The organism is Sagittula sp. P11, assembly GCF_002814095.1.
Classification (GTDB): Bacteria; Pseudomonadota; Alphaproteobacteria; order Rhodobacterales; family Rhodobacteraceae; genus Sagittula.
The window spans coordinates 1,682,362-1,738,516 of the sequence record NZ_CP021913.1; the positions used below are offsets into that span (position 1 = coordinate 1,682,362).

The 56,155-nt window shown below is 64.7% G+C and carries 53 protein-coding genes (1 of these 53 cut by a window edge); 20 read left to right on the forward strand and 33 right to left on the reverse strand.

The features are described 5' to 3' along the window. On the forward strand, window positions 1-762 hold the 3' portion of the coding sequence (locus CDO87_RS08240; protein WP_100928331.1) for an electron transfer flavoprotein subunit alpha/FixB family protein. The gene continues 165 nt to the left of window position 1, outside the view; 762 of the gene's 927 nt are visible here — the last part of the coding sequence; its start codon lies beyond the left edge, outside the window; the stop codon is at window positions 760-762. Window positions 763-845: 83 nt separating this feature from the next. On the opposite strand, the gene CDO87_RS08245 is transcribed toward CDO87_RS08240, so the two are convergent. After that, window positions 846-1,700 (reverse strand): DUF6473 family protein, encoded by an 855-nt coding sequence (locus tag CDO87_RS08245; RefSeq protein ID WP_308213927.1) that lies wholly within the window; start codon window positions 1,698-1,700, stop codon window positions 846-848. A 138-nt stretch (window positions 1,701-1,838) separates the two neighbouring features. Here CDO87_RS08245 and CDO87_RS08250 point away from each other — a divergent pair, with 138 nt between their 5' ends. Next, the gene (locus CDO87_RS08250) at window positions 1,839-2,714 is read left to right on the forward strand and encodes a 3-hydroxybutyryl-CoA dehydrogenase (protein ID WP_100928333.1); all 876 of its coding nucleotides are present in this window, start codon (window positions 1,839-1,841) and stop codon (window positions 2,712-2,714) included. Window positions 2,715-2,717: 3 nt separating this feature from the next. On the opposite strand, the gene CDO87_RS08255 is transcribed toward CDO87_RS08250, so the two are convergent. The 7 genes from CDO87_RS08255 to CDO87_RS08285 are packed head-to-tail and all read right to left on the reverse strand — an operon-like array spanning window position 2,718 to window position 8,131. Further along, the gene (locus CDO87_RS08255; RefSeq protein WP_100928334.1) at window positions 2,718-3,596 is read right to left on the reverse strand and encodes a lysophospholipid acyltransferase family protein; all 879 of its coding nucleotides are present in this window, start codon (window positions 3,594-3,596) and stop codon (window positions 2,718-2,720) included. Between the two features lie 43 nt (window positions 3,597-3,639). Beyond that, window positions 3,640-3,918 (reverse strand): HPr family phosphocarrier protein, encoded by a 279-nt coding sequence (locus tag CDO87_RS08260; protein ID WP_100928335.1) that lies wholly within the window; start codon window positions 3,916-3,918, stop codon window positions 3,640-3,642. Window positions 3,919-3,960: 42 nt separating this feature from the next. Beyond that, window positions 3,961-4,359 carry a PTS sugar transporter subunit IIA gene (locus CDO87_RS08265; protein WP_100928336.1) on the reverse strand — a complete coding sequence of 133 codons (399 nt, stop codon included), beginning with the start codon at window positions 4,357-4,359 and terminating at the stop codon, window positions 3,961-3,963. After that, window positions 4,356-5,288, reverse strand: coding sequence for an RNase adapter RapZ (gene rapZ / locus CDO87_RS08270; protein WP_198521844.1), 933 nt, complete (start codon window positions 5,286-5,288; stop codon window positions 4,356-4,358). The genes CDO87_RS08265 and rapZ overlap by 4 nt, the downstream gene beginning before the upstream one ends. 1 nt (window position 5,289) lies before the next feature. Next, window positions 5,290-5,706, reverse strand: a complete 417-nt coding sequence (locus CDO87_RS08275) for an HPr kinase/phosphorylase (RefSeq protein WP_100928337.1) — start codon at window positions 5,704-5,706, stop codon at window positions 5,290-5,292. Window position 5,707: 1 nt separating this feature from the next. Then, window positions 5,708-7,426: a sensor histidine kinase gene (locus CDO87_RS08280; protein ID WP_100928338.1), complete on the reverse strand. Its 1,719-nt coding sequence runs from the start codon at window positions 7,424-7,426 to the stop codon at window positions 5,708-5,710. 3 nt (window positions 7,427-7,429) lie between these two features. Continuing rightward, the gene (locus CDO87_RS08285) at window positions 7,430-8,131 is read right to left on the reverse strand and encodes a response regulator transcription factor (RefSeq protein ID WP_100928339.1); all 702 of its coding nucleotides are present in this window, start codon (window positions 8,129-8,131) and stop codon (window positions 7,430-7,432) included. Window positions 8,132-8,479: 348 nt separating this feature from the next. Between CDO87_RS08285 and CDO87_RS08290 the strand changes: the two genes are divergently transcribed. The 3 genes from CDO87_RS08290 (at window position 8,480) to CDO87_RS08300 (ending at window position 11,071) form a co-directional block, all read left to right on the forward strand. Next, window positions 8,480-10,078 carry a phosphoenolpyruvate carboxykinase gene (locus tag CDO87_RS08290; protein ID WP_100930882.1) on the forward strand — a complete coding sequence of 533 codons (1,599 nt, stop codon included), beginning with the start codon at window positions 8,480-8,482 and terminating at the stop codon, window positions 10,076-10,078. 159 nt (window positions 10,079-10,237) lie between these two features. Then, window positions 10,238-10,780: a DUF3859 domain-containing protein gene (locus CDO87_RS08295; RefSeq protein ID WP_157814944.1), complete on the forward strand. Its 543-nt coding sequence runs from the start codon at window positions 10,238-10,240 to the stop codon at window positions 10,778-10,780. A 21-nt stretch (window positions 10,781-10,801) separates the two neighbouring features. Further along, window positions 10,802-11,071 carry a c-type cytochrome gene (locus CDO87_RS08300; protein ID WP_100928341.1) on the forward strand — a complete coding sequence of 90 codons (270 nt, stop codon included), beginning with the start codon at window positions 10,802-10,804 and terminating at the stop codon, window positions 11,069-11,071. A 7-nt stretch (window positions 11,072-11,078) separates the two neighbouring features. On the opposite strand, the gene CDO87_RS08305 is transcribed toward CDO87_RS08300, so the two are convergent. The 5 genes from CDO87_RS08305 to pobA all read right to left on the reverse strand — a co-directional run bounded on the left by CDO87_RS08305 (window position 11,079) and on the right by pobA (window position 14,969). Next, the gene (locus tag CDO87_RS08305; RefSeq protein ID WP_100928342.1) at window positions 11,079-11,909 is read right to left on the reverse strand and encodes a 3-keto-5-aminohexanoate cleavage protein; all 831 of its coding nucleotides are present in this window, start codon (window positions 11,907-11,909) and stop codon (window positions 11,079-11,081) included. Window positions 11,910-12,012: 103 nt separating this feature from the next. Further along, window positions 12,013-12,615: a protocatechuate 3,4-dioxygenase subunit alpha gene (gene pcaG / locus CDO87_RS08310; RefSeq protein WP_198521845.1), complete on the reverse strand. Its 603-nt coding sequence runs from the start codon at window positions 12,613-12,615 to the stop codon at window positions 12,013-12,015. Then, window positions 12,615-13,337: a protocatechuate 3,4-dioxygenase subunit beta gene (pcaH, locus tag CDO87_RS08315; RefSeq protein ID WP_100928343.1), complete on the reverse strand. Its 723-nt coding sequence runs from the start codon at window positions 13,335-13,337 to the stop codon at window positions 12,615-12,617. The genes pcaG and pcaH overlap by 1 nt, the downstream gene beginning before the upstream one ends. A 14-nt stretch (window positions 13,338-13,351) precedes the next feature. Then, on the reverse strand, window positions 13,352-13,744 hold the full coding sequence (pcaC, locus tag CDO87_RS08320; RefSeq protein ID WP_100928344.1) for a 4-carboxymuconolactone decarboxylase: 393 nt from the start codon (window positions 13,742-13,744) through the stop codon (window positions 13,352-13,354). Window positions 13,745-13,790: 46 nt separating this feature from the next. Continuing rightward, window positions 13,791-14,969: a 4-hydroxybenzoate 3-monooxygenase gene (gene pobA / locus CDO87_RS08325; protein ID WP_100928345.1), complete on the reverse strand. Its 1,179-nt coding sequence runs from the start codon at window positions 14,967-14,969 to the stop codon at window positions 13,791-13,793. A 79-nt stretch (window positions 14,970-15,048) separates the two neighbouring features. Here pobA and pcaQ point away from each other — a divergent pair, with 79 nt between their 5' ends. The 3 genes from pcaQ (at window position 15,049) to CDO87_RS08340 (ending at window position 18,181) form a co-directional block, all read left to right on the forward strand. Beyond that, window positions 15,049-16,008, forward strand: coding sequence for a pca operon transcription factor PcaQ (pcaQ, locus tag CDO87_RS08330; RefSeq protein WP_100928346.1), 960 nt, complete (start codon window positions 15,049-15,051; stop codon window positions 16,006-16,008). Window positions 16,009-16,166: 158 nt separating this feature from the next. After that, the gene (locus CDO87_RS08335; RefSeq protein ID WP_100928347.1) at window positions 16,167-16,667 is read left to right on the forward strand and encodes a YbjN domain-containing protein; all 501 of its coding nucleotides are present in this window, start codon (window positions 16,167-16,169) and stop codon (window positions 16,665-16,667) included. Between the two features lie 116 nt (window positions 16,668-16,783). Continuing rightward, a complete protein-coding gene (locus tag CDO87_RS08340) occupies window positions 16,784-18,181 on the forward strand; it encodes a tannase/feruloyl esterase family alpha/beta hydrolase (RefSeq protein WP_100928348.1) in 1,398 nt (465 codons plus the stop codon). Between the two features lie 3 nt (window positions 18,182-18,184). Here CDO87_RS08340 and CDO87_RS08345 read toward each other — a convergent pair whose 3' ends face one another. Next, window positions 18,185-19,972 carry an SLC13 family permease gene (locus CDO87_RS08345; protein ID WP_100928349.1) on the reverse strand — a complete coding sequence of 596 codons (1,788 nt, stop codon included), beginning with the start codon at window positions 19,970-19,972 and terminating at the stop codon, window positions 18,185-18,187. Window positions 19,973-20,307: 335 nt separating this feature from the next. Between CDO87_RS08345 and proC the strand changes: the two genes are divergently transcribed. Together proC and CDO87_RS08355 are read left to right on the forward strand one after the other, a co-directional pair. Continuing rightward, the gene (gene proC, locus CDO87_RS08350; protein ID WP_100928350.1) at window positions 20,308-21,123 is read left to right on the forward strand and encodes a pyrroline-5-carboxylate reductase; all 816 of its coding nucleotides are present in this window, start codon (window positions 20,308-20,310) and stop codon (window positions 21,121-21,123) included. Beyond that, window positions 21,116-21,454, forward strand: a complete 339-nt coding sequence (locus tag CDO87_RS08355; protein WP_100928351.1) for a tRNA-binding protein — start codon at window positions 21,116-21,118, stop codon at window positions 21,452-21,454. The genes proC and CDO87_RS08355 overlap by 8 nt, the downstream gene beginning before the upstream one ends. Window positions 21,455-21,490: 36 nt before the next feature. On the opposite strand, the gene CDO87_RS08360 is transcribed toward CDO87_RS08355, so the two are convergent. After that, complete coding sequence (locus CDO87_RS08360) at window positions 21,491-21,736, reverse strand: hypothetical protein (RefSeq protein WP_100928352.1); 246 nt, start codon at window positions 21,734-21,736, stop codon at window positions 21,491-21,493. 122 nt (window positions 21,737-21,858) lie between these two features. Between CDO87_RS08360 and CDO87_RS08365 the strand changes: the two genes are divergently transcribed. Further along, window positions 21,859-22,977 (forward strand): beta-ketoacyl-ACP synthase III, encoded by a 1,119-nt coding sequence (locus tag CDO87_RS08365; RefSeq protein WP_100930884.1) that lies wholly within the window; start codon window positions 21,859-21,861, stop codon window positions 22,975-22,977. Here CDO87_RS08365 and CDO87_RS08370 read toward each other — a convergent pair. Genes CDO87_RS08370 through CDO87_RS08380 form a run of 3 tightly spaced genes read right to left on the reverse strand, consistent with a single transcriptional unit; the run spans window position 22,941 to window position 25,140 of the window. Continuing rightward, window positions 22,941-23,411 (reverse strand): GNAT family N-acetyltransferase, encoded by a 471-nt coding sequence (locus tag CDO87_RS08370; protein ID WP_100928353.1) that lies wholly within the window; start codon window positions 23,409-23,411, stop codon window positions 22,941-22,943. The two genes, CDO87_RS08365 and CDO87_RS08370, sit on opposite strands and share 37 nt — an antisense overlap. Then, on the reverse strand, window positions 23,408-24,559 hold the full coding sequence (locus CDO87_RS08375; RefSeq protein ID WP_100928354.1) for a benzoate/H(+) symporter BenE family transporter: 1,152 nt from the start codon (window positions 24,557-24,559) through the stop codon (window positions 23,408-23,410). Before CDO87_RS08375 ends, CDO87_RS08370 begins: the two co-directional genes overlap by 4 nt. 2 nt (window positions 24,560-24,561) lie before the next feature. Next, a complete protein-coding gene (locus CDO87_RS08380; RefSeq protein ID WP_100928355.1) occupies window positions 24,562-25,140 on the reverse strand; it encodes a thymidine kinase in 579 nt (192 codons plus the stop codon). A gap of 197 nt (window positions 25,141-25,337) precedes the next feature. Here CDO87_RS08380 and CDO87_RS08385 point away from each other — a divergent pair, with 197 nt between their 5' ends. Further along, a complete protein-coding gene (locus tag CDO87_RS08385) occupies window positions 25,338-25,799 on the forward strand; it encodes a hypothetical protein (RefSeq protein WP_100928356.1) in 462 nt (153 codons plus the stop codon). Here CDO87_RS08385 and rimO read toward each other — a convergent pair. From rimO to CDO87_RS08400, 3 genes are all read right to left on the reverse strand, one after another. Beyond that, a complete protein-coding gene (gene rimO / locus CDO87_RS08390) occupies window positions 25,796-27,154 on the reverse strand; it encodes a 30S ribosomal protein S12 methylthiotransferase RimO (RefSeq protein WP_100928357.1) in 1,359 nt (452 codons plus the stop codon). The genes CDO87_RS08385 and rimO overlap by 4 nt on opposite strands. Window positions 27,155-27,263: 109 nt before the next feature. Then, the gene (locus CDO87_RS08395; RefSeq protein ID WP_100928358.1) at window positions 27,264-27,851 is read right to left on the reverse strand and encodes a GcrA family cell cycle regulator; all 588 of its coding nucleotides are present in this window, start codon (window positions 27,849-27,851) and stop codon (window positions 27,264-27,266) included. A 130-nt stretch (window positions 27,852-27,981) separates the two neighbouring features. Next, window positions 27,982-29,064, reverse strand: coding sequence for an ATP-binding protein (locus CDO87_RS08400; protein WP_157814945.1), 1,083 nt, complete (start codon window positions 29,062-29,064; stop codon window positions 27,982-27,984). 439 nt (window positions 29,065-29,503) lie between these two features. On the opposite strand from CDO87_RS08400, the gene betC reads away from it, so the two are divergent. After that, window positions 29,504-31,024, forward strand: coding sequence for a choline-sulfatase (gene betC / locus CDO87_RS08405; protein ID WP_100928360.1), 1,521 nt, complete (start codon window positions 29,504-29,506; stop codon window positions 31,022-31,024). 51 nt (window positions 31,025-31,075) lie between these two features. On the opposite strand, the gene CDO87_RS08410 is transcribed toward betC, so the two are convergent. The 8 genes from CDO87_RS08410 to CDO87_RS08445 all read right to left on the reverse strand — a co-directional run bounded on the left by CDO87_RS08410 (window position 31,076) and on the right by CDO87_RS08445 (window position 42,409). Beyond that, window positions 31,076-32,077: a C45 family autoproteolytic acyltransferase/hydolase gene (locus CDO87_RS08410; protein WP_100928361.1), complete on the reverse strand. Its 1,002-nt coding sequence runs from the start codon at window positions 32,075-32,077 to the stop codon at window positions 31,076-31,078. Window positions 32,078-32,089: 12 nt separating this feature from the next. Then, complete coding sequence (locus tag CDO87_RS08415; RefSeq protein ID WP_100928362.1) at window positions 32,090-33,541, reverse strand: biotin carboxylase; 1,452 nt, start codon at window positions 33,539-33,541, stop codon at window positions 32,090-32,092. Window positions 33,542-33,555: 14 nt separating this feature from the next. Then, a complete protein-coding gene (locus tag CDO87_RS08420) occupies window positions 33,556-36,309 on the reverse strand; it encodes an aminotransferase class I/II-fold pyridoxal phosphate-dependent enzyme (protein ID WP_100928363.1) in 2,754 nt (917 codons plus the stop codon). Window positions 36,310-36,357: 48 nt separating this feature from the next. Next, window positions 36,358-37,326, reverse strand: a complete 969-nt coding sequence (locus CDO87_RS08425; protein WP_100928364.1) for a carbon-nitrogen hydrolase family protein — start codon at window positions 37,324-37,326, stop codon at window positions 36,358-36,360. 87 nt (window positions 37,327-37,413) lie between these two features. Next, window positions 37,414-37,839, reverse strand: a complete 426-nt coding sequence (locus CDO87_RS08430) for a universal stress protein (protein WP_100928365.1) — start codon at window positions 37,837-37,839, stop codon at window positions 37,414-37,416. 12 nt (window positions 37,840-37,851) lie between these two features. Beyond that, window positions 37,852-40,617, reverse strand: a complete 2,766-nt coding sequence (locus tag CDO87_RS08435) for a TRAP transporter permease (RefSeq protein ID WP_100928366.1) — start codon at window positions 40,615-40,617, stop codon at window positions 37,852-37,854. A 109-nt stretch (window positions 40,618-40,726) separates the two neighbouring features. Further along, on the reverse strand, window positions 40,727-41,689 hold the full coding sequence (locus CDO87_RS08440; RefSeq protein ID WP_100930885.1) for a TAXI family TRAP transporter solute-binding subunit: 963 nt from the start codon (window positions 41,687-41,689) through the stop codon (window positions 40,727-40,729). A 150-nt stretch (window positions 41,690-41,839) separates the two neighbouring features. After that, window positions 41,840-42,409: a cupin domain-containing protein gene (locus tag CDO87_RS08445; protein WP_100928367.1), complete on the reverse strand. Its 570-nt coding sequence runs from the start codon at window positions 42,407-42,409 to the stop codon at window positions 41,840-41,842. A gap of 200 nt (window positions 42,410-42,609) precedes the next feature. Here CDO87_RS08445 and gabT point away from each other — a divergent pair, with 200 nt between their 5' ends. The 6 genes from gabT to CDO87_RS08475 all read left to right on the forward strand — a co-directional run bounded on the left by gabT (window position 42,610) and on the right by CDO87_RS08475 (window position 51,593). Further along, window positions 42,610-44,055, forward strand: coding sequence for a 4-aminobutyrate--2-oxoglutarate transaminase (gabT, locus tag CDO87_RS08450; RefSeq protein ID WP_198521846.1), 1,446 nt, complete (start codon window positions 42,610-42,612; stop codon window positions 44,053-44,055). Window positions 44,056-44,167: 112 nt separating this feature from the next. Beyond that, entirely contained in the window at window positions 44,168-45,487 is a 1,320-nt protein-coding gene (locus tag CDO87_RS08455) for an aspartate aminotransferase family protein (RefSeq protein WP_100928368.1), read from the forward strand. 116 nt (window positions 45,488-45,603) lie between these two features. Next, a protein-coding gene (locus tag CDO87_RS08460) for an IS3 family transposase (protein ID WP_100927447.1) occupies window positions 45,604-46,793 on the forward strand; the annotation gives its coding sequence in 2 pieces (ribosomal slippage) (window positions 45,604-45,856 and window positions 45,856-46,793; 1,191 coding nt in all). Beyond that, complete coding sequence (locus tag CDO87_RS08465; RefSeq protein ID WP_100928369.1) at window positions 46,790-48,745, forward strand: hypothetical protein; 1,956 nt, start codon at window positions 46,790-46,792, stop codon at window positions 48,743-48,745. Before CDO87_RS08460 ends, CDO87_RS08465 begins: the two co-directional genes overlap by 4 nt. Window positions 48,746-48,786: 41 nt before the next feature. After that, window positions 48,787-49,761, forward strand: a complete 975-nt coding sequence (locus CDO87_RS08470; protein WP_100928370.1) for a TniB family NTP-binding protein — start codon at window positions 48,787-48,789, stop codon at window positions 49,759-49,761. Window positions 49,762-50,078: 317 nt separating this feature from the next. Beyond that, window positions 50,079-51,593 (forward strand): YifB family Mg chelatase-like AAA ATPase, encoded by a 1,515-nt coding sequence (locus CDO87_RS08475; RefSeq protein WP_100928371.1) that lies wholly within the window; start codon window positions 50,079-50,081, stop codon window positions 51,591-51,593. Here CDO87_RS08475 and CDO87_RS08480 read toward each other — a convergent pair. The 4 genes from CDO87_RS08480 to rsmI all read right to left on the reverse strand — a co-directional run bounded on the left by CDO87_RS08480 (window position 51,563) and on the right by rsmI (window position 54,815). Beyond that, window positions 51,563-52,459 carry an alpha/beta hydrolase fold domain-containing protein gene (locus tag CDO87_RS08480; RefSeq protein ID WP_100928372.1) on the reverse strand — a complete coding sequence of 299 codons (897 nt, stop codon included), beginning with the start codon at window positions 52,457-52,459 and terminating at the stop codon, window positions 51,563-51,565. The two genes, CDO87_RS08475 and CDO87_RS08480, sit on opposite strands and share 31 nt — an antisense overlap. Next, complete coding sequence (gene gshB, locus CDO87_RS08485) at window positions 52,456-53,391, reverse strand: glutathione synthase (RefSeq protein ID WP_100928373.1); 936 nt, start codon at window positions 53,389-53,391, stop codon at window positions 52,456-52,458. The genes CDO87_RS08480 and gshB overlap by 4 nt, the downstream gene beginning before the upstream one ends. Before the next feature lie 76 nt (window positions 53,392-53,467). Then, window positions 53,468-53,908, reverse strand: a complete 441-nt coding sequence (locus CDO87_RS08490; protein WP_254698381.1) for a YraN family protein — start codon at window positions 53,906-53,908, stop codon at window positions 53,468-53,470. 73 nt (window positions 53,909-53,981) lie between these two features. Beyond that, window positions 53,982-54,815, reverse strand: a complete 834-nt coding sequence (gene rsmI, locus CDO87_RS08495; protein ID WP_254698383.1) for a 16S rRNA (cytidine(1402)-2'-O)-methyltransferase — start codon at window positions 54,813-54,815, stop codon at window positions 53,982-53,984. Between the two features lie 143 nt (window positions 54,816-54,958). Between rsmI and CDO87_RS08500 the strand changes: the two genes are divergently transcribed. Beyond that, the gene (locus CDO87_RS08500) at window positions 54,959-56,152 is read left to right on the forward strand and encodes a penicillin-binding protein activator (protein WP_100928376.1); all 1,194 of its coding nucleotides are present in this window, start codon (window positions 54,959-54,961) and stop codon (window positions 56,150-56,152) included. Window positions 56,153-56,155 lie beyond the last annotated feature (3 nt).

Here is a 56,155-nt window from a genome sequence, read left to right on the forward strand (position 1 = left end):
AAGGTGCTGGTCGCCGAGGACGCGATCTACGGCCACCGCCTTGCAGAGCCGGTGGCGGCGCTGATCACCTCGCTGGCGGGCGACTACAGCCACGTCGTGGCGCCGTCGACCACGGACGCGAAGAACATCCTGCCGCGCGTCGCCGCGGCGCTGGACGTGATGATCCTGACGGACGTGACCGGCGTCGTGGATGCCGACACCTTCGAGCGCCCGATCTACGCGGGCAACGCGATCCAGACGGTGAAGTCGAAGGACGCGACGAAGGTCATCACCTTCCGGACCTCGACCTTCGACGCGGCACCGACAGGCGGCTCGGCTTCGGTCGAAGCTATCGGCGCGGGCGAGAACCCGGGCGTCTCGGAATGGGTCGAGGACAAGGTCGCCGAAAGCGACCGTCCCGAGCTGACTTCGGCGGGCATCGTCGTCTCCGGCGGCCGCGGCGTGGGCTCTGAAGAGAACTTCGAGCTGATCGAGAAACTGGCGGACAAGCTGGGCGCAGCCGTGGGCGCATCGCGCGCAGCGGTCGACTCCGGCTTTGCCCCGAACGACTGGCAGGTCGGCCAGACCGGCAAGGTCGTGGCGCCGAACCTCTACGTCGCCGTGGGCATCTCCGGTGCGATCCAGCACCTCGCCGGCATGAAGGACTCCAAGGTGATCGTGGCGATCAACAAGGACGAAGAGGCGCCGATCTTCCAGGTCGCCGACTACGGCCTCGTCGCGGACCTTTTCGAAGCCGTCCCGGAACTTACTGAAAAGCTGTAAGCGAAGGGGCGCCGCCCCGATTGCCAGGCGCTTCAAGGCCCCGCTGCATCGCCAGCGGGGCCTTTTCTTTCTACGGCACGGGTTTACCCCGAAAGGCCGATCATGGGCCGCAGCACCGTCTCCAGGGCATCGGTGGCTTCGGCATGGGCTATCGGCCCCTGAAGCTCTGCCGCGGCGCAGGATTCGAAGTCCGAGAACACCATCCCGGCGGTCCCTTCCCGCCGGGCCGCCGCGGAGGCGCTGACCTCGACAACGTGAGAGACGCGCGGGCGCAGGACTTCGATCATCTGGCGGGTGATGAACAGCGGGTCGCGGTCCAGAAGCGGCGTCTCGTCGTCGGGCACCGGACGGTCGGCGAACCAGAGCAGCACCACTTGGCCACGTATCTGCGTCAGCATGTTCTTCATCCGGGCGATCCACGCCTGCCGCAGCTCGGTGACGATCGTCGCGAACCGCTCTTCCGAGGCCTCCTTCAGCCGGCCCAGCATGTGGCGCACGAAATGGAATTCGGTGAAGTCGACCTCCGGGAAGAGCGACTCGAGCCGTTCCGAGGCGCGCAGGAACCGGTCGTTGCGACGGGGGTGCACCGAGTAGTACCGGTTCGACATGTTCTGGGCGCCCATCACCTGCACGACCTTGGCGCTGGCCTGCATCACAAGGTCGAGGACCGGCGGATCGTTGAGATAGAGATCGACACCGGCGTTCACCACGCCGAAGTTGATGCATGTGGCGCCCAGCCGCTCCTCCAGCAGGAGGGGAAACGGCGCCTCCACGAAGCGGCCGTATGTCTCCGTCGAGCCGAGGAACGCGACGTATTGCCCCTGAAGGTCCCTGCGCGGACCGCGGAACATCACGCGCGAATTACCGTATCGGCACGGATAATACTCCAGGGAACCATGGCCCCCACCATGTAAGGACATCTCACCACCCTTTTTCATTCACCCGGCGAGGAGAATCGCTCAAAGGGTTTGCCATTTCGCTAATGTTAAAATGCCTCCGGCCCCGGTGCGGGGCAGCCCTTGCGGTTGGTCGTCCCCGCGCCCTACAGTCGCCCCGGGCCAGAATGGAGACGCACAATGGAAATCAAGTCGGTCGGTGTCGTGGGTGCGGGGCAGATGGGCAACGGAATCGCCCATGTGATGGCCCTTGCGGGCTATGACGTCCGGCTCAACGACGTGCGTCAGGACGCGCTGGACAAGGCCGTGGCCCTGATCGGCAAGAACCTCGACCGCCAGGTCAGCCGCGAGAAGATCAGCCAGGAGGAACGCGACACCGCGCTGGCGCGCATCTCCACCACGATGGAGATCGCCGAGGTCGCGGACACCGACCTCGTGATCGAGGCCGCGACCGAGAAGGAAGACGTCAAGCACAAGATCTTCGAGGCGATCCTGCCGTCGCTCCGCCCGAACACGATCCTGACGTCGAACACCTCGTCGATTTCCATCACGCGCCTTGCCAGCCGCACCGACCGGCCCGAGAAGTTCATGGGGTTCCACTTCATGAACCCGGTGCCGGTGATGCAACTGGTCGAGCTGATCCGCGGCATCGCCACCGATCAGGACACCTACGCCTCGTGCCTGGCCGTGGTGGAAAAGCTGGGCAAGACCGCCGCTTCGGCGGAGGATTTCCCGGCCTTCATCGTGAACCGCATCCTGATCCCGATGATCAACGAGGCCTGCTATACGCTGTACGAAGGGGTCGGCAACGTCGCCTCCATCGACACCGCGATGAAGCTGGGTGCGAACCATCCCATGGGGCCGCTGGAGCTGGCGGATTTCATCGGACTGGACACCTGCCTTGCGATCATGAACGTCCTGCACGACGGGCTGGCCGACACCAAGTACCGCCCTTGCCCGCTGATGACGAAATACGTCGAGGCCGGCTGGCTTGGCCGCAAGACCAAGCGCGGGTTCTACGATTACCGGGGGGAGACGCCTGTCCCGACGCGCTGAGGCTCAGTCCTCGCGCAGCGCCAGTGTCTTCTCGCGCAGCCAGCCAACGAACTCGCGCTGACCGCCGGTGAAGGCCTTCACCTCTTCGGGGGTGATGGCCGGGCCGACAACGGGCTTCTGCGGGCGTCGGCAGGCGTGCACGACCTCGTGGATCAGCAGGCCCTGCCGGATCGTGGCCGAGACCTGGTTCGCCATCTGGTAGACTCGGGAGTTCTGGCCGGGGAAGTAGATCGGCACCACGGTCGCACCGGAACGCTGCACCATTTTCGCCGTGAACGGGTTCCACACCTGTTCCACCGCCGGGCCCCACCACGTCTCGGACGAGGCGACCACGCCCGAGGGGAACAGCGCGATGACGCCGCCCTGCTTGAGGTGGTCCATCGCGCGGGCGCGCATCTCGAGGCTTTGTTCGCGGGCGTCGACCTCGTGCGGGAAGGGCACGGGGATCATGAACTGATCGACCTCCTTCACGCCGGTCAGCAGCGAGCGGGTGAGGATCTTGTAGTCGGTACGGATCTGCCCGATCAGATGCGCCAGCACCATCCCGTCAACCAGCCCGTGCGGGTGGTTGGCCACCACGATCACCGGTCCGTCCTTGGGGATGTTGGCGATCTGCTCCATCGGGGTCAGAAGGTCGATGCCCATCACGCTAAGCGCCTGTGCCCAGAAGCCCTGCCCTTCGACGGAACCGATCCGCTCAAAGCGGCGAACCATGCGCAGCAGAGGGATCTTGCCGGTCGCCCACTCCATCGCGCGAATGGTGTTGGCCTTCCACGGATTGGTGAAGGTGTTGGCGTAGCTGACCTTGCGCTTGTCGTAGGGTGCGGACTCCGAGGTCACCGGCCTGACGCCTGCGTCTGTCGCCTGGGTGCTTTCAACCATGCGCCTTCACTGTCCCGTACCTGTTCCGCACCGGCCGCCCGGATCAGCAGCTTTCCCCGAACCGATCGGCCACGAGGGCTTCCACGGCGTTGGCCAGAGCCTCCGCATCCGGGCCAGAGGTCTGAACCTCAATAGTCGTTCCCTTGGCCGCTGCCAACATCAAAAGCCCCATGATGCTGTCGCCGCTGGCCGACATCCCGTCGCGGGAGACCTCTGCGCGCGCATCGAACCCCTCGACGACCTCGACCAGTTTCGCGGAAGCGCGGGCGTGCAGACCCTTCTCGTTGATGATCTTGAGGGTCCGGTTCACGGATTGGGTCATTGCGGCAATCTTTCGGTCGTCGGGAAAATCTACAGGAGCCCGTCAGGTTGGCTCGGACGGAACGTTCTGGGTGTCTATATACTTGCGCCCGGCCTCGAGCGCGCTGCGAACCGCATCGCCGACAGGCAACTGGCGGCTTTTCGCCAGCTTGATCAACATGGGAAGGTTGGCGCCGTATAGGATGCGCCGGTCGTCGGGGCGACAGGCGTTCAGCGACAGGTTGGAGGGCGAGCCGCCGAACATGTCGGTCACCACCACTACGCCCTGGCCATGGTCCACGGCGTCGGCAGCATCGCAGATCTCGGCCTGCTTCGAAGATCGGTCGCAATCCGCCTCGATGGAAATGGCCGTCATCCCGGGTTGTTTGCCCACGACATGCTCCACGGCAGCGAGGTACTCCCTCGCCAGCCCACCATGCGCGACGATCACGATTCCGATCACCCGGCTTTCCTTCCGTTCGGAACAGCTCCCAGCCCCTGCGCCGACGAGGGTGCTGCGCTGCGGCGTTCCAATTCACGATGGCGAATAGACACGTGCCAGCCTTCGCGCGCAAGTGCCGCCGAAACGCTTTCCGTCACGGCGACAGACCGGTGTTTGCCCCCGGTGCAGCCAAAGCCGATGGCAAAGTGCGCCTTCCCTTCCTCGACGCAGGCGGGAAGCATCATCAGGATCAGATCCTCGATCTTTTCGAGGAACGGCCCGTGACGCGGATCGGCCTCCACATATGCCGCCACCTGCGGGTCGAGCCCGGTGTGGGGGCGCAGCTCGGGCTCCCAGTGCGGGTTCCTCAGGAACCGGCAGTCAAGGACCACGTCCAGTCCCTGGGGCAGCCCGCGTTTGTAGCTGAAGCTCTGGACCGACACGGCCATGCCCTGCCCTGTGACGTTGCCGAACCAGCCCTCCATCTCGGCGCGCAGGTCGTGCACCGTCAGCTCCGAGGTGTCGATCAGGATATCGGCCCGGGCGCGCAGGTCCTCCATCAGGGTCTTTTCTCGCGCGATGCCTTCGGAGGGGCTTTCGTCGGGCGCCATGGGATGACGGCGCCGCGTCTCCGAATACCGCCGCATCAGCACCTCGGCCGAGCAGTCGAGGTACAGCAGGTCGGCGTCGATGCCGGGCTTGTTCAGACTGTCCCGCAACTCCACCAACCTCTCGACCGAGAAATCCCGGTTGCGCACGTCGATTCCCAGCGCAAGCGGCCGGACAAGCGGCGCATCACCGTCGAACAGCCGCGGGATGAAGCTCAGCGGGATGTTGTCGATCGACTCGAACCCGCAGTCTTCCAGCACATTGATCGCGGTGGCCCGCCCGGCGCCCGAAGGGCCGGTGACCAGAACTATTCTTGCGGTTTCTCGACCAGGTTGGCCCATCTCACTCTCTTCTTCCCGCCTTTAGATACTGTACCAGTGCGGCGGGAAAATAGGGGCGCGCGGTTTTGTGAAGCAACGGCACATCCATACCAAGCAACGTGCTCTTTCGTATAGGCGGAAGCCGTTCCGTTTCTTCGGATTCGAGGTCGACGATGGCGGCCAGCGGGGCCGGCGCGCTTTGCGCGTTCAGAATGCCCAGCCCGCGCGCCTCGATCATGCCCCGGATCGTTTCAGGGACGTCCAGCCACAGCCTGCCGTCGCGCAGGGAAACCAGCGTGCGGTCGTCGGCGACCAGCGTGGCCCCCAGCGCCAACAGTTCAAGCGCCAATGCGGATTTCCCGGTGCCGGATCGCCCGCGGATCAACAGTCCCCGGCCAGCCACAGCAACCGAGGACGCGTGGATCAGGGTTTCGGACATCTCAGATCGGCAAGCCCACGACGAAGCGCGCGCCTAAGGGTTCGGAGGTCGCGTCGGCTTCTGTCGGCCTGATGTTCTCCGCCCAGATCACGCCGCCGTGCGCCTCGACGATCTGCTTTGAGATCGCAAGGCCGAGGCCGGAGTTGTTGCCGAAGTCCGACTGCGGACGCGACGTGTAGAACCGCTTGAAGATCTTCTGAAGCGCCTCTTCCGGGATACCGGGGCCCGTGTCCTCGACCACGACGAGCACGCGGTTGTCGCGCCGCCGGGCCCAGACACGGATCGCGTCGCCATCCTCGCAGAAGGAAATGGCGTTGGTGATCAGGTTGACGAAGACCTGCGCCAGCCGCGCCTCCAGCCCGCCGATCATGATCGGGCGCTTCGGCAGGTCCGAGATGAACTCGATCCCCTTCGCGCGGGCATCCTCCCCGAGGAACTCCGCAAGGTTGCCGATCATCTTCAGGAGGTCGAATTCTTGCTCCTCCTCCTTCACCAGCTCGGAATCGAGGCGGGAGGCGTTGGAGATGTCGCTCACCAGGCGGTCGAGGCGGCGCACGTCGTGTTCGATCACGTCGAGGAGCTTGTGCCGGTGCTCGTCCTTCTTGACCATGCGCAGGCTGCCGACGGCAGAGCGCAGCGAGGCCAGCGGGTTTTTGATCTCGTGCGCGACGTCGGCCGCGAACTGTTCGTTGGAATCGATGCGGTCGTAGAGTGCGCTGACCATGCCGCGCAACGCACCCGACAGACGACCGATCTCGTCCGGGCGGGCGGTCAGGTCGGGGATGCGGATGCGGCCCGTGGTGCGGTGCTTGCGGTTGCGGTCGCGGCCGATCTCTGCCGCGTCGGCAAGGTCCGAGATCGGGTTGGCGATGGTCGAGGCCAGGACCAGCGACAGGCCGATGCTGACCAGCGTGGCGATGATGAACATCTGCAGCACCCGCTCACGTTCGGAACGGACTGCGGCGTCGATCTCTGCTGCGGGTGCGACCATGGCGACGGTGCCCTGGATCGCGTTGCCCAGCCGGATCGGCGAGAAGGCGTAGAACATGGTGTCGGCGCTGCCGCCGCCCTGAACGACACGGGTGGTCGTGGGATCGCCCGCCTCTATCGCGCGGCGCAGACGGTCCTCGAGCACCAGGTCCGGCTCGTCCGAAAAATAGGTGAACAGCCCGGCAACACCTTGCCACGCGGCGTTCAGGAAATCGGAAATGACCGTCGGCTTCTCCTCCTCCGTGCGGAGGGGGATCGCGGCGGCCATCTTGCCCTCTGTCTCGCCGACGAGGAAGGTCGCGCTGTCGAAGACCATGACCTGCGTGCCTTCCCGCAGGTCGATGCCCTGCAGGGTCGCGGCCACGTCGATGCCCTCGGCAGACCCGAGCGGCGCCGCCCCCGGCTGAAGCTGGCTTTCGAAGACATCGGCCAGCAACTCGACTTCGGACTGTAGCGCATTGATACGCTGGACGGCCAGCGTATCGCGTGAGGAGTTCAGCCAGAGAACACCTGCAACCAGCACGTTCAACGCAATCAGGTTGAACGTGATGATCTTGCGCGTCAGCGGCGAGCGGTTGAGCGTGAAAAGGCCGCGCTGCGCACGCGTCGCACGCATCTCCTTTTCCACCGTGCTGTCCGGGGCGACCCAATCGTCGCCCAGCACAACATCGGCGTCGCGACGATTTTCATCGTCGTCCTTACCCATCGGGATCCGCTCGGCCAAGGCCATTCATCACTCTTCGTTGTAACGATAGCCGATACCGTAGAGCGTTTCGATGGCGGAGAACTCCGGATCGACAGAGCGCATCTTCTTGCGCAGCCGCTTGATGTGGCTGTCGATGGTGCGGTCGTCCACGTAGACCTGATCGTCGTAGGCCACGTCCATCAGCTGATCGCGCGACTTCACGAAACCGGGGCGCTGCGCCAGCGCCTGCAGCAGCAGGAACTCGGTCACGGTCAGCGAGACGTCGAGGCCCTTCCACGTAACGGCATGCCGCAGCGGATCCATGGTCAGCGACCCGCGGGTCATCAGCTTGGTCTCTTCGGTTTCGCCGACGACATCGCCGGCCACCGCTTCCTGACGACGGAGAAGCGCGCGGATGCGTTCGACCAGAAGGCGCTGCGAGAACGGCTTCTTCACGTAGTCATCGGCGCCCATGCGCAGGCCGAGCACTTCGTCGATCTCGTCGTCCTTGGAGGTCAGGAAGATGACCGGCATCTTGGATTTCTGGCGGACGCGCTGGAGCAGGTCCATCCCATCCATGCGCGGCATCTTGATGTCGAACACGGCCATGTCGGGCATCTTCTTGGTGAAGGCGTCCAGTGCGGCCTGTCCATCATTGTAGGTCTCGACTTCGAATCCCTCTGCCTCCAGAGTCATCGATACCGATGTCAGGATGTTCCTGTCATCGTCCACGAGGGCGATTTTCGACATGGTATTGTCCTTGTACTGCTCTGTTTTTGTAATTTTTCCCGAACTATCAGCGATTTTTCGCCCTGCGGCAATCCTTAACTGCGAATCAGACTCCGCGCCTGTTTCAAGGGGACCCGAATTTGACAAAGGAATGGCTAAAATGTCCCACTGCTTAAGTATAGGATTTTCACAAAGCGGGCAGGCATCCGCCCGTCGGGGAACATGGTATCGCTAAACCTCGGGTGGTATCGCTAACTGCGCGAATGCGTCCTGTTCACCCGGAAAAACGACGTGCTAAAGGATCGGATACCGGCGCATACCGTCGCGTAATTTTCTTTCTCGGACCAGCGCTGCACAGGAGCTATGCTGATGACATTCGGACGGGTAAACCCGCAGTTCAAGCTTGAAGATCAAGGGATCGAAGGGCTTGGCAATGTCTATTACAACCTCATGGAGCCCGCGCTGATCGAAGCGGCTCTGAAACGCGGCGAAGGGACGCTTGGCAAGGGCGGCTCTTTCCTCGTGACCACCGGCACCTACACGGGTCGCTCTCCCAAGGACAAGTTCATCGTAAAGACCCCCTCGGTCGAGGACTCGATCTGGTGGGAAAACAACACCCCGATGGAGCCCGAGGCCTTCGACCGGCTGCACGCCGACATGCTGGAGCACATGAAGGGTCGCGACTACTACGTGCAGGACCTCGTGGGCGGGGCCGATCCGGCCAATGCCATCGACGTCCGGATGGTGACCGAGCTGGCGTGGCACGGGCTGTTCATCCGCCACATGCTGCGCCGCCCGGACCGTGAGGATCTGGACAGCTTCACCGCAGATTTCACCATCATCAACTGCCCCAGCTTCAAGGCCGACCCGGACAGGCACGGCTGCCGGACCGAGACTGTGATCGCGCTGAACTTCGACAAGAAGCTGATCCTGATCGGCAACACCGAATACGCGGGCGAGAACAAGAAATCGGTCTTCACCCTGCTGAACTACATCCTGCCGGGCAAGGGCATCATGGCCATGCACTGCTCTGCCAACCATGCCCCGAACAATCCGGTCGACACGGCCGTGTTCTTCGGCCTGTCGGGTACCGGCAAGACCACCCTGTCCGCCGATCCCGACCGCGTGCTGATCGGCGATGACGAACACGGCTGGTCCGACCGCGGCACCTTCAACTTCGAGGGCGGCTGCTATGCCAAGACCATCAAGCTCTCGCCGGAGGCGGAACCGGAAATCTACGCCACGACCGAGAAGTTCGGCACGGTGATCGAGAACATGGTCTTCGATCCGGAGACCTTCGACCTCGACTTCGAGGACGACAGCCTGACCGCCAACATGCGCTGCGCCTACCCGCTGCACTACATTTCCAATGCGTCGAAAACGGCGCTTGGCGGCCACCCGAAGAACATCATCATGCTGACCTGCGACGCATTCGGTGTGCTGCCCCCGATCGCGCGGCTGACACCGGCGCAGGCGATGTACCACTTCCTGTCCGGCTTCACCGCCAAGGTCGCCGGGACCGAGCGCGGTGTGACCGAGCCGGAGCCGACCTTCTCCACCTGCTTCGGCGCCCCCTTCATGCCGCGCCGCCCCGAGGTTTACGGCAACCTCCTGCGCGAGAAGATCGCCAAGCACGGCTCGTCCTGCTGGCTGGTGAACACCGGCTGGACCGGCGGCGCCTATGGCACCGGGTCGCGCATGCCGATCAAGGCAACACGCGCCCTGCTGCATGCTGCGCTGAACGGATCGCTGAACACCGCGCCGTTCCGCAAGGATCCGAACTTCGGCTTCGAGGTGCCCACCCACGTGGAGGGCGTGCCGGACATGCTGCTCGATCCGCGCAAGACCTGGGACGACAAGGAAGCCTACGACGCGCAGGCCGAGAAGCTGGTCGGCATGTTCGCCGAGAACTTCGCCCAGTACGTGCCCTACATCGACGATGATGTGAAGGCCGCCGCACTCGGCTGACGCGTGTCGCATTGCATGATTTCCAGTCCTTCGCGGCCCGACCGCGAAGGACTTTTTCATATTCAGGCGGTCTCTTGCCGTGGTGCGGAAATCCTGCCTGCGTCCGCCTTCGGAGCCGTGCTAGACATGGGAGGCAACCGGTTCTCGAAAGGGAAGACCATGTTTCGGACCTGCCTGATCGCCGCCCTCCTGACGACGTCCGCTGCCGCCTCCGCCCAGGAGACCGGCGGCTTCGTTCGCCCGCCGCTGTCCGACATGCAGTTCGGTGTGCATTGCGACGTGGCAAAGAACGGCAGCCGCGAAGAGCCGGGCACGGTTTCGGGCATCATCAACCTCATCGACCAGCACCAGACCGTCGACGTCGTGACCCAGATGGTTCCGGCGGAACTGGGCATCTCTTTCGGCATCGGCGCATGGCTGGACCCGGAGTCGGAGCCGCTCCTGCTCGAGGTCGTGGTACAGCATCCGCCCATGGGCGAGAACGGTCAGGAGGTCGAGGTCTGGTTCGCACCGCTCGACCCCGGCGAGCCCGCCGTGAACCTCTTCACCTTCGAGAAACCCTTCGAAATGGTGGAGGGGCCGTGGCGCTTCCAGCTTCGGAAGGATGACGAGGTGCTGCTGGAACAGAATTTCCTCGTCACGCCCCCGGGCACCGTGCCAGCCGTGCAGAAAGCCTGCTTCAGCGCGATGATCATGTCCTGAGAGAGCCCGGGAGACCCTGCCATGCGCCACGCTTCGCCGATCCTTGCCCTCGTGCTGGCCGCCTCCGGCATCGCGGCGCAGCCTGACGCCCCTTCAAACACGGGCGCGGCGCTATACGCAGACGCCTGCGCCCGATGCCACGGTGATGAAGGCAAAGGCGGCAAGGCGCCTGCGCTGTCGAACCCGTCGATGGAGGCCATGACCACGGCGCACAACTATACCCGGATGCTCGACGCCGAAGATGTCGACGCGGCGGTTGTTGCCATCGCCGCGTACCTTTCCCCGGACTGACCGCGCCTCAGGCGGCGCGCAGACCCAGCATCTCGCGCGCCTGCGCGTAGGTCGCCACGGGGCGCTCGTATTTCTCGCAGAGCTTCACGGCACGCTCCACCAGCGCGGCATTCGACGGCGCAAGCGTGTCGCGGTCCCAGCGCACGTTGTCCTCGAGCCCGGTGCGGGTGTGGCCGCCGGCGGCGATGCACCACTCGTTCACCTCGACCTGGTGCCGGCCGATCCCGGCCGCGCACCACTCGGCGTCCGGCGCCAGCCGCTCCACCGTCTTGATGTAGTAGTCGAAAACCTCGCGGTCGCAGGGCATGGCGTTCTTCACGCCCATCACGAACTGCACGTAGAGCTTGCCCGGAATGCGCCCGTCGCGGTTCATCTCGGCGGCCTTGAAGATGTGGCTGAGGTCGAAGGCCTCGATCTCGGGTTTGATCTCGTAGGTCTTCATCTCGGAGGCCAGCCAGTCGACGAGGTCTGGCGGGTTCTCGTAGACGCGGGTGGGGAAGTTGTTCGAGCCCACCGACAGCGACGCCATGTCGGGGCGCAGCGGCAGCATCCCGCCGCGCGTCTGACCGGCGCCCGACCGGCCGCCGGTCGAAAGCTGGATGATCATTCCGGGGCAGTGTTTCTTGATGCCCTCAACCAGCCGCGCGAATTTCTCCGGGTTGGAGGTCGGCGTCTCGTCGTCGTTGCGCACATGCGCGTGCATGATCGTCGCCCCCGCCTCGAACGCGGCCTGCGTGCTTTCCACCTGTTCCTCGATGGAGATCGGCACCGCCGGGTTGTCCTTCTTCTTCGGCACGGAACCGGTGATGGCGACGCAGATGATGCAGGGTTTGGTCATGTGGATCCTCGGGCGTTGGTCTTTCTGGAACCGACAGGATAGTGAGTATTTGCGAAGCAGAGAAGCCAGAGGACCGAGAAAGTCCCCCGGCCTCCGGGTATCATCAGATATCGAAAAAGATGGTCTCGTCCGGCCCCTGCAGGTGGATGTCGAAGCGGTAGGCGTCGCCGTCCTTCTTCGCCAGCAGCGTCGGTACGCGCGACTGGTGCTCGATCCGGCTGAGGATCGGGTCTTCGGCGTTGGCCGCTTCCTCGTCGGCGAAGTACATCCGCGTGTGCAGGCCGAGGTTGATGCCGCGGGCCACGATCCAGAAGGTGACGTGCGGCGCCTGGAGGCGGCCATCGGGGAAGGGCACCCGGCCGGGCTTCAGCGTCTCGAAGGTGAATTCGCCGGTGTTCATGTCACCGGGCGAGCGGCCCCAGCCGGTGAAGCCCTCTGCCCCGCCTTTGCCTGCGAACTTGCCCTGCGAGTCGGCCTGCCAGACCTCGATCAGCGCGTCCTTCAGTGCGTTGCCTGCGCCGTCGAACACGCATCCCTTGATGGTGATGCGCTCACCGGCGGGGGCGCCGGTGATCATGCGCGTGCCAAGGTCCTCCGGGAAGACGCCCTCGATCCCGAGGAAGTTGGGCGTGCAGCCGATGTGGACGTAGGGGCCTGCCGTCTGCGACGGGCTTTCCTTGGCGCGGTTGGTCATGGGTCCGGTCATCACATCCCCTCCATGCGGTTCTCGAACATCGTCTGGCGGCGGCCGCGCAGGGTGATGTCGAACTGGTAGCAGAGCGAGTCCATCGGGATCGACCCGGCGCGGTCCAGCCGGGCGACCAGGGTTTCAATCGCCTCGCGCGACGGGATGGTGCCGACGATGGGGCATTGCCAGATCATCGGGTCGCCCTCGAAGTACATCTGCGTGATCAGCCGCTGCGCGAAGCTGTGGCCGAAGACGGAGACGTGGATGTGCGCCGGGCGCCAGTCATCCGGACCGTTGGGCCAGGGATAGGGTCCGGGCCTCACGGTGCGGAACTCGTAGAAGCCGTTCTCGTCCGTGATGCAGCGCCCGCAGCCGCCGAAGTTCGGATCGAGCGGCGCGAGGTAGCCTTCCTTCTTGTGCCGGTAGCGTCCGCCGGCGTTGGCCTGCCAGACCTCCACCAGAGTGTGCGGCACCGGGCGGCCGAATTCGTCACGCACCGTGCCCTGGACGACGATGCGCGGACCGATGGCCATTTCGCCGGGCGCGGCGAAGTTGGTGATCAGGTCGTTGTCCTTCGGTCCGAGCAAATCGTGTCCGAAGACCGGGCCGGTCTCTTCGGACAGGGATGTCGCGGCACCGATGGGAGCGAAGCGCGGGCTGCGCGCGACGCTGGTCTTGTAGAGCGGGGTGAGCGCGGGCGGGTGCCAGCCTCGATCCCGCGCGGTGTATCCGTTGGTCATTCGGGTCTTCCTCCTCAGGGGTGCGCGTTTCCCTGGTCTTCCATTTCGGCGTAGGTCTGCTTGGCAAGTTTCAGGGCGTGGTTCGCCTTGGGCACACCGGCGTAGATCGCCACGTGCTGGAAGGCCTCGGCCACGTCCTCCTTCGATGCGCCGGTGCGCGCGGTGGCACGGATGTGCATCGGGATCTCTTCGAAATTGCCGGTCGCCGCCAGCAGAGCCAGCGTCAGCATCGAGCGTTCCCGGTCGGTGATCCTGTCCGACGCCCAGAGATTGCCCCAGGCGGTTTCGGTGATCATCTCCTGGAACGGCGTGTCGAACGGCGTCTTGGCAGCTTCGGCCCGGTCCACATGCGCATCGCCAAGGATGCGGCGGCGCACGTTCATGCCGGTTTCGTAACGGTTGGTCATGTATCCTCCGCGGGGCGCGATGATCCTGAGGCCATCGGTGCCCGTCTCAGTATGGCAAGCCAACGTAGTTGATGGCCATGGTTTCCTGTGCGCTTTCCACAGTGGCGAGATGCTCGATCTCGGCCCGCTGGATGCGCAGCTCGTAGGGGTCGGTGTCGGGGAAGCGGTGCAGGAGCTTGGTCATCCACCACGAGAAGCGCTGCGTCTTCCAAACCCGGGCCAGCGCCCTTTCGGAATAGCCCCCCATCGCGGCGGCATCGCCCTCTTGGTAGCGCGCCTTCAGCGCCTCGAAGAGGTAGTGGATGTCGGAGGCCGCCGTGTTCAGACCCTTCGCTCCGGTGGGCGGCACGATGTGGGCCGCGTCGCCCGCAAGGAACAGCCGCCCGTATTGCATCGGCTCGCAGACGAAACCACGGAGCGGCGCGATGCTCTTCTCGATCGACGGGCCGGTGACCAGGGTCTCGGCGATGCGGCTCGGGATGCGGCGCTTGAGCTCGGTCCAGAAGGCGTCGTCGGACCAGTCCTCGACCTTGTCGGTCAGGGGAGCCTGCAGGTAGTAGCGGCTGAGCTTCTCGTTCCGCATGGAGCAGAGGGCAAAGCCGCGCTCGGAGTTGGCGTAGATCAATTCGTGGTGCGCGGGCGGCGTTTCGGACAGGATGCCCAGCCAGCCAAAGGGATAGACCCGTTCGAACTCGCGGCGCTTTTCGGCCGGGATGGCCTGGCGGGAAGGGCCGTGGAACCCGTCGCAGCCGGCGATGTAGTCGCATTCGATGGTCTTGCGCTGGCCTTCGTGCGTAAAGGAAACCGTGCAGCCCGCGTCGCCGTCGAGCGTGGCGTTGCCAAGTTCCACATCGTCCACGTCGTGCAGAGTCATGCCGCCGGTCAGATCGCGCGCCTCGTAGAGGTCGCGCGTCACCTCCGTCTGGCCGTAGACCATGACCGAGGTGCCGGTGTGCTTGCGGAAGTCCACGCGCACTTCCATGTCCTCGAAGGAAATCACCGTGCCGTCGTGCGGATACCCTTGGGTGTCCATCCGGGTGGCGACCTTGGCCTCCTTCAGCAGGTCGATGAACCCCTGCTCCAGCACACCCGCCCGGATCCGGCTGAGCACATGCTCGCGCGAGCGGCGTTCGAGCACGATGGCGTCTATCCCGGCCTGATGACAAAGCTGGCCCAGCAACAGCCCGGAGGGCCCGCCGCCGATGATGCAAACCTGAGTTTTCATGCTGATCTCCCTTGGTTCAATTAGACACTGAACCAATTGACATTGTAAATTGAGATTTCAGGCTGCTTAGTTTACCATTATGATAACAAAAAACCGCATCACGCAGGTCAAGCTGCGCCATCTGGAGGCTTTCTCGGCCATTGCGCGCCTTGGCAGCCTGAAGGCCGCCTGCACGGCGCTGCACCTGTCGCCGCCCGCCTTGTCCAAGACTCTCAAGGAGTTGGAGGAAGGCCTCGGCACCACGCTGATGACGCGCGACCGGGGTGGCACCCGGCTGACGCCGCAGGGCGCCCTGTTCCTCGACTTCACCAACCAGAGCCTCGCCGCCCTGCATCGCGGGATCGAAGGCGTCACCGACCTGCGCGATGGCGGGCGCGAGACGCTGCGCGTCGGCGCCCTGCCCAGCGTCGCGGCCCGGTTGATGCCGGAGGCAGTTGCACGCTTCCGGCAGGCGGCGCCGGACACGCAACTGATGCTGCGCGACGGGTCGCACGGGGTGCTGACGGATGCCCTGAAATCCGGGGCGCTCGACATGATCGTGGGGCGGATGGGTCCGGCAGAGGCCATGCAGGGGCTGTCCTTCACACAGCTTTACCTAGAACCCGTGGTCTGCGTCGTGCGGGCCGGCCACCCCCTGACAAAGGCGCCGGTCAGCGTGGATGCGCTGGCGGACTGGTGCATCCTCTACCCGCCGGAAGACGCCGCGATCCGCCCCCTGCTGGACCGCTGGTGCCTGGCCCAGGGTCTGGCGCCTTTCCCCGAACGTATCGACTGCGTATCGGGCGCGTTCGGGCGCAACTACCTGAGGGTGTCGGACGCGCTGTGGTTCATTTCCGAAGGCGTCGTCGCCCAGGACCTTGCGGACGGGCGGCTCGTGTCGCTGAACTTCGATCTCGGCTTGACGGCGGGGCCGGTCGGCCTCATGACGCGGCCCGACACGGTGACATCCCGCAGCCGGCAACTGTTCGAGCAGGCTTTGCGCCATGCGGTCCACGATTCTACATTATACGAGTCCGAATCGGAAAGAATCCACAAGTAAATCAAGTTATCACCAAAGTTTTGCTTTACACTGCCCCCTAGCCACAGGCACGATATGTAGTGAGGGCATGGGGTACGCCCCCAAGACCCTTGAGCAGGCAGCAAGTGCTGGGGCGCATACAACCACCCGGCGCTACAAAAGAATAATGAGGTGGCGGCATGGCACTATCCGAGCAGTATCTGACGGACGAATTGCATCCTATCGACATCGTCGAGAACATCGCCCAGTTCAACGACTGGGATTTCGACCGCGTGACCGATGACCAAATCGCCATGGCGGTCGAGGGGCAATGGCGGACGTATTCCGTCACGCTGGCGTGGAGCCATGGCGACGAGACCCTGCGCCTCATCTGCACCTTCGAGATGGAGCCCCCGGCGGACCGCATGCACGTCCTGCACGAAGGGCTGAACGCGGTGAACGACCAGTGCTGGGCCGGGTGCTTCAGCTATTGGGAAGAGCAGCGTCTGATGGTCTACAAGTACGGTCTGATGCTGGCGGGCGGCAACATCGCCTCGGCCGAGCAGATCGACACGATGATTACCGCGGCAGTGTTGTCCGCAGAACGCTATTACCCGGCATTCCAGCTCATGGCGTGGACGGACCGCAGCGCCAAGGACGCCCTGCAGATCGCCATGGCCGAGGCCTACGGACGCGCCTGAGGGCCAGGTCCAAGACAGTTCCCGGAAGGGCGCCCCGCACGGGCGCCCTTTTTGCTTGAGAACGCAGCTCCACCCCGCAATTCTACCCAAGGGAGAAAACCCGAAGGGAGGACAAGATGAAGACCACATTTGCCACGCTGGCGCTTTGCGCCGGCGCCGCCCCGCTGTTTGCGCAGCAGACGGAGGCGGACTGCACCGCGCTGCGGGATGTCGTATTCGGCGGCGGTTATGTCACTTCGGCGCGGTCCGTGGCGGCGCAGGACACGTTACCCGCGTATTGCGAGGTACGGGCGACCGCCCTGCCCGCCATCTCCATCGAGGTGCGCCTGCCCCTCGAAAACTGGAACGGCAAGTATTACCAGGCGGGCTGCGGCGGCTTCTGCGGCATTCTCGGGCGCGCGGATGCCGGGGCAAGCTGGGTGAATGCCATGCGCCCGGGTCTGGAACTGGGCTACGCCACCGCCACATCCGACAGCGGGCACCACGCACTGTCGGTCGTCGATGCAGGCTGGGCGGCCAACAACCCGCACGCGGAACGGGACTGGGGCTGGCGCTCCATCGGAGAGACCAACCGCGTGGCGGGCCTCCTGATCGACGCGTTCTATGGCGGGCAGGCAGAGCAGGCGATCTTCCAGGGATGCTCCACCGGCGGGCGCATGGCGCATGTCGCCGCGCAACGCTATCCGGAGATGTTCGACGGCATCATCTCTGGCGCTCCGGCGATGGACTACACCGGGCTGGTGGCCACCGCGATGGCCTTCTTCGTGCAGGCCAACACCGCCGACGACGGCAGCCAGATCCTCGGCCCCGATGACGCGCAGGCGATCGGCGACCTCGTGATGCAGCAATGCGATGCGACGGACGGCACGGAAGACGGGCTGATCGAAGACCCGCGCGCCTGCGAGATCGACTACAGCCCGCTCGGGCTGTCGAACGCGAAGATGGATGCCCTGATGAAGTGGCGCGAAGGCCCCCGGAATGCGGCTGGCGACCAGCTTTACCCCGGCGGCATTCCGGAAGGGTCGGAACCGTTCTGGTGGCTCTGGCTGACCGGAAATGCAGAGGGAGCCGCGCCGCTGGTGCCCGCCTTCACCACCGGCTTCACACAGTACATGGCCTTTGCCGACGATCCCGGCGCGGAATACTCACCGCACGACTTCGACATGGAAAGCGACCCGGCCCGGCTGGAGACGATGGCCAAGGTCTACAACGGCGACAGCCCGGACCTCTCGGCCTTCCGCGCGGCGGGCGGCAAGATGATCGTCTATCACGGCTGGGCCGACGCAATCGTGACGCCCTACAAGACAGTGGACTGGTACGAACAGGCATCCGAGGCCGCGGGGGGAGAGGAGACGCTGAAGGAGAACGTCCGTCTCTTCATGATCCCCGGCCTCGACCATTGCGGCATCCTGCCGGGGCCCGGTGGCGTGAATGCGGCCTCCCTCGATCCGATGAGTCCGATGGAGCGATGGCTGAACGAGGGCACCGCGCCCATGTCGATCATGGCCGAGTAGTCCTCACATCGGAAAGAAGAAGCTGATCGCCAGCACGGCGGTCAGCCCAACGATCAGGTTCATCGGCACGCCCATGCGCAGGAAGTCCGAGAACTTGTAGTTGCCTGCACCGTAGACCAGCGTGTTCGTCTGGTAGCCGATGGGCGTGGCAAAGCTGGCACTCGCCGAGAACATCACCGCCACCACGAAGGGCCGCGGATCGACCCCCAACTGCGCCGCGAGCGAAATCACGATGGGCGTGAAGATCACCGCGACGGCGTTGTTCGTCACGACTTCGGTCAGGATCGAGCCCACCGCGTAGATCGCCACGAGCGTGACGAAGGGGGAAAGGCCATCGAGGAATGGCATCATCCAGCCGACCAGCATCTCAACCGCGCCGGTGTTCTCCAGCCCCTGCCCGACGATCAGCATGGCGAAGATCAGCACGAGCACACCGCCGTCGATGGAGTTCCACGCCTCGTCGTTGTCGATGCAGCGCAGGACGAGGATAGCCGCCACACCTATCAATGCCAGCACGCCGATCGGCATGAGGTTGAGCGCGGCAAGGACGACGATCCCCACAAGCGCCAACACCGCGATGGGCGCCTGCCGCCTGCGATAGGCCCGGCCACCCGGCGCGGTGACGTTCACCACATCGCCGGAGCGGGTCAGTTCCTCGAATCCTTCCGGCGTACCCTCCAGCAGCAGCTTGTCGGCGGGCCGCAGGTGCACGCTCGACAGGTCGGCGCCCGCGATGTGGCGCGGACGGTAGGCGCCCAGTACGCGCACACCGGCGCGCCGCCCCAGCGCAAGATCGGCGATCCGCAGGTCGGAGCTGCGCCGCGAGGGGGTCACGATGGCCTCGACCACCTTCACTTCCGCCTCCGGGTCCAGCTCGATGGAGCGTCTCAGGCCGACCCGCAGCCCGGGCTGTTCGGCCAAAGTCAGAAGCTCGGACGTCTCGGCGACGACGATCAGCGCGTCGCCCCGTTCGATCACCCGTTTAGCTATGTCGCTGCGCTCGATCCTGCCGCCGCGCCGGATGCCGGTCACGCGCACGCCAGACCGCTGGAAGTCGGCAATCTTGCCCAGGGCCGTGCCGATGTGCGGGTAGTTGGACCTGACGGTGATTTCCGACAGGAAGGCCGTCTCTGCGTCCTCGGTGCCGCTTTCCTTCTGCGCCCGGTCGGGCAAAAGCACCTTGCCCAGCACCAGCATCGAAAGACCGCCGACGACGGCGACGGTCAGACCAACCGGCGCGATCTCGAAGATCGAGAACGGCTCGATCCCCGCTTCCTGCGCCACGCCATCCACGAGGATGTTGGTCGACGTGCCGATCAGGGTACAGGTGCCGCCGAGGATCGCGGCGTAGGACAGCGGGATCAGCAGCCGCGTCGGCGCAATGGCAAGGCTCTGCGCCAAGCGGATGACCACCGGGATCAGCACCAGCACGACCGGCGTGTTGTTCATGAAGGCCGAGGCCGCGATGGTCGCGAAGATGAACAACCCGATGGCCATGACGGGGCGCGCCTGCGCCTTGTCGATGACGATACCCGCCAGCGCGTCCAGAACCCCGGTCCGCACCAGCGCGCCCGAGACGACGAACATCGCCGCAATCGTGATCGGCGCCGAGCTTGAGAACACGGCCATGACCTCGTCGCTGGGCACCATGCCCAGGAGGATGTAAAGCGCCGCCGCCCCCGATGCGGTCACCTCCGGCGGAAATTTCTCGATGGTGAAGGTGATGAACAGGATCACGAGGATCGCCAGTGCGACCAGCGGTGCATCCGTTCCGTAAAGATGGTCGAGCATAAAGGTTCCCCGGGTTCGCAGAGCACACACCCTTCGTCACAAGTCCCGAGCGCCGTCAAGGTTCCGCCCGGTCGCTGGATCCGCGTGTGATCCTCTGTCCTTTCGCGCAGAAGTGGGGCCGGGCGCGGCGCGAAGTCAATGGGTTGCGAAATGGCGCCATCGCTTTGCCAGCGGTATTCGTCTGCCGCTGCTCATTTGCGATGCGGCGCTTCCGTCCGCCTGTCTGCGGCTGTGCCGGGCCACTTTCAGGCCGTCTTTCCACGCGCCCCGCATTGCCCTTTCTGTGCCCCTCGGGCTACCTCTTGGCGCGCAAAGTGTTTTCAGGAGGAACAGGCATGAAAGACGGAATCCTGGCCGAAAAGGGGCTCGTGCTGCTGGGCTGCGGCAAGATGGGATCGGCGATGCTCGAAGGCTGGCTGAAGCGCGGCCTCCCCGCATCCTCCGTCTGGGTGACGGACCCCAACCCCTCCGACTGGCTGAAGGGCCGGGGCGTGCATCTGAACGAGGAACTGCCGCCCGAACCTGCCATCGTCCTGATCGCCGTCAAGCCGCAGATGATGGGCGAGGCCCTGCCCACGCTGCAGGCCATGGGCAATGGCAAGACGCTGTTCGTCTCCGTCGCGGCGGGCATCTCGATCGCGACCTACGAGGACATTCTCGGCAGCGCGACACCGATCATCCGCGCCATGCCGAACACCCCCGCCGCCATCAGCCAGGGGATCACCGCCATCATCGGCAACCCGAAGGCCTCGGACACCGATCTCGACCTTGCCGAGACGCTCCTGTCCGCGGTTGGAGAGGTGGTGCGGCTTGAATCGGAGGTCCAGATGGATGCCGTCACCGGCCTGTCGGGCTCCGGCCCCGCCTATGTGTTCCACATGATCGAGTGCATGGCCGCCGCGGGCGAGGCACAGGGGCTGGCGCCGGAGCTGGCCATGACGCTGGCCAAGGCAACCGTCGCGGGCGCAGGGGCGCTTGCCATGCAGGCCGACGACGATCCGACGCAGCTCCGCCGCAACGTGACCTCCCCGAACGGCACGACGCAGGCCGGTCTCGACGTGCTGATGGACGAGGAGAAGGGCCTGCCGCCCCTCATCAAGGACACCGTGGCCGCAGCGGCCAACCGATCCAAGGAACTAGCCAATGGCTGAGATCACTTTCGACGACTTCATGGCGGTGGATATCCGCGTCGGCACCGTCACGCGTGCCGAACCTTTCCCCGAAGCGCGCAAGCCCGCGATCAAGCTGTGGATCGACTTCGGCCCGGAGATCGGAGAGAAGAAGTCCTCTGCCCAGATCACCGTGCACTACGCGCCCGAAGACCTCGTCGGCCGCCAAGTCTCGGCGGTCGTCAACTTCCCGCCGCGCCAGATCGGGCCGTTCATGTCCGAAGTGCTGGTCCTGGGTTACCACGACGCGGATGGCGCCGTGACGCTTGCGCGACCCGATCATCCTGTTCAAAACGGCGCGCGCCTCTGCTGAGGGCGCGCCGGACGTCGCATTGTCAGAGTTCCGGCTTCAGAGTTCCGGCGCTTTGGGATCGGGCACGATGCCCATCCCGCCGGCGTAGTTCCAGTTGGGGTCGTCCTTCTTGATCCGGACAGAGATCAGCTTGCCCACCGGCCAGGCCAGAACCAGGCCAATGATACCGGCGGTGACCACGGCCCACCAACTGTACCAGCCGAAGATGAAGAAGACGATCAGCGCGGCGCCTGCGATGCTGGCCCCGGCCATGTGCGCGATGAAATACGCCAAGCGGTCCATGTCGTTGCTCCTTTCGGGTCGTCCCTCACATGGAAAACGTGCGAGACGAACGCAGGTTCCGCCACGCCCCGCTTGACACCCCCCGTGCCGTGCGGATGCTGGCGCAAACGCAGGAGGAGACCATGTTCAGACCCGCCATCACGGGGCACGGGGTATTCACCCCGACCGAGAACATCACCAACGACGAACTGGTGGCGGCGTTCAATGCCTATGCCGATCTGTGGAACGAACGGCACGCCGACGAGATCGCCGGCGGGACGGTGCAGGCGATGGATCATTCCAGCTCCGACTTCATCTTCTCCGCTTCCGGCATCGAACGGCGTTACGTGATGGACAAGTCCGGCGTGCTCGATCCCGAACGCATGTTCCCCGATCTGCCCGCCCGCCCGGACGAGGCACCGTCCATCATGGCGGAAATGGCGGTCGATGCCTGCGGCAAGGCGCTGGCCATGGCGGGCCGGGACGGTGCGGACGTCGATCTGGTGATCTGCGCGGCGTCGAACCACGAACGCGCCTATCCCGCCATCGCGATCGAGATTCAGCAACTGCTGGGCGCGCAGGGCTTTGCCTTCGACATGAACGTCGCCTGCTCCTCCGCCACCTTCGGCATCCAGGCGGCGGCGGACATGATCCGGTCGGGCAGCGTGCGGCGCGCGCTCGTGGTCAATCCGGAGATCTGCTCCGGCCACCTGGAATGGCGCGACCGAGACTGCCACTTCATCTTCGGCGACGTGTGCACCGCTGTCCTGATCGAACGTGCCGAAGACGCACAGGGCGCGCGGTTCGACATCGTCTCCACCCGCTGCGCGACGCAGTTCTCAAACAACATCCGCAACAACAACGGATTCTTGCGCCGGACGCACGACCAGATGGAAGACCGCCGCGACATGCAGTTCATGCAGAACGGCCGGAAGGTCTTCAAGGAGGTGCTCCCGCTTGTCTCTGCGCACATCCTCGGCCACATGGAGGCAGAGGGCTGGGAAGCGGACGGGCTGAAGCGTCTCTGGCTGCATCAGGCCAACAAGACGATGAACGATTTCATCGGAAAGAAGGTGTTGGGCCGCATGCCCGAAGAAGGCGAACAGCCGAACATCCTTCAGGACTACGCCAATACATCCTCCGCCGGGTCGATCATCGCGTTCTCCAAGAACTCCGGCGATCTCGCGCCCGGGGACAGGGGCGTGATCTGCTCTTTCGGCGCGGGTTACTCGGTGGGGTCGGTGCTGGTGGAGCGCGGCTGAACCGGCTTTTCGAAGAACACCCGGTCGAACCCGTCCTGCACCATACGATGCGTCTCGACGTAGCCGAGGTGCGGGTACATCGAGAGGTTCTCCGTCATCTTCGCATTGGTGTAGAGGCTGATCCGGTCAAGGCCCAGCTTGGCCGCTTCCGCCTCGCAGAAGCCGATCAGCGCCTTGCCGATGCCACGTCCCGACGCCTCCGGTGCCACGCCCACCGCATCGAGAACCATCGCCCCGCCCTCGGGCCAGAAGGCGATGTACCCCAACGGTTTCCCGTCGTCGTAGACGTATAGGACACCCTGCCCGATCTGGGCGTCGACATCCGCATCCATCGGCGCCGGGCGGCGCCCGATGCGCGGCACGTACCGCGCGTAAGACGCCTCGGCGATCTCCCGTATTGCTGCCGCGTCGTCCGGTTTTGCCTGCCGTATCATTTGCCGCCCCGCATGTTCAGAAGGTGTACGATCCCGCCGACCAGCAGCCCCCAGACCGCGCCGCCAATCCCGAAGAGCGTCAGGCCCGACGCGGTCACGATGAAGGTCAGCACCGCCGCTTCGCGGGTCTCGTCCGCCCGGAGCGCGCCGGTCATCGACGTCATGAACACACCGAACAGCGCCACACCCGCCAGCGTTGCCATGGCGAAAGGCGGGGCGGCGGCTGCGATGAAGGTCACAAGAGCCGCGAAGATACCGAATAGGCAGTAGAAGACACCGGCCCAGACAGCCGCCCAGTAGCGCTTTCCGTGGTCACGATGGGCGTGCTCGTCCGAGCACATGGCCGCGGTGATGGCGGCGAGGTTGGTCTGCACCGCACCGAAAGGCGCCGACAGGATCGAGATCGCGCCGACCGTGGCGAACATCGGCCCGGGCGGAGGCGTGAACCCATTGGTGCGTAGCACCGCAACGCCCGGCATGTTCTGCGTCGCCATGGTCACGATGAACAGCGGCACGGCCAGACCGATCACCCCTTGCAGGGACAGCGTGGGCATCACCCAGACCGGTGCGGTCAGGGCGTGGTCCGGGAGAGGCAGAGTGCCGTTGTGCCAGATGACCAGCCCGAAGGTGACGAGCACCGCGGCAGGCACCGCAAAGAGCCGCCGGATGCGTGTCGCCACGAACCACGTCAGAAGGATCGGAAGGGCCACCGCCGGCGCCTCGGCCACCGCGCGGATGGGGGTGAAGCAGATGGGCAGCAGCACCCCGGCCAGCATCGCTTGCGTGATCGGGCCGGGTACGCTTTGCGCCAGCCGAACCAGCGGTTTCCAGAACCCCGCGACGACCGTCAGCGCACCTGCCACGGCAAAGGCCCCGACCGCACCGGAAAAGCCCTGCGGGTCCGCAGCGGAGGCCGCGAGCAGTGCCGCCCCCGGGGTCGACCACGCACAGGACGCGGGCGTCTTGGTCCACAGCGCCAGAACGATCCCGGCAAGCCCCATCGCCAGCGCACCGGCCATCAAGGCGGAGGAGGCCTGCGCCTGTGTTGCGCCCATCGCCTCGACACCGGCGAGGAAGATCGGGAAAGACGAGAAGAAACCGACAATCGCCACCACCAGGCCCGCGGTGAACGCCTGTGATCCGCCCATGTCTAGCGTCCTACTTTTTGCCGCCAGTGGCGGCGGCACAGGCTGACGTAAGCTTCGTTGCCGCCGATCTGGACCTGCGCGCCGTCCAGCAATGCCCGGCCCTCGGCGTCCTGCCGGATCACCATCGTCGCCTTGCGGCCGCAGTGGCAGATGGTCCGGACCTCCCGCATCACGTCCGCCAGCGCCAGCAGCGCCGCGGAACCGGGGAACAGCTCGCCTCGGAAATCCACCCGCAGGCCATAGGCCATCACGGGCACGTCGAGATCGTCGACCACGCGGGCCAGCTGCCAGACCTGTTCGGTCGTCATGAACTGCGCCTCGTCGACGAAGATGCAGGCCACATCGCCCTTCGCCCGCCGCGCCTCGATCATCTCGAAAAGATCGGAGTGGGTGCCGAAGACATCCGCCTCCCGCGCGAGGCCGATCCGCGATCCGATCCGCCCCTTGCCGGCGCGGTCGTCGAAGGCGGCGATCATCAGGTAAGTCTCCATCCCGCGTTCATTGTAGTTGTGCGCCGCCTGCAGAAGCAGCGTCGACTTGCCCGCGTTCATGGTCGAGTAATGGAAGTGCAGCTTGGCCATGACCCGCTTTTGCGTCAGCCGCCCGGGAGAGGCAAGAGTGCCTCGAAACGTCACCGCCGGAACGCAGGACAGCCCGGCGCGGGCGTGAGCGTGCTGTTGCCGGCGGGTTGATTTCGCCATGACGGCGGCGCGCTCCGCGGGTAATGGAAGTGCAACGCGCCGCCCCGGACGCAGGCGCACCTGCAGAGAGGATCACGATGGCGAACGTCGGAAACTACCTGAAGAAGCACAGCGAAGCCTTGGTGAAGGACGTCGGGATCGAGACGGCCTGTGCGCTGTCAGGCAAGTCCAAGGCGACGCTGGGCCGGTATTATTCCGATCATGTCGAACATGCGGACCGCTTCATGCCGGTGGATGTTGTCGCCGCGCTGGAAGAGAAGGCCTCCTACCCGCATGTCACCGCCGCGCTGGCAGAGCTGAAGGGCATAACGCTGCACTTCGACGAGGACCGCCGCAACACGCGGTCACCGGGCGGGATGAACTCAGACGTGATCGCCCTGTCGCAACGGTTCGCCATGCTGATGGCCGAATATCACACGTCAATGGTCGACGGAGACATCTCCGTCAACGAAGCCAAGCGGATGCTGAAGGAAACCCTGGAGATCCAGAAGGTGCTGATCGACATCAAGATGCACCTCGAGGACGAGACAGCCCGCTAGGCCAGTCGTCCCCAGAGGTCGTATTCCCCGGCCTCGTCGACCGCGACGGTCACGATCTGACCCGGCTTCAATGCCTCCGCGCCTTCGTCGATGAACAGGTTGCCGTCGATCTCAGGCGCGTCGGCCTTGGTGCGGCAGGTGGCGATGCCGTCCTCGTCCACGTCGTCGACGATGACATCCATGCGTCGACCGACCTTCGCGGCCAGCTTGGCCTCCGAGATCGCCTGCGCCTTTTCCATGAAGCGCGCCCAGCGTTCGGCCTTCACCTCGTCCGGGACGTGATCCGGCAGCGTGTTGGAGCGCGCACCGGCGACGTTCTCGTACTGGAAGCAGCCCACGCGGTCGAGTTGCGCCTCGTCCATCCAGTCCAGAAGGTGCTGGAACTCCGCTTCAGTCTCTCCGGGGTAACCCACGATGAAGGTGGAGCGGAGTGCGATGTCGGGGCAATCCGACCGCCATGCAGCGATCTCGTCCAGCGTACGCTCGGCCGCGGCGGGTCGGGCCATCCGGCGCAGGGTGCCCGGGTGGCTGTGCTGGAACGGAATGTCGAGGTAGGGCAGCACCTTGCTCTCTGCCATCAGCGGGATCACCTGCCGCACGTGCGGGTAAGGATAGACGTAATGCAGCCGCACCCACGCGCCCAACTCGCCCAGGTCGCGGGCCAGGTCGACGAAGGGAAACTTTGCGTCGCGGTCCTTCCAGTCCGTCCCGTAGGCGGATGTGTCCTGGCTGATGACCAGCAGCTCCTTAACACCGGCCTCAACCAGTTTCTCAGCCTCGCGCAGGACCGCGCGGGCGGGACGGCTTTGCAGTCGGCCGCGCATGTCTGGAATGATGCAGAACCGGCACTTGTGATTGCAGCCTTCGGAGATCTTCAGATAGCTGTAATGCCTCGGCGTCAGGGACACGCCGCTGGCCGGCAGAAGATCGATGAACGGATCGGGCGACGGCGGCACCGCGCCATGCACGGCGTCCAGCACCTGCTCGTACTGATGCGGTCCGGTGACCGCCAGAACCTTCGGATGGGTCCCTGTGATGTACTCCGGTTCCGCGCCAAGACAGCCGGTCACGATGACCCGACCGTTTTCGGCCAGTGCCTCGCCGATGGCGTCGAGGCTTTCGGCCTTGGCACTGTCGAGAAAACCGCAGGTGTTCACGATCACCGCATCGGCGCCGGCGTAGTCGGAGGAGATGCCGTAGCCCTCGGCGCGCAGGCGCGTCAGGATGCGCTCGCTGTCCACCAGCGCCTTCGGACAGCCGAGGGAGACCATGCCGATGGTCGGCTGGCCGTCGCGGACGGTGTCGGTGATGCGGGCGCGCGCAAGGTCAGGGCGGAGATCGGGGGGATTCTGCATGGGCCGCCTATACTGCACCCTTAACCGCCGGTGAAGCCCCGGTCGTCACGCCCCCGGACACAAACGGCGATGGCGGGCGCCTTCCCGCCAGTCCGCCGTTGCGTTGGGATCAGCGGCGCCGGTCGCGGCGCGCGCTCATCGGCTGGAAGGCGACGCCGACATGGGCCTCGCAGTAGGGCTTGCCCTGCTGGACCGGCAGCCCGCAGAACCAGAAGTCCTCCGTGGCGGGATCGCCGACGGGCCACTTGCAGGTCCGTTCGGTCAATTCCATCAGGGTCAGCTTCTTCGCCTTCTTTTCCACTTCGTTGACTTTCGCCAGCGCCTCGGGGCTGATCTCGTTCGTCGAAGGCTGCGGCGGAAGAGGCTGGCCCGCCGGAATGATCTGCTTGCGCGCCGGGGACTGCGGGGCTGGTGCTGCCGCGGCGGCCGGTGCGGGCGCGGGTTCTGCCGGTTTGGCTTCGGGGGCCGCGGCGGGCTTCGGTGCCGGTTTCGGCTTGGCGGCCTGCGGCTTGACTTCCGGTTTTGCCTCTGCCGGGGCGGGCGCGCTGCCGGCCCGGTTCGACAGCCCGAGGCGATGCACCTTCCCGATCACCGCGTTGCGGGTCACGCCGCCCAGCTCCTTTGCGATCTGGCTGGCCGACTGACCCTCCGACCACATCTTCTTGAGCATTTCCACGCGTTCATCTGTCCACGACATCGGAGCTTCCTATTGAAAAAGCGGCCGCGCTTGTCCGGGCCGCCTGACGGTCTATTCGTTGAGACGATATTCTAATCATCACGCCCAAAGTTACAAGGCGGTGCGATTCTCCTGGGCCTCTGCCCGCCGGTCAGCGCAGCACGTCGGCCACGTTTCCCCTCGCCGAAAGCGGCTGCGTCACCTGCCGCTGACCGGCCTCCCCGTCAAAGCGCGGCAGATCGAGGATGAAGCGCGCGCCCTCCCCCGGCACGGAGGTGCAGCCCAGATGGCCGCCGTGGCGCGCGGCGATGCGGCTGCACGTCGCCAGCCCCAGCCCGCTGCCCGGGAACTCGTCCTCCGCATGGAGCCGCGCGAAGGGTTCGAAGATGCGTGTCCGGTGCTCCTCCGCGATGCCTATGCCGTTGTCCGCCACCTCGATCCGCCAGCCGAAGGTTGTCGTCGTGCCGGCGATCTCCACCCGGGGCCGCGCGGCGCGGTTGAACTTGACCCCGTTCGCGACGAGGTTCTGGAGCAGTTGCAGGAGCAGGACCGGATCAGCCTGGACGCGGGGAGGCTCGCCAACAAGGTGGAGCTCGGCCTCCCGCTCCCTCAGGTCCGCGCGCAGCGCCTTCTCCAGCTCCGCCACGAGGTCGGCGAGGTCGACGGGACGTTGGCGCGGCTCGCTCTCTGCCTTGCAGAGCCCGTAAAGCGACATGATCAGCCGCTCCATTCTTAACGCGCCGCCCCGGATGAATTCCAGGACCTCGGCGTGGTTCTGCCGTTGCGCCTGCGGCAGGTCCTCGATCAGCATGTCGATGCCGCCACCGACCGAGCGCAACGGCGCGCGAAGGTCGTGGACAAGGACATGCGCGAAGGTTCTCAGGCTGTATTGCTGGTCTTCGATCCTGCGCGCCATGTCCGTCCGCTGGACGGCGTTCGCCACGGCGCGGGCCAGACCCTCTGTCGTGATCTTCGTCAGCACGCAGTAGTCCTGCGCCCCCCGTTTCATCACGTCCACCGCTACCCCTTCGTCCACGAGGGCGGCGATATAGATCACCGCCGTCAACGGGCGCGTCCCCGCGATCTGGCTGACCAGTTCCTGCCACTGCAGATCGTCGCTGTCGGGGACGAGGATCACACAATCGACGCGTGGCAATTCACCGATCCGCTGCAGGCAGGCGGGGCCGTCGGTGGCGAATTCCAGATCCGGCGCCGGTGCCCCTTCTTTCAGCATTCCGGCCACCTGAGACCGTCGGGCGTCGGTCCTGCCGACGACAAGGATCCGCGTCATGGCCGCGGGCCATGCGGCAGGCTGACCAATACATGACCGATGCGTTGGCGGTGCGCGGCGCAAGGCATGGGTCAGTGGATCCTCCCTCACTTGGTACGAAAGCCGGTACAATCGGACTGGCACATGGACGCCGGGCCGCCCAACCAGGGACGGTGTCGCGAAACCGCGCCAGGTCGCCTTCGGCTTTTGTAGCCAGAGGACGATTACCAAATGGTTATCCGCGGCCCTCGGCCATACCGGCCTCGCTTTCCGCTTGGCGGTTCGGCCCTGCGTGGTGCAATGATGTGCGCATGAAACCGCGTCACCGGAAAAGCATGCAGTACCAGCCGCCCCCGCACCGGGGCTGAACCCGTCGTCTGCCCTTTCATTCCGGAGAAAACACGTGACCCGTCCCAATATCGTCGTGATCATGGCCGATCAGCTTGCGCCGCATTTCCTTGGCGCCTACGGCCACAGGTCGGCAAAGACACCGAACATCGACGCCCTCGCCGCGCGCGGCATGCGTTTCGACGCGGCCTACTGCAACTCGCCGCTCTGCGCGCCGTCGCGCTTTGCCTTCATGTCCGGCCAGCTCATCAGCAGGATCGCGGCCTTCGACAACGCCTGCGAATTCCGCGCCTCCGTGCCGACCTTCGCGCATTACCTGAAGGCGCTCGGCTACCGCACCTGCCTGTCCGGCAAGATGCACTTCGTCGGCCCCGACCAAAAGCACGGTTTCCAGGACCGAGTGACCACGGACATCTACCCCGCCGATTTCGCCTGGACCCCCGATTGGGAGGCCGCGGACGAGCGCATCGACAAGTGGTATCACAACATGCAGACGGTCAAGGAAAGCGGAGTCGCCGTCGCCACCTACCAGACAGACTACGACGACGAGGTGGAGTTCGCCGCCCGACGCTGGCTGATCGACCGGGGACGGGACCGCGCAGCCGGGGACAAGTCGCCCTTCTGCATGGTCGCCAGCTTCATCCACCCGCACGACCCCTACGTCGCGAAACTGGAGTGGTGGGACCTGTACTCTGACGACGAGGTCGACATGCCGGAATATCCGCTGTCACCAGAGGAGCAGGACCCCGGGTCGCGCCGCGTGATGGACGGGATCGAGGCCAGCTATATCCCCCTCACTGACGAAGAGGTCCACCGGGCGCGCCGCGCCTATCTGGCCAACGTCAGCTATTTCGACAGCAAGGTCGGCACGCTGGTGAAGACGCTGGAGGACATCGGCGAACTGGACAACACGCTGCTGATCGTCACCGCCGACCACGGCGACATGCTGGGCGAGCGCGGATTGTGGTTCAAGATGAACTTCTTCGAGCACTCGGCCCGCATCCCGATGATCATGACGGGGCCGGGCGTGGCGCAGGGCACCGCTGCAAATGCCTGTTCGCTGGTCGACCTGCTCCCGACCTTCATCGAGGCGGGCGGCGGTGACATGTCGATGCTGGGCGAACCCGTCGACGGGCGGTCGCTGATGCCGCTGGCACGCGGGGAAGACGATCCGGTCGACCTCGTGATCGGCGAATACTGTGCCGAGATGACGCCGTGGCCGGTGTTCATGATCCGGCGCGGGCCGCTCAAATACATCCACTGCGATCCCGATCCTGCGCAGCTTTACGACCTGTCGAAGGACCCGTTGGAGAAGGTGAACGTCGCGACCGACCCGGCCTATGCCGACGCGGCAGCCGCCTTTGCCGCAGAAGTCGCCGAGCGCTGGGACAGTGCCACGCTGCGTGAAAACGTGATGCGGACCCAGAAGTCCCGGCGCGCGCTTCACGCCGCGATGGAGGCCGGGGCGGGCGAGCACTGGGACTACAACCCGCCGCGCGATGCCACGCAGGAATACGTGCGCAATCACATGGACTGGGCCGTTGCCAACAACCGCTACCGTTTCCCGCCGCTCTGAGGGGGAGCGTGGGCAGGTCTGCCGCCTTGCGCGACGGGCCTGCCAAACAACCTATGCGCCGCCCGGGTAATGTGCGGGCGCCGTTGTGACCTGCGGATACGCAATGGTCATGAAGTCCTCTTCGAAGGCGTCGAAACTCTTGGACCATTGCCTGCCGGGCCAGAAGATCTCGACCCGCCCTGTCCGGGGTCTGTAGGCGGCGGTGTAGAGCGTGCCGAACCCCCGGTCGAAGGCCAGCGAATAGAGCGGTGGCCGCAGGAAGGCGCGGATGAACTTGTCTTCCGGCTCCGGATGCAGCGTCAGGCGTTGCAGCAGATAGCGTTCGCGCTCGACCGTCGCGGTCAGCCGCGCGTGGCTGCGCCACTCGACACGTTCCTGGTGGTTGGTGGCGACCGCTGCATGGGTGATCTGAGGCGCGCGGTCCGGTGCCAGATAAGCCGTCGCGAACCGCCGCTTCGCATCCAGGACGGTTACGTTGTAGCTCATGTGGCTGGGCACCCGGGCGAGCACGTCGATCGCTTCGGGGACCGTGGTGCAGGTCTGCAGGATGTAGCGCAGCAGAAGCGGCACCCCGAAGCCCACACCGGCCTCGCGCCGCCCGCCGAAGGTCAGCGACACCGCAAGCCCGTCCTCGTTCATGCCGTCGACCAGCCCGAACAGCCCGTCGGACATGCCGATCACGCGGCGCCCCTGCCAGCGTGTCCGCAACAGCACGGCATCGACCGCATGCGGATTGTAGTCGTAGTTGCGAACCATCAGGGGTTTGTCGCCCGGCCAGATCGCCTGACTGCAGCCCGTCAGGTAGCGCGGCGGACAATAGAAACTGAGAAACCGCGCGTCACGGTCGCCACCGCCGGCCAGCTCGACCAGTTGCTCGTAGAGCGGCACGATCTCCGGCATGTGGGTCCGCATCGCGTTCAGACCTTCCATGTAGGTCGGACGCACGGCCACGCCTTCGCGCGCCCACCAGCTCAGGTAGGCGTTGCGGTATTCCGAGAAAAGCCCGGACCATTTCGGCCCGGGCTCATCTTCATGGATGGCGCGGAAAAGCATTTCCTGGAAACCTTACATGATCTTGAAGGCCGGATCCTCGAACGCCTGAGCCGAGGGCAGAGCCCGTGCCTTGTAGCTGGCCTTGACGCCGTCAATCCAGCGCTTGGATTTGTCGGTCAATTGGAAACCCTGCGTCATGGACCGGCCACGGGTGACGAGGATGCCCAGATCGGCGCCTTCGTAGCGGTAGTCGCCGACTTTGGAGATGCGGAGGAAGAAAGCCTCGTTTTCTGTCTCAACGGCGCGGCGGTGATAGTCGAACCGGTCGAATTCCACCGTGCCGTCCTCGTTCATCCGGTAGATGCCGGACTGCGGCGCTTCGGTGATGATGTCGACGCTGTCCTCGGTGTGCTTGATGACCATCTGGCTCCATGAGTCGATCATGTCGGGATCGGCCCAGCGGGCGTTCAGTTCATCCACATCGAGTTGGAACGGCTTCTTCGAGAATTCGAGCAGGTGGAACAGGAAGAGCGGCGCGTCGGCATGGGCAAACGCGGCGTGATTGGTCATCGACGACGCGCCGGTGATGCGCGGGTTCAGCTCGCCCAGCCAGATGTCGTCGTTCTTCTTGTCGATGAGGAAGTCCAGCTCGAAGTACCCCCGGTAACCTTCCTTGCGCAACTGTTCGCCGAACTGGAAGGTAAGCGCACGCGCCTTCTGACGCTGCTTGGGACTGAACGCGGTGGAGAAGATCTCGTTCCCACACCAGCCCCCACGATATGGTGTCAGCTCCTTGAAGCCCACGAGTTCGGTCATCAGCGGGCCGACGATGGTGCCCTGCGAGGTCGCGCACGCCTCGATCGCCGAACCTCGGCAATCGATGCGCTTCATGATCTTGATCTCGCCCTCGCCGACGATGTCGTGCTCGTACTTGCGGAAATCGGCCTCGGACTTGATGAAGAAGGTGGTGTGCCCGCTGTCACCGAAGGCAGACTGCAGCACGAGGTCGTCGCCCAGCCCGGCCTTCTTGCAGATCTCCTGCAGGTGCGCGTAGTCCTTCACCTCCGACAGGGTGTTGGGCACAGAGGGCACGTCCGCCTTGTTGCCGACGCGGACGGTCTCGATCTTGTTGTCCATTGCCGTGCGCAGCTTGGCCTTGGGGAACCAGACCTCGCCACCCAGGTCCTTGGCCAGCTTCTCCGTCTTTTCGTCGAACATAAGGAAGACGAACTTCGGCTTGCCGCCGCGCGACTTCACCAGGTCGACCACTTCCTTGTGCTGGAGGAGGTAGTTGTTGATGTCCTCGATGGACTGGAATTCGTCGTGCGGCATCTCGGAGGGCACGAAGACGTTCGGATGCCGCCCGTCGAAGCAGTCCATGTAGCAGATGTACTTGAAATTCTTCACCCATTCGTCGAGCCCGAGCAGGTTGAAGTTTGTCGCGGACACGAAATAGATCGGATCCTTGTTGGTGTGGAAATACCGGCGGATCTCCGAAATGTTCTTGAGCGTTTTCTTGGTCATCTGGTTCACCTCCCTCAGGATTTCTTGGTCAGCACGTCGTCGAGCGCGGCCTTCGTAAACACGCGCAGGCCGAGATCGGCCCGGTATCCGTGGATTTCGCTGACATCGAGCGCGCGCATGAATTTCAGGATTTCAGGACTGATCACCTGCCCCGGCACGAGGATCGGAAAGCCCGGCGGATAGGGGATGATGAAACTCGTCGACACGAGCTCTTCGCCACTGTCGAGCCGCTCCATCAACGTATCGTCGAGCGCGAGATAGTCGCAGTTGTCCTCGTCGTAGGCCAAGAAGTAGGCCGTCCGGATATCGCCCTCGGGCGTATCGCCGTCGGCGCGGAAGGCATCGTGGAACCGGCTGAAATCGGGCAGCGGCGGGACGTGTTCCACCAGTGCGGCGACGCGGTTCTCGAACGACCTCCGCTCCATCTTGGAGGCGTCGTCCAGCAGTTCGTCCAGCTCGTTGGCAATCTCGACCAGAACCTCGATCAGGTAGGCGACCGAAGACCGCGTCGTGCCGATGTTCGTCATGAACAGCACGGAGTTGCGCGAGGTCTTGTTGATCTGGATCCCGTACTTGTCCATCAGGATCTTGGTCTTGAAGGTGTCGCCGTCCCAGCCGGTGCCGCCCACCGCCAGCGTGATCCGCGTGGGATCGAGGACAAATTCGTCCTCTGCCCACATCGACCACTTGTCGGTCCAACCCTGCTGCGGGTCGTAGTAATGCGTCGACTCGCTGGCCCGGTACGTCTCTGGCACCACATCGGCGATGGTCAGAACCTTGAAGTATTTTCCCAGCAGGGGATGGGTCGATACCGCGCGCCGGATCGACATGGCGCTTTCGACCTGCCGCTGCACGAATTCGAATCCTTCCAGCTCCACCTGCCTTCGCCCCACGTCGAGCGACGCGATGATCTGGTAGTTGGGAGAGGTCGAGGTGTGCGTCATGAAGGCTTCGTGGAAGGCCTGCTCGACCTCGCCCTTGAAGTCCTGATCGTTGACGTGGATCATCGATCCCTGCCGCAGCGCGGTCAGCGTCTTGTGCGTCGATTGCGTCGCGTAGACGCGGACGCGCGCATCCGGCGGCGGGACAAGCCGTGTGTTCAGCCACTCTTCCTCGCCGGCATCGGCCAGCTTGGCCTGCTGCGCTTCCCAGGCGGCGGCGGTCTCCGGCTCCTTCAGCTTCTGGCGCAGGGTGTTGGCGGTCGCCATGGCAGTGCGCTGGCGGTAGGTCGGCTCGAACCGGGCGAAACCGAACCACGCCTCGTCCCAGAGGAAGACGAGGTCCTTCTTGATGGCGAGGCATTCCTCCATGACCCGCTGCACGTTGTACACGAGGCCGTCGAAGGTGCAGTTCGTCAGGGTGATCATGCGCACGCGGTCGAGCTTGCCCGCGGCCTTGAGCTTCAGCAGGTGATGCTTGATCTCGGTCAGCGGCACCGCCCCGTACATCGAATACTGGTGCAGCGGATAGCTGTCCATGTAGACGACGTTCGCCCCGGCCAGCACCATGCCGTAGTGGTGCGACTTGTGGCAGTCGCGGTCCACCAGCACGATGTCCCCCGGCCTGACCACCGCCTGCGTGACGATCTTGTTGCAGGTCGAGGTGCCGTTGGTGGCAAAATACGTGTGCTTGGCGCCGAACGCCCGCGCCGCCATGTCCTGCGCTTCCTTGATCGGCCCGCGCGGCTCCAGCAGGCTGTCGAGACCGCCGGAGGTTGCTGAGGTTTCCGCAAGGAAGATGTTGGGGCCATAGAAAGCGCCCATGTCCTGGATCCAGTGCGAGCGGCTGATCGACTTGCCCCGGCTGATCGGCATGGCGTGGAAGACGCCGGTCGGTTGCTTGGAATACTCCTTCAGCGCGGTGAAGAACGGCGTCTTGTAGCGCCGGTTCACGCCGCGCAGGATGTTCAGGTGCAATTCGAGGAAGTCTTCCTGATTGTAGAAGACCCGCCGGCAGATACCGAGGTCGAGGCCGGCAACGTCCTCCGCCGAGCGGTCGGTGATCAGGTAGGCGTCCAGCTCCGGACGGACCCGCGCGATCAGGCGGCAGGCTTCGGGGCCGTATTCGTGAGGCTGGATAGCCTCGACGTCTTCCGGATCGCCGACGCGCTTCAGGTAACGCGACAGGATCGGCAGGTCGTTGCGCGACTTAAGGGTCAGTCCGGGCCGCACCACCACCGCCTGGACGTTGTGATTGAACAGGATGCCGATCAGCGCGTCCTCGATGGAGGGCACCACGACGGGTTCGTAGATGAAGGGGTCTTCGGACCGGCGCATCCGCAACAGGCTGTGGCGCAGAAAACGCTCCTGCTGTTCGCTGACGTCGTCGACGATCAACACCTCGAAATAGGGACGCCCCAGCGCGCGCGCCTCTGGCGAAAGGGCCGCCTCGTCCTCGTAGTCCTCGTTGTCGAGCTCGTCCGACGACAAGGGCACCGTGCGGCGGCGGTAGGCCCCGGAGGCGAGGGCCCGCGCCACCCGGCGCACCGCCGTCAGTAACTCATCGTAGTTGGCGTGGTTCAGCAGCCTGCGCAGATGCGCAAAGCTGCTGGCCCCGGGAAAGGCCCAGTAGGCCTCGATCACTTCGAGCGAGTCGAAGAGGTGCTCGGCGGTCTGGAGCAGTTTCTTGCCCTTGCGCCCCTCCGAGCCTTCGCGCGACAACCCCTCGGCGGCTTCCCTCAGCGCGCTCCACCTGTCGGATCGAAGCTGGGTCGCGCTGTAGTATTCGTTGATCGACGGAAGCGATCTGTCGCCGGGTTGAGAGTTCATCGCAAGCTCCTCTTCTTACGCGTCCGCTGCGTCCACGGCGTCTCCGGATCACTCCGATCCGGTCTTGCCGTGGAACACCGAGATGTTCTGGGGCGGTATGTCAGGGCGCTCGGAGTGTCCGAGAGCCGTGCGGGGATCCGATGTCCTCAGCCCCCGCGTGGCGCCCTGCCGGGGCATCTCCAGCGGGCCGAGCGTATTGAGATAGGCGTCGGCGCCGCTGGCCCGGTCGTAGACCGTGAAGTCGGCCTCGCGGTCGCGGAAGCTCTTCAGCACCTGTCCCAGCCCCTTCAGACCGGTCTCGCGCTGGCGACGAACCTGCTCCAGGTCGACTTCGATCGGGAACATGTCCTCCTGCCCTGCCGACTGGTGCAGCACGGTGGCCGAGGGATCGACGACAAGCGAGCGCCCCACCCCGCCCGCGGCCAGCCCGTTCACGTCGAAGACGTAGCACTGGAACTGCGCAGCGGTCGCGCGGGCGATGGCCAGCTCCGCGTCGCGGTCCGTTGTGCCGGTCAGCACGGGGTGCAGCAGGACCTCAACGCCCTGGCTGGTCAGCTGGCGGGTGGTTTCGGGGAACCAGATGTCATAGCAGATCGACAGACCGAAGCGGCCCACTTCGGGCACATCGAAGACACAGAAGTTGGTCCCGGCAGAGATGCCGGCCTCATACGGGCGGAACGGGAACATCTTCGAATACTTGGCCACGATGTCGCCGTCGGGGTTGATGACCACCGAGGTGTTGAAGATGCGCCCGTCCTCCGTGCGCTCGAACATGGAGCCGGGGATCAGCCAGATCCCGTAGCGGCGGGCATCGTCCTGGAACTGCTGCAGGGCGTCGTTGGGGAAAGGCAGGGCGAAACGATCCAGGGGACCGTAGGGCGCCAGCTCGGAAAACAGGACCATCTGCGTCCAGGGAAAGCGGGCCATCAGAACTTCGATCCTGTGGCGCATGCCTTCTACGTTGGAATGCAGGGCCGCAACGTGCATCTGCACGCCCGCGATGGCGAAGGGTGTCATAGACGGACAATCTCCAATTGGTGTGGCCGACCGCACCCCCCGGAGCGGACAGGCCTCTGTGTATGGCGCAGAGGTGCGCCCTTGGGTTCAGCGCACCACCAGCACCGGCTGCTTCGCGTGACGCACCACCTTGTCGGCGTTGGACCCCACAAGGAAGGTCATCAGCTCGTCCGGCGGATGGGACGCCATGACGATCAGGTCCGCGCCCACTTCCCTGGCGGCGGACAGGATGTGTTCGGGCACATGCCCGTGGCCCACGTGGGCCACGGCGTTGCTTCCGGCAGGCATCTTGCTGGCGATGAATGCGTCGAGATCCGACTTCATCTTCTGCAAGGCCTTGGTTTCGAAGTCCTCGGGCAGGAAGGCCGCGACCGAGGCCGCGCCGAGATCGTGGACAATGCCGAGAATGTGGATCGTCCCGGTCCCGCCGGCCAGCTTCTGCGCCATCGGCAGCGCCTTTTCCCATGAAGACGGGTGGTTCAGGTCGATCGGCAGGAGGATGTTGTCGAACATGGCCAGTCTCCTTCAGGCGTGCGCCATTTGCGGTTCGGCGCGGCGACGGCGCTGCAACCAGACCACCAGCGCCAGGACAAGCAGCGCAGGCAGGTACATCAGGTACTTCGACGGCTGCGACTGCGGCGCGAGCACCTCGACGATTTCCTGATCCCAGTCGAGACCGACCTGCTGCGCGGGGCTGTCGAAGGCGACGTTGTCAATGATGACGCTGCCGTCGCGGTCGATGGTCTCGATCCCCGTGGCCATCAGCCTGTCGGCTCCGGTTTCGCCTTCGGGCACCGTCAGCGGCGCGGTGAAGGTCACCGGATCGCCCACGGCATTCAGGCCGTTCACGGTCAGCCGCATCTCTGTTCCCGGCTGCGCGTCGCCAAGTGCCTGCTCGAACCTTGCGGGTTCGACCTGGGCGAACGGCGGTGCCACCATGTCCATCCAGAACCCGGGCCGGAAGAACGTGAAGGCGATGAGCAGGAGCAGCACCGACTCCCAGATCTTGTTCCGCGCCAGGAACCAGCCCTGCGTGGCCGCCGCGAACAGCAGCATGGCTACGGTCGCCGTGATGAACACGAATATCCCGTGTATCCAGTCCACATCGATCAGCAGCAAGTCGGTGTTGAAGATGAACAGGAACGGCAGGGCCGCGGTTCTGAGCGAGTAGAAGAACGCCACCACGCCGGTCCGGATCGGGTCACCGCCCGACACCGCCGCCGCCGCGAAGGAGGCAAGCCCCACCGGCGGCGTCACGTCGGCCATGATGCCGAAGTAGAACACGAAGAGGTGCACGGCGATGAGCGGCACGATCAGGCCGTTCTGCTGGCCGAGTGTTACGATGACCGGGGCAAGCAGGGCCGAGACGACGATGTAGTTCGCCGTCGTCGGCAGGCCCATCCCGAGGATCAGCGACAGGATCGCGGTCAGGAACAGGATGGCCAGGATATTGCCGCCCGACAGCACCTCGACCACGTCGGCCAGCGCGGACCCAACGCCGGTCTGGCTGACGGCGCCCACGATGATACCGGCGGTCGCCGTGGCGATGCCGATGCCGATCATGTTGCGCGCGCCGGCCTCGAGACCTTCGATCAGTTCACGGAACCCGTTGCGCATCGCGCCGCCCAGATTGCCTTCGCCGCGGAAGATCGCTTCGAGCGGACGCTGGGTGATGAGGATGAACACCATGAAGGCCGCCGCCCAGAAGGCCGAGAGGCCGGGCGACAGGCGATCCACCATAAGCGCCCAGACAAGGACCACGACTGGCAGGAGGAAGTGCAGACCTGCGCGGATGGTCGGCCCCGGCACCGGCAGTTTCGTGACGGGCGCGTTGGGGTCTTCCATCTTCAGCCGGTTCTCGCGGCAGGCCACTTTCAGCAGGCCGATGTAGACCGCAACCAGCAGGGCAAAGACGATGTACCCGGCGGAGGCACCAAATGCCGGACGGATCCAGCCCATGCCGTAGTAGACCGCGAAGCTGAGCGCGCAGATGACGGCGATGGTAAAGGCGAGGCTCATCAGCCAGGCGACAAGCGGCTTCGGCTCCACCGCGCGGGGCAGGCCCTGCATGTTCGCCTTCATCGCCTCGAGGTGGACGATATAGACCAGAGCGATGTAGGAGATGACGGCCGGCACGAAGGCGTGCTTGACCACGTCGAAGTAGGGAATGCCCACGTATTCGACCATCAGGAACGCCGCGGCGCCCATCACGGGCGGCATGATCTGACCGTTGACGGAGGACGCCACCTCGACCGCGCCAGCCTTCTCCGACGAGAAGCCGACGCGCTTCATCAGCGGGATGGTGAAGGTGCCGGTGGTGACCACGTTGGCGATGGAGGAGCCCGAGATCAGGCCTGTCATGGCAGAGGAGACCACGGCCGCCTTGGCCGGTCCGCCACGCATGTGACCCATCAGCGAGAACGCCACCTGGATGAAGTAGTTGCCGGCGCCCGCCTTATCCAGCAGCGAGCCGAACAGAACGAAGAGGAAGACGAAGGAGGTCGAGACCCCCAGCGCGATGCCGAACACGCCCTCGGTGGTGATCCACTGGTGGTTCACGACTTCCGAAAGGTTGTTGCCCTTGTGCGCGATGATGCTCGGCATGATCGGTCCAAGGAACGTGTAGGCGAGGAAGACCGTCGCCACGATCATCAGGGCCGGGCCAAGCGCGCGGCGCGTCGCTTCGAGCAGGATGATGATGCCGATGACCGCCACGACGAAATCCGGCGTGATCGGCGCGCCGACCCGCTGGGCAATGGCATCATAAGCGAAGTAGAGATAGAGGGACGTGACGGCGCCAAGCACAGCCAGCACCCATTCCCACGGCGGCACGCGATCCTTGGGCGATCCCAGGAGAACGGCGGCGATCATGCCGATGCCGACCAGCGGGATCCACCAGATCGCCGTGTCGTCCTTTGCACCGTACATGAAGAGGAACGTCAGCAGCGCCGGAACACCGACGCCGAGGATAAGCTGAACCGTGGACCGCGCCGCCGGGTAGGCGAGGAAGGCAAGGAACAGCGCGAAGGCAAGGTGGAACGACCGGGCTTCGGTGTCGTTGAACACGCCGAACCGCAGCATGAAGGGCAGCGGGCTGGCGATCCAGAGCTGGAACAGAGACCAGACGATCGCGGTCCAGGTGATCAGCTTGCTGATCGCGGGCGATGGTGACCTGCCGCCGGTGTCCGAGGAGGCGACCAGTTCGTCGATTTCCGCCTGGGTCAATCCGCTTTTTCCGGCGGCTGCGTTTTCCACGGCGGCCGCTTCGAATTGATTGTCTCTGTCAGTCATGTCCGTCCCCCGGTTGCCGCTGTTTGTTCAGCGCCGGCCCATCGTTCGTGGGCTCGGGGCACCCCCGCGTTTTGCGGAGGTGCCGGTCTTTTGACTCAGGTTCTTGGGATCACTCGATCCAGCCGCGCTCGCGGTAGTACTTCTCTGCGCCCGGGTGCAGCGGTGCGCTGAGACCGGCAGAGATCATCTCTTCTTCCTGAAGGGTGGAGAATGCCGGGTGAAGACCCTTGAAGCGGTCGAAGTTGTCGAACACCGCCTTCACGACTTCGTAGACCACATCGTCCGGAACGTCGGAGGAAGTCACGAAGGTCGCCTTCACACCGAAGGTTTCCACGTCATCGGGGTTGCCCGCGTACATGCCGCCCGGGATCACCGCCTTGGCGTAATACGGGTTTTCGGACACCAGCTTGTCGATGGCCTCGCCGGTCACCGGCACGAGCTTCGCATCGACGGTGGAGGTCGCTTCCTGGATCGAACCGTTCGGGTGGCCGACGGTGTAGATGATGGCATCCACCTTGTTGTCACCCAGAGCCGCCGACTGCTCGGCCGGCTTCAGCTCGGATGCGAGCGCGAAGTCTGCATCGGACTTGCCCATCGCGTTCAGCACGACATCCATGGTGGCGCGCTGGCCGGAACCCGGGTTGCCGACGTTCACGCGCTTGCCGAACAGTTCGTCAAAGGACGATACGCCGCTGTCGGCACGTGCCACGACGGTGAAGGGTTCGCTGTGGACGGAGAACACGGCGCGTTCCTTGTCGAACTGCTTGCCCTCGAATTCCGACGTGCCGTTGTACGCGTGGTACTGCCAGTCGGACTGGGCGACGCCCATGTCCATGTCGCCCGCAGCAATCGCGTTGATGTTCGCGATGGAGCCGCCGGTCGACGGCGCTGTGCACTTGATGCCGGTTTCGGCCGTATTACGGTTGACCAGACGACAGATCGACTGACCCACGACATAGTACACGCCGGTCTGACCGCCGGTGCCGATGGTGATGAAGCGTTCCTCCGCCGTCGCGACGGTGCCCATCATGGCAATCGCGGCACCCAAAGTGGCGAATTTAAATGATTTCATCATTTTCTCCCTGTTTTTTGGGCCGCACCCGTGTTGGTGCGTGCGACCCTGTTGATACGGAAAAGGCTAGCAGCCTTTCGCCGCATGACAACCCAAAGTCGAAACCGACATTCGATATCCCGAAAACGACATCGTGTGTCGCTGATCGGATCAGAAAGTCGGCGGAGTGCAAGCGCTGATCACCACGCAGGGCGCATCGCTGATATTGCGGAACCGATGCGGGAGCTGGCTGCTGAAAAGATAGCCGTCACCCGGGTTGAGCACCCGGACCTGGTCGGCGACCGTGACCTCGATCAGGCCGGACACGACGATCCCGGCCTCTTCTCCTTCGTGGCGCAGCAGTTCCGGGCCGGTGTCCGATCCGGCGGGGTAGGTTTCATGCAGAACCTGGAGCGAGTGGCGCGAGGCATCGCCGAGTTGCCGCAGCGAAACCCGGGCAGCGCCGATACCCAGCCCGACGTCCTGAGGGGACAGTTCAATGTATTCGTCCGGGGCGTAGAAGTACTTCGGCGTCTTGCGCTGTTCGACGACCGAGAAGAACTCGGACAGGTTCATCGGTATGGCATCGAGCAGCCGCTTGAGCGAAGCGACGGAGGGGCTGGACTTGTTCTGCTCGATCAGGGAGATCGCGCTGCTGGTCAGACCGGCGCGCCCAGCCAGATCACGCTGGGACATCCCGCGCGATTCGCGCACCTCCCGAAGTCTTCCGCCGATGTCCAAGCGATGAATCTCCCTTGCCACTGTGTCAATTTTATTAAGCGATGGGATTGCCAAACGGTCAACCGAATTTTTGAAGCAAACGAATTCAATCGGTTGGAGCCACTATAAACTGCACGGCGAATGCAACTTCTAATTCTGTTGACAAATAAAGTGGCCAAGCATCAAGTATACTGATTGCATCGAGCGCAGGGAGACCCGCCATGACCACTGCAACTGAACCGCCCAAAGGCCGCTCCCGCAGCGCGGCCAAATCGTCCGGTAGCACGGCAAAGACGCGCACCCGAACCGCAACTGAGAAGGCCAAATCTGCGCCTTCCGTCACCGCCCAAACATCCTCCGCCTCGAACGCGGCCCTGCTCGCGCGTCGCGAGGCAGCCGTCGCGCGCGGCGTGGCCTCCGCCGCCCCGGTCTTCGCCGACCGTGCCGAGAACGCGGAGCTCTGGGACGTTGAAGGCAACCGGTTCATCGACTTCGCGGGCGGCATCGCCGTCCTGAACACCGGCCACCGCCACCCCGACGTGATCGCCGCGGCCAAGGCACAGGAAGACCGTTTCACCCACACCTCGTTCCAGGTCGTGCCCTATGAGCCCTACGTGGCTCTGGCCGAAAAGCTGAACGCGCTGGCGCCGGGCGATTTCCCGAAGAAGTCGCTGCTGGTCACCACCGGTGCCGAGGCAGTCGAGAACGCAGTCAAGATCGCCCGCGCCGCTACCGGCCGTCCGGGCGTCATCGCCTTCACCGCGGGCTACCATGGACGCACCCTGCTGACGCTTGGCCTGACCGGCAAGGTTTCGCCCTACAAGCGCGACGTCGGTCCCTTCCCGACCGACCTCTACCGCGTTCCGTTCCCGAGCCAGCGTGACAACATCACCGTTGCCGATTCGATCCGCGCACTGGAAACGCTCTTCCTCACAGACGCTCAGCCGGATCGCGTCGCCGCGATCATCCTCGAACCGGTGCTGGGCGAAGGTGGCTATCACCCCGTCCCGGCCGAACTGTTCCAGGCCCTGCGCGCGATCTGTGACCGCGAAGGCATCCTGCTGATTTCGGACGAGATCCAGGCAGGCTTCGGCCGGACCGGCACTTGGTTCGCGGTGGAGCATTCCGGCGTCGCGCCTGACCTCATCACTGTCGCGAAGAGCATGGCAGGCGGCTATCCGATCGCCGGTGTCATTGGCCGCGCCGATGTCATGGATGCCATGGCCCCCGGCGGTCTCGGCGGCACCTATGGTGGCAACCCGGTGGCATGTGCCGCGGCACTTGCCGCCATCGAGGCCATCGAGTCCGAGGGGCTTCTGGCCCGGTCGACCGCCATGGGAGAGGCCATGCGCGCGCGCTTTGCCGACATGGGCGCCCGTGTTGCGCCCTACCGCATGTGGGACATCCGCGGCATCGGCGCCATGCTGGCGGTCGAATTCGTGACCGATTTCGAGACGGCCACCCCGGATGCGGCTCTGACCAAGGCTGTCGTGGCCCACGCCCTGAAGCGGGGCCTGATCCTTCTGGCCTGCGGCATGCACGGAAACGCGGTCCGGATCATGGTGCCGCTGACCGCGTCCGACGCGATCATCGACGAAGGCATCGCGATCTTCGAAGCGGCGCTTGCCGCGGCCATGGCCGATCAAGCCGCCGCCCATTCGGCCTGAACCTGCTGAAACACAAAAGCCGGGGCGTTATAGCCCCGGCTTGATTCTTTGGGCCATCACAGGCCACGCTGGAGCAGGCCACAATCGCCGTCCAGCCACCTGGGAGCCTGCAATGTCACACATCTTTCCGCGCCATACCCGGCAAAGCCCGCCCGTCGCCGTAAAGGGCGACGGCTGCTACCTGATCGACGCAAACGGGAAGCGGTATCTCGACGGCTCTGGCGGCGCGGCAGTGTCCTGTCTGGGGCACAGCGACCGGACGGTGATCGACGCGATCAAGGCTCAGGTCGACGAACTTGCCTTTGCCCACACCGGGTTCTTCACCTCTGCCCCCGCAGAAGCGCTGGCCGATCTGCTGATCGCCCATGCACCAGAGGGCATCGACCGCGTCTACCTCGTGTCGGGTGGCTCCGAGGCCACCGAGGCCGCGATCAAGCTGGCCCGCCAGTATTGGGTCGAAAAGGGTGAGCCTCAACGCAGCAAGCTGATCGCACGCAAGCAAAGCTATCACGGCAACACCATCGGGGCCCTCAGCGCGGGTGGCAACGAATGGCGCCGCGCCCAGTTCGGGCCGCTCCTGCTGGACGTGAGCCACATAAACCCATGCTACGAATATCGCTTCCGGCTCGATGGGGAGAGCCTCGAGGACTACGGCCTGCGCGCGGCCCAGGCATTGGAAGACGAGATCCTGAGGTTGGGACCGGAGACCGTCATGGCCTTCATGGCCGAACCGGTGGTTGGCGCAACCGCCGGTGCCCTCACACCCGCACCCGGGTATTTCAGGAGGATCCGAGAAATCTGCGACCGCTACGGTGTCCTGCTGATCCTGGATGAAGTGATGTGCGGAATGGGTCGTACCGGGTCGTTGTTCGCCTGCGAACAGGACGGGATCGCCCCGGACATCCTCTGTATCGCGAAGGGGCTGGGAGCGGGTTACCAACCTATCGGCGCGATGCTGTGCTCTGCCGAGATCTATGGCGCCATCGAGGCAGGTTCCGGCTTCTTCCAGCACGGCCATACGTACATCGGCCATCCGACCGCCGCCGCCGCCGGCCATGCGGTACTCACAGCGTTATTGGAGCGTGACCTGATTGCGCGCGTGCAGGACCAGGGCCGCAAACTGGAAGAGTGCCTTGTCGACCGCTTCGGGCAGCATCCGCACGTTGGCGACCTGCGCGGCCGCGGTCTGTTCCGGGGCATCGAGCTGGTCGCGGACCGGCCCACCAAAGCCCCGTTCGATCCCGCAAAAGGCGTCGCAGGCAAGATCAAGAAAGCCGCATTCGAAGCCGGACTTATTTGCTACCCGATGTCAGGGACGATTGACGGGCGGAACGGCGATCACATCCTCCTGGCCCCGCCCTTCATCATCGATGACGATCAGTTGCAGGAACTGACCGACAAGCTGGCCGTTGCAGTGGATGCGGTGATCTGAACGCGCGGGACGGCGGGGCGTTGGCTTTCATCGCGGCCTGCAACCACCGAATTTGACCTGCCACGGGATTTTTCCTCCACCGTCGATTAGAGTCCGGCCCAACCTGAGGACGGACAATGAAGCGAACGAGATTCACGGACGAGCAGATCATCGGCATCCTGGCCGAGCATGAGGCCGGCGCGAAGTGCGCCGATCTATGCCGCAAGCACGGCATGTCGGAAGGCACCTTCTACAACTGGAAGGCCAAGTTCGGTGGCATGACGGTATCAGAGGCCAAGCGGCTGAAGGCGCTTGAGGATGAGAACGCCAAGTTGAAGAAGCTTCTGGCCGAACAGATGCTGGATCTGGCGGCGATGAAGGATCTGGTTTCAAAAAAGTGGTAGGGCCCGCGGTGAAGCGCGAAGTCGTCGCCTATCTTCAGGCTGAGCATGGCCTGTCGGAACGGCGGGCCTGCCACATCGTCGGCGCGGATCGCACGATGATCCGCTATCGATCTCAGCGCGCGCCGGACACGGTTCTGCGCGGCCGGTTGCGGGACCTGGCCAACGAGCGTCGGCGGTTCGGCTACCGGCGCCTGTTCGTGCTGCTGCGCCGCGAGGGCGAGCCCTCGGGGATCAATCGGATCTATCGGCTCTACCGCGAAGAAGGGCTGACGGTGCGCAAGCGGAAGGCGCGGCGCAAGGCGGTCGGAACGCGGGCACCGATCCTGGTCGAGGCGCGACCGAACGCCCGTTGGTCATTGGATTTCGTCCATGACCAGTTCGCCAACGGCCAGCGCTTCCGCGTGCTCAACGTGGTCGACGACGTCACCCGGGAATGCCTGGCGGCGATCCCGGACACCTCGATCTCAGGGCGCCGTGTCGCGCGTGAACTGACGGCCCTGATCGAGCGCCGCGGCAAGCCCGGCATGATTGTCAGCGATAATGGGACGGAGCTGACCAGTAACGCGATCCTGCGGTGGTGTTCCGAGCACCGGGTCGAATGGCACTACATCGCGCCGGGCAAGCCGATGCAGAACGGTTTCGTCGAAAGCTTCAACGGCCGGATGCGCGACGAGCTGCTCAACGAGACCATGTTCCGCAATCTGGCCCATGCGCGGATCGTGATCGCAGCCTGGGCTACGGACTACAACACCGAGCGCCCCCATTCGGCCTTGGATTACCAGACCCCGGCTGCCTACGCGCGGACCCTGACCACCGCAATCGCCCGCCCCGCTGCGCGAGATGAAAGCTCCGCGCGCCGGGCGATTGCTCAACCTGCGCCAACCGGCGTAAACACTAACCGGGCTCCGGTCGTGGCTGGATGAAAGTTCAGTGGCAGGTCAGGGGCAATGAGGACTTCCGGATTTCGATCGGCAGCTTGAACGACCCCGCGAACAGGAAGTTCTTGCGTCCGCTCGTCGAAGCCTTTTTTGGCGAGCGCGTGCATCTGGGTGCAGCCACCTTGAAGGGCGGCCGGCAGAAGAGCTGGTTTCTCTACAAAGGGCGGACGCTGAAGAAATACTACGGGATCTATCAGGGTCTCCAGGACGGTGATGATGTCATCGCTGGGCTGGCAACACTTGACCACCTCAAAGGCAACGAGACACCGCGTCTGCCCTTGCGTATGAAAGAACTCATGACAGAGGCGTGGGAGGAGATCGGCCTGGATCTCAAGGGACCGTCGGTGGCGAACGTGCATGGCTACCTTGCAGCGCTGATCAACAGGGAAAACCGGCAGCGGGCGCTCAACGACCTCCCCGCGCTCCCGGTCCCATCCCATCAATCCGTTCTTCGTCACCGCAAGGAGCTGCTCACGCCGACCGAATACATGGTCGCGACGAAGGGCGAGCGCCACGCGCGCAACAAGCGGGGCCGCGGCAGTTCTGACGTGCGGGCGCTCATGATCGGCGAATTCTGCGAGATGGACGAATGTCGGGCGTCCCTGATTACCTCGGCCAAGGCCAAAGGCTATTGGCATACGCTGTCTGAAGAAATGAAGAAGGCTATGGAATGGGCGGATGACGAGATCCGCAGCCGCCTCAGCATCCTTGTCATGATCGATGTCGCAACACGCATGCCGCTGGCCTGGGTTGTCAGCGACCAGCCAAAAGCGGAAGCCACGATGCAGCTGCTGCGGATGGCAACGCGCGACAAGACCCGCGAGAGGCGCATCTACGGTTGCGAGGGCGAGGCCATGCCGGCCATGGGGCTCGGCATGGTGCGCAACGACAACGGTACCGGCCTGCGGAACGCCGAGGTCAAGTCCGCGCTCATGGGGATCGCATCGGCGAATACCGATGTGCGGACCCACGCCTCCGCCGACAAGCCGTATGTCGAGCGGATGTTCGGCACCACCGAATCCGTCTTGTTCAAACTGCTTCACGGCTACACGGGTCGCAAAGCAGGAGAGCTGCCCGGATATGACGCCAAGGCATCAGGCGTCCTTGACATCGATCTCCTCTATGAAATCCTGACCAAGTTTTTCATCGACGAGTACCCGTCCCTGAAACACATGGGCGTCGGTATGAGCGGGCGCCGCCCAGCAGAGGTCTATCAAGAACTGAATGAGACCAGGGAGACATTTCGTCTTTTGGATGAAGATCTCCGTCGCGTCCACTTGGGCTGGCCATTCAAGTTGCAGCCCAGCGATGAGGGTGTGCGGGTGCTTGAAGGCCTCTTCTATGGGTCAGACAAATTCCAGACTGCCCGCGAACACCACAAGGGCAAGGTCACCGTTTACATCGACCCGGACGACCTGAGCTTCGCAACCGCAGTGTTTCCGCGTGATCCAAAGACATACAAGCTTGCACTACAGACGACCGTCTTCGCCGATCTGACCGCATCCGAATTCCTGGAGCTGATGACGCAGTACCGGCGTGAAAACCCCGAGGTGACAACACTCTACGAAGACCGGATCGCAAAGGTTCGCCTCGAGAGGCATGATCAGCTCAAGAAAATCGGCGTCGAGCGGCGTTTGCCGAGGAGCTATGTCACTCAGGCCGAAACCTGCAAGAAGGCCAAGAGCCTGTTTGCCTCATCTCGGCTGGTCACCACGCACGTGCCGCTCGATACGGTCGCCCCAGGTACCCTGGCCACCGCGATCTCGGGCCCGGGGATCCTGCCACTCGGCGGAGCAAGCCTCATCGATCACGCGCCTGCGGAGACGACCTCTACGCCAGCAATACCAGCCCGGACATCGAAGCCCAAGTCGACGAAACCGTCGTCCGAGCCCCCTGTCCGGCTCGGCCGCCCCGCCCAGAAGGGCGAGCTCTTGTAACTACCGCCATCTCAACGACGTCCAGCAATCCAAGGATACCCATGAGTTTCATCGACCAGAACCGCGTCAACGCATCGGTTGCCCTGCAGCGCGGCCATTATACTTTCCCGCGCGCGGCAAAGCTCCGCGAAGCTTTCGAAAACTGCCTGCACGACTACTACGTCAAGGCCTCAATCGGCGGGCGTTTCGAAGTGCGCGGCATGCTGGTCACCGGAGAATCCCGGGTCGGCAAGACTTCCGAGACAGTCAGGCTCATAGAGGAATTCAACGCCAGCATGACGGAAATGCCCAACGGGAAGGTTGGCAGGATTATCTACTGCAAACTGGATGGGTCGATCAGCTGGAAGGATCTGGGTCACAAGACTCTTGAGGCACTCGGTTACCCCGCGAACCCCCGGCGCACCCAGGGGGAACTCTGGAACATGGTTCGCCACCAGTGCCGCGAACAGGGCGTCATCGGCCTCTACTACGACGAATGCCAGCACGCCTTCACCTCCGGCAAAACGTCCAACGAGAAGCTCCTCGACCGTTTCAAAGCACTGATGAAGGAGCCGTATTGGCAGTTGATGCTCATATTGTCAGGCGTCCCGGTCTTGGCCAAGCATGTGAACTCTGAAGAGCAGATCGCCCATCTCCTCTCCCACATCCATTTCGATGAGATTCACCTGGGCAGGTTCGCTGATCCGACAAGGGATCCGGACATGATCGAACTGAACAAGCTCGTCTACACCTATGCCGAACGCGCCGATATCGATGTTGAAGAGCTTGTTGACGTCGATTTTTTGCAGCGCCTCGATTTTGCCTGCGGCTCCAGGTGGGGCCTCGTCATCGAGTTGCTGATCCGCGCCCTCGGCTTGTGCAGACTTCATGGCCAGAAAAGCGCCACGGTCAAAATGTTCTCCGAGGCCTACGCCCAGAACTCCCGCCTGCCTCAGGGCCTGTGCCCCTTCACCGCACCCGACTATCGCGACATGATCGACAGCGACAAACTCACGGAGATGGTGCTGGACGAATAGCGGCAGGCCAATACGGGTTTGGACGTTTCAGGGCTCGCATTGCGGGCCCTTTTTTTGGCCGCCGCCCTGCATACTTATGTGTCAACTGTGCATGCTTATGCCTTGCGGTGAAGAGCGCCCTACGGCAAGCATCTGAAATACATAAGATATTCATGTACGGCACAGCCGCCGAATCAACTGGGTGTGCAAACTTATGGTACATTGGCACGCGGCAAAGCCCCCTCACATTCCCGCCCGACACAGGAACAACGACGCCGTTAACCCGGCGCTAACCGATCTTGCGGCAATCTGCGTGTCGGGCACAGCGCGAGGGAGTCATGGTTGCCGTTGCATACACGGTCGCCTTCGAAGGCGTCGAGGCGCGGCCCGTCCAGGTTCAGTGCGCCGTCACCCCGGGCGTGCCCGCCTTCTCCATCGTCGGCCTGCCCGACAAGGCGGTCTCCGAAGCGCGGGACCGCGTGCGCACCGCGCTGACATCGCTCTCCATCGCGCTCCCGTCGAAACGGATCACCATCAACCTGTCGCCCGCCGACATGCCGAAGGAGGGGTCGCACTTCGACCTGCCCATCGCGCTGGGTCTGCTGGCCGCGCTGGACATCGTGCCGAAGGACGCCGTGGCGCAGACCGTCGCCCTTGGCGAGCTGTCGCTGGACGGCGGTCTGGTCCCCGTTCTTGGCGCCCTGCCCGCCGCCATGGCCGCCGCCGAGGAGGACCGCATCCTGCTGTGTCCCCGCGCCTCCGGTGCGGAGGCCGCCTGGGTGGAGGCCTGCAATGTCCTCGGCGCCTCCAACCTCCTCGAGATCATCCGGCACTTCTCCGGGCAGGAGATCCTCGAACCGGCCAAACCCGGCGAGGTCCGCACCGACCCGTCCGCGCGCGACCTGCGCGACGTGAAGGGGCAGGAACGGGCAAAGCGCGCGCTGGAAATCGCCGCCGCCGGGCGCCACCACCTGATGATGATCGGGCCACCTGGGTCCGGCAAGTCGATGCTGGCCGCCCGCCTGCCGTCCCTGCTGCCGCCGCTGACCGCGGTTGAGGCGCTGGAAACGTCGATGATCCACTCCATCGCCGGGCTCCTGACCGATGGCGGCATCTACCGCACCCGCCCCTTCCGCGAGCCGCATCACACCGCCTCCATGGCGGCGCTGATCGGCGGCGGGCGCGGGGCGAAGCCGGGCGAAATCAGTCTCGCCCACAACGGCGTGCTGTTCATGGACGAGTTTCCGGAGTTCCCGCGCGCCGTTCTGGAAACCCTGCGCCAGCCGGTCGAGACCGGAGAGGTCATGGTCGCGCGAGCCAATGCCCACATCCGCTATCCCTGCCGGTTCCTGTTGGTGGCGGCGGCCAATCCCTGCCGCTGCGGCCACCTGGCAGATGCGGGCCGCGCCTGTTCCAAGGCGCCGAACTGCGGGGAGGATTACCTCGGGCGGATCTCCGGCCCGATGATGGACCGCTTCGACCTGCGCATCGACGTGCCTGCCGTCGCCTATTCCGACCTCGACCTCCCGCCCTCCGGCGACACCTCCGCCGAGGTGGCGGCCCGCGTGGCGCAGGCCCGCGCGGTGCAGGAGACGCGCTTCGCGGCCTATCCCGAGCTGCGTACCAACGCCGACGCGGAAGGCAACCTGCTGGAGGGGATCGCGACGCTCGACACCGGCAGCCGGGAGCTGATGACACGCGCCGCCGACCGCTTCGGCCTGTCCGCGCGCGGCTACCACAGGGTCCTGCGCGTCGCGCGTACCATCGCCGATCTGGACGGCGCGGCGGACGTACTGCGCCCCCACGTGGCAGAAGCGCTCAGCTACCGGATGCCATCGTCGAACGACGCCTGAACGAAGCGCGCCGCGCGGGCCAACGTGTCCCGCGCTTCGGGAATCCAGCCCTGAAACAGCGGCCATGCATGGGGGGCGGTGGGGTGTATCTCATGCGAGACATCGGCGCCGCCTTCCTCCAGCCGTTTCGCCATTCCGCCGATCTCGCTGAACAGGATTTCGGCACGGGAGGACGTGAGCATCACGGGCGGGCACCCCGGGAATTCCGCGTAGAGCGGCGAGGCCCTCGGGTCGCGCGGATCGGCCCCGGCAAGGAACATGCCGGTCAGTTCGGCAACCCTGTCGGCCGGCAACAACGGATCGCGCGCGGCGTTGGAGCGGAGAGACGCACCGGTCATGGCAAGGTCCACCCACGGGGAAAAGACTACCACGCCCGCCGGGGCTTCCCGCCGCAGGCAGAGGGCCGACAGCAAGGCCAGCGCGATCCCGCCCCCCGCCGAGTCGCCCCCCAGCACGACATCGCCCGGACGGTACCCCAGCGCCATCAGACGATCCCAGGCGGCCAGTGCCGCGTCGAAGGGCGCGGGGAAAGGTTCCTCCTGCAACAGCGGATACTTCGGCGCCACGACCTCCACCGCCACCATGCCGGACAGGACGCCCAGCATCGCACGGTGGGTATGCGGGCTGCCAGACACGTAGCCGCCACCGTGGAAATAGAGGATGACTCGGCGCGGCGCACATTTGCCGCAGGATATCCAGAACAGGCCGCCAGGACGTTCCTGGAACCGCAGGAACGGCGGATGGACGGCAAAGCGCGCGCCGCGATCCACGCTGCGCGCCGCGTCTTCCGGCGCGCGCGTGCGCCCGATCCGGGGTTTGACCAACAGCCGCAACTGCGCGTTCAGCAGCCGCAGCTGCCAGCTCATGAGATGCGAGCCTCGATCGCCTGCCAGATCCGCTCCGCCACGTTGATGCCGTCGAAGCGCTCAAGCTCCTGGATGCCGGTGGGCGAGGTCACGTTGATCTCGGTCAGCCAGTCGCCGATCACGTCGATGCCCACGAAGATCTGGCCGTTTTCCCGCAGCGTCGGTCCGATGGCCGCGCAGATCTCGCGGTCACGGTCGGTCAGCTCGACCTTCTCAGGACGCCCGCCGACGTGCATGTTGGACCGCACTTCGCCCTCTGCAGGGACACGGTTGATCGCACCGACCGGCTCGCCGTCGACGAGGATGACCCGCTTGTCGCCCTTCGTCACCGCCGGCAGGTATTTCTGCACGATCAGCGGCTCGCGCGAGAAGCCGGTGAACAGTTCGTGCAGCGAGCTGAGGTTGCGGTCGTCGGCCGTCAGGCGGAACACGCCCGCGCCGCCGTTGCCGTAGAGCGGCTTGAGGATGATGTCGCCGTGCTTGGCGCGGAAGCGTCTGATCGCCAGCAGGTCGCGGGCGATCATGGTCGGCGGCGTCAGGTCGCGGAACTTCAGCACCAGCAGCTTCTCGGGGAAGTTGCGCACCCAGAAGGGATCATTGACGACAAGCGTGTCACCCTTCAGCCAGTCCAGCAGGTGGGTGGTGGTGATGTAGTGCATGTCGAACGGCGGATCCTGACGCAGCCAGACCACGTCCATGTCCGCCAGATCGACGGTCACCCGTTCACCGAGGATGGCGGGCGTGCCCTCGACACGCTGGACCGTCATCCAGTGGCCGGTCGCGGTGATCCGGCCCTCGTCGAAGGCCAGTTGATCCGGCCCGTAATAGAACAGCTCGTGTCCGCGCGCCTGAGCTTCCTCGGCGATGCGGAATGTACTGTCGGCGTTGATGTTCACCCCGAGGATCGGGTCCATCTGGAAGGCGATTTTCATGGCTATACCCTGGCAGTTCGCCCCATAGATGACCCATGGACCCGCCAGAGGCAATGCACCGACGATGTGCGCAGGGCTAGCAGTGGCCGATTGCGTTCTCGATCACCCGGATTTGCCCGTACCCGTCGACCATCGCGAGGTCGAAACGCACATCGGTCAGCGACCCGCGCGGCTGCGTTCCAAGAAATTCTTCCGCCGCGCTGATGATCCGGTTCATCTGCTGGCGCGAGAGCCGTTCGGCGGCGCGCTGGAAGGACCGGCTCTTCTTGACCTCCACGAAGATCAGGCCGTCGCCGTCCCGCACGATGAGGTCGATTTCGCCGCCCTGTCCGCGCCACCGCCGACGGGCCAGAGGAAATCCGCGCCGCTCGTAATCCTGGGCAACGCGCAGTTCCGCGGATGCACCCGCCTCGTACCCGGTGCGCCCTGCGTCCCGCTTGGCGCGTCGCACCGTATCCTGTTTTGGCACCTGAACCACCCGGTCAGGCGCAGGGGCGGACCAGTCCCAGAGCGACATCTGCCTCGTATCCACAGTCCCCGACCGATGAACCATCGTGTTCTTCCTTCGCCAACACGCAGGAACCGCAGCGTCAGCCGCCATCCACGTCTGTGTGTTCCTTCGCCAACCGCATCGCCATCTGATAAACCGGCCGCCGCTTCACGCCGAACCGGGTAGAGACATAATCGGCTGCGTCCCGCACGGTCATCGTCTCAAGCGCCGCGTTCACTTCCTGTTCTATGTCGATTTCCCTAATGTTTCCTGAATCCCCTTTGCCGATCACCACCACGATTTCGCCGCGTGCAGCGGATTGGGCGTAGTGGGTTGCCAGTTCTGACAGGGGTCCCCGGCGGATTTCCTCGAACTTTTTCGTCAATTCCCGGCAGACGGCCGCCGGACGGTCTCCGAGCCGGTCGGCGGCGTCAGCCAGCATCGCGGCCACCCGCTTTGGCGATTCGTAGAACACCAGTGTTGCCGCGATGCCCGTCAGCTCGTCCAGCGCCTTGCGGCGCGCCGCACCGGCGTTCGGCAGGAAGCCGAGGAACATGAACCGGTCGGTCGGCAGGCCAGCCAGCGTCAGCGCGGCGATGGCGGCGGAAACCCCGGGCGCGGTCGTGACCGCCAGCCCCGCCTCCGTCGCCTCCCGCGCAAGGTCGAATCCCGGGTCGGAAACCATCGGTGTCCCGGCCTCGGATGCATAAGCAACGGCCTTGCCAGCCACGATCTCGTCCAGCACCCGATGACGGGTCCTGTCGCCACTGTGATCGTGATAGGCAAGAAGCTGCCGTTCTCGCAGCGGGATTCCGTGCAGGTCCATCAGGTGCCGAAGCGAGCGCGTGTCCTCTGCCACGAGCACGTCTGCATCGCGCAGGACATCAAGTGCCCTAAGGGTAATGTCGCGCGCGTTCCCGATGGGCACGGCCACGAGGTACAGGCCCGCGGCCAATTTGCCGCCGATCCCGGTCTTATCCGGATAAGTCACTGGCCCCGCCTTTCGTGCTCGCCTATGATCGTGTCAAACCCGTGCGGGTCACTCACCCCGCACCACGACACGACGAGGGAGTCTCCATGTTCACCGTTTTGCCCCGCCTTCGCAAGGCGTTGCGCCCGCTTGCCGCACTCACCGCGGCTGCCCTTCTGTCTGCCTGCGACCCGACGATGGTCGGCGGTCTTGGCGGATCCGGCGCCAGCACCGGCGGTCCCAGCATCGACGCCAGCGCCCCGATCCCCGTGGCGCTCCTGGTGCCGAAATCCGACTCCGGCGCCGGGCCGGTGGCCGTGTCGCTGGAGAACGCCGCCCGCCTCGCCATCCGGGAGCAGTCCGGCGTGCAGATCGACCTGCGTGTCTATGACACCGGCGGGCAGTCGGCGCAGGCCGCCGCGCAGGCGCAGAAGGCCGTGGACGACGGCGCGAAGATCATTCTCGGCCCGCTGTTCTCCGAAGCGGCCAATGCCGCCGGTGCCGCCGTTGCCGACGAGGGCGTGAACGTCCTGAGCTTCTCGAACACCACCGCCATCGCCGGCGGCAACGTCTTCATCCTCGGGCCGACCTTCGCCAACACGGCGGACCGCCTGATGGCCCATGCCCGCAAGCGCGGCAAGAAGAGCATCGTGATCGTCTACTCCGACGACGTGCCCGGCCAGTTCGGCAAGGCCGCCATCGAGCAGGCCGCCACCGCGAACGGCATCCGCGTCGTCTCGGCAGAGCCCTACTCGCTCTCCGTCGCCGGTGTCTCGGCCGCGGCACAACGCGCGGGCGCCACGGTGAAGTCCGGGGCTGCCGACACGGTCTTCATCACCACAGATGCGACCAACGCCGCCATGCCGATGCTGCTGAACCAGTTGCCGGAGAACGGCGTGACCCCGGGCCAGATCCAGTACGTCGGCCTGACCCGCTGGGACGTGCGGCCGGATCTCTTCGCATTGCCGGGCGCGCAAGGCGCATGGTTCGCCATCCCCGACACTCAGCGGCAGGAAGCGTTCAACCAGCGCTACGCCTCCACCTTCGGCTCCGCGGCACATCCGCTCGCCGGGCTGGCCTATGACGGTATTTCCGCCATCGCGCTTCTCGCCAAGCAGGGCAGAAGCGACGCATTGACCGGAAAATCCCTCACATCTTCTGGCTTTACCGGCACCGGCGGTGTATTCCGGCTGCTCAAAGACGGCACGAACGAGCGCGCGCTGGCCGTCGCGACGGTACAGAACAACCAGATGGTGATCCTTGACCCTGCCCCCCGCAACCTCTCCGGCGCAGGTTTCTGACGC

Bases quoted from the DNA above. Each gene is read 5' to 3' on its own strand.
- CDO87_RS08245 (WP_308213927.1), bottom strand. From the start codon at position 1,700: ATGAAAAAGGGTGGTGAGATGTCCTTACATGGTGGGGGCCATGGTTCC.
- CDO87_RS08250 (WP_100928333.1), top strand. From the start codon at position 1,839: ATGGAAATCAAGTCGGTCGGTGTCGTGGGTGCGGGGCAGATGGGCAAC.
- CDO87_RS08255 (WP_100928334.1), bottom strand. From the start codon at position 3,596: ATGGTTGAAAGCACCCAGGCGACAGACGCAGGCGTCAGGCCGGTGACC.
- CDO87_RS08260 (WP_100928335.1), bottom strand. From the start codon at position 3,918: ATGACCCAATCCGTGAACCGGACCCTCAAGATCATCAACGAGAAGGGT.
- rapZ (WP_198521844.1), bottom strand. From the start codon at position 5,288: ATGGGCCAACCTGGTCGAGAAACCGCAAGAATAGTTCTGGTCACCGGC.
- CDO87_RS08275 (WP_100928337.1), bottom strand. From the start codon at position 5,706: ATGTCCGAAACCCTGATCCACGCGTCCTCGGTTGCTGTGGCTGGCCGG.
- CDO87_RS08280 (WP_100928338.1), bottom strand. From the start codon at position 7,426: ATGGCCTTGGCCGAGCGGATCCCGATGGGTAAGGACGACGATGAAAAT.
- CDO87_RS08285 (WP_100928339.1), bottom strand. From the start codon at position 8,131: ATGTCGAAAATCGCCCTCGTGGACGATGACAGGAACATCCTGACATCG.
- CDO87_RS08290 (WP_100930882.1), top strand. From the start codon at position 8,480: ATGACATTCGGACGGGTAAACCCGCAGTTCAAGCTTGAAGATCAAGGG.
- CDO87_RS08295 (WP_157814944.1), top strand. From the start codon at position 10,238: ATGTTTCGGACCTGCCTGATCGCCGCCCTCCTGACGACGTCCGCTGCC.
- CDO87_RS08300 (WP_100928341.1), top strand. From the start codon at position 10,802: ATGCGCCACGCTTCGCCGATCCTTGCCCTCGTGCTGGCCGCCTCCGGC.
- CDO87_RS08305 (WP_100928342.1), bottom strand. From the start codon at position 11,909: ATGACCAAACCCTGCATCATCTGCGTCGCCATCACCGGTTCCGTGCCG.
- pcaG (WP_198521845.1), bottom strand. From the start codon at position 12,615: ATGACCGGACCCATGACCAACCGCGCCAAGGAAAGCCCGTCGCAGACG.
- pcaH (WP_100928343.1), bottom strand. From the start codon at position 13,337: ATGACCAACGGATACACCGCGCGGGATCGAGGCTGGCACCCGCCCGCG.
- pcaC (WP_100928344.1), bottom strand. From the start codon at position 13,744: ATGACCAACCGTTACGAAACCGGCATGAACGTGCGCCGCCGCATCCTT.
- pobA (WP_100928345.1), bottom strand. From the start codon at position 14,969: ATGAAAACTCAGGTTTGCATCATCGGCGGCGGGCCCTCCGGGCTGTTG.
- pcaQ (WP_100928346.1), top strand. From the start codon at position 15,049: ATGATAACAAAAAACCGCATCACGCAGGTCAAGCTGCGCCATCTGGAG.
- CDO87_RS08335 (WP_100928347.1), top strand. From the start codon at position 16,167: ATGGCACTATCCGAGCAGTATCTGACGGACGAATTGCATCCTATCGAC.
- CDO87_RS08340 (WP_100928348.1), top strand. From the start codon at position 16,784: ATGAAGACCACATTTGCCACGCTGGCGCTTTGCGCCGGCGCCGCCCCG.
- CDO87_RS08345 (WP_100928349.1), bottom strand. From the start codon at position 19,972: ATGCTCGACCATCTTTACGGAACGGATGCACCGCTGGTCGCACTGGCG.
- proC (WP_100928350.1), top strand. From the start codon at position 20,308: ATGAAAGACGGAATCCTGGCCGAAAAGGGGCTCGTGCTGCTGGGCTGC.
- CDO87_RS08355 (WP_100928351.1), top strand. From the start codon at position 21,116: ATGGCTGAGATCACTTTCGACGACTTCATGGCGGTGGATATCCGCGTC.
- CDO87_RS08360 (WP_100928352.1), bottom strand. From the start codon at position 21,736: ATGGACCGCTTGGCGTATTTCATCGCGCACATGGCCGGGGCCAGCATC.
- CDO87_RS08365 (WP_100930884.1), top strand. From the start codon at position 21,859: ATGTTCAGACCCGCCATCACGGGGCACGGGGTATTCACCCCGACCGAG.
- CDO87_RS08370 (WP_100928353.1), bottom strand. From the start codon at position 23,411: ATGATACGGCAGGCAAAACCGGACGACGCGGCAGCAATACGGGAGATC.
- CDO87_RS08375 (WP_100928354.1), bottom strand. From the start codon at position 24,559: ATGGGCGGATCACAGGCGTTCACCGCGGGCCTGGTGGTGGCGATTGTC.
- CDO87_RS08380 (WP_100928355.1), bottom strand. From the start codon at position 25,140: ATGGCCAAGCTGCACTTCCATTACTCGACCATGAACGCGGGCAAGTCG.
- CDO87_RS08385 (WP_100928356.1), top strand. From the start codon at position 25,338: ATGGCGAACGTCGGAAACTACCTGAAGAAGCACAGCGAAGCCTTGGTG.
- rimO (WP_100928357.1), bottom strand. From the start codon at position 27,154: ATGCAGAATCCCCCCGATCTCCGCCCTGACCTTGCGCGCGCCCGCATC.
- CDO87_RS08395 (WP_100928358.1), bottom strand. From the start codon at position 27,851: ATGTCGTGGACAGATGAACGCGTGGAAATGCTCAAGAAGATGTGGTCG.
- CDO87_RS08400 (WP_157814945.1), bottom strand. From the start codon at position 29,064: ATGCTGAAAGAAGGGGCACCGGCGCCGGATCTGGAATTCGCCACCGAC.
- CDO87_RS08410 (WP_100928361.1), bottom strand. From the start codon at position 32,077: ATGCTTTTCCGCGCCATCCATGAAGATGAGCCCGGGCCGAAATGGTCC.
- CDO87_RS08415 (WP_100928362.1), bottom strand. From the start codon at position 33,541: ATGACCAAGAAAACGCTCAAGAACATTTCGGAGATCCGCCGGTATTTC.
- CDO87_RS08420 (WP_100928363.1), bottom strand. From the start codon at position 36,309: ATGAACTCTCAACCCGGCGACAGATCGCTTCCGTCGATCAACGAATAC.
- CDO87_RS08425 (WP_100928364.1), bottom strand. From the start codon at position 37,326: ATGACACCCTTCGCCATCGCGGGCGTGCAGATGCACGTTGCGGCCCTG.
- CDO87_RS08430 (WP_100928365.1), bottom strand. From the start codon at position 37,839: ATGTTCGACAACATCCTCCTGCCGATCGACCTGAACCACCCGTCTTCA.
- CDO87_RS08435 (WP_100928366.1), bottom strand. From the start codon at position 40,617: ATGACTGACAGAGACAATCAATTCGAAGCGGCCGCCGTGGAAAACGCA.
- CDO87_RS08440 (WP_100930885.1), bottom strand. From the start codon at position 41,689: ATGAAATCATTTAAATTCGCCACTTTGGGTGCCGCGATTGCCATGATG.
- gabT (WP_198521846.1), top strand. From the start codon at position 42,610: ATGACCACTGCAACTGAACCGCCCAAAGGCCGCTCCCGCAGCGCGGCC.
- CDO87_RS08455 (WP_100928368.1), top strand. From the start codon at position 44,168: ATGTCACACATCTTTCCGCGCCATACCCGGCAAAGCCCGCCCGTCGCC.
- CDO87_RS08465 (WP_100928369.1), top strand. From the start codon at position 46,790: ATGAAAGTTCAGTGGCAGGTCAGGGGCAATGAGGACTTCCGGATTTCG.
- CDO87_RS08470 (WP_100928370.1), top strand. From the start codon at position 48,787: ATGAGTTTCATCGACCAGAACCGCGTCAACGCATCGGTTGCCCTGCAG.
- CDO87_RS08475 (WP_100928371.1), top strand. From the start codon at position 50,079: ATGGTTGCCGTTGCATACACGGTCGCCTTCGAAGGCGTCGAGGCGCGG.
- CDO87_RS08480 (WP_100928372.1), bottom strand. From the start codon at position 52,459: ATGAGCTGGCAGCTGCGGCTGCTGAACGCGCAGTTGCGGCTGTTGGTC.
- gshB (WP_100928373.1), bottom strand. From the start codon at position 53,391: ATGAAAATCGCCTTCCAGATGGACCCGATCCTCGGGGTGAACATCAAC.
- CDO87_RS08490 (WP_254698381.1), bottom strand. From the start codon at position 53,908: ATGTCGCTCTGGGACTGGTCCGCCCCTGCGCCTGACCGGGTGGTTCAG.
- CDO87_RS08500 (WP_100928376.1), top strand. From the start codon at position 54,959: ATGTTCACCGTTTTGCCCCGCCTTCGCAAGGCGTTGCGCCCGCTTGCC.